The following is a 54,599-nucleotide window of genomic DNA, read 5'->3' on the forward strand; positions in this document are numbered from 1 at the left end:
CCGGCCCCTCGGCGCCGCGCGCGCAGCAGCCCGCCGCCGCCGATGCGCCACCGGCGCCGCGCCGTGCGCCTGCATCGGATGCCGTTCCTGCGCCGAGGCGAGCCGCGGTGGCGCCGGTGGCCGCCGTTCCCGCTGCGCCGCGTGCCGCCGCACCGCCGCCGGTCGCTGCTGCCGCGCCCAGGCGCGAGGTCGCCACAGGTGGTCCCCGGTTGCAGGTGGAGGCCCTGGAGCCTGCGCCCGCGCTGGCCGGCAGCCTCAAGGCCACGCCCGAACTGAACCTGCCGGATGCCCCCGATCCGGTGCGTCGCGCGGCCGCGGCCGCGCTCTGGAGCGCGCTCGATCCCGCCGCCGAGGAAGCGCAGCGCGAAGCCAAGCGCACGAAGGACATGGATGCCACGCTGGCCGCTCTGCGCGAGCAGGCCGCACAGAACCAGCGAACCCTGCTCGAGGTGCGCAGCGAACTCGCCCAGGCGCGCGAGAGCCGCTACGCCAATCCGCTGGTCTATGCCCTGGCCGCTCTGCTGCTGCTGGCGCTGATCGGCATGTTCATGCTGTGGCGCCTGGCGCGCCGGGCCACGGCGCCGGCCTGGTGGGGCGAGGCTGCGGCGGGAGCCGATGTCGCGCGGCGACCGCACCCGCACGGCGGGCTGCTCGACGACGACCTGGACCTGGATTCGGACCCGCCGCCGGCCCGGCGCGGCGCCCGCCCCAGGACTTTCGGCCCGACACCTTTCGCGCCGCTGGACGACGACGACCTCGACAGCGGCCCGCACCCGCCGCAGCCCCATCCGGCGCAACTGGCGGAGGGTGTGCCGGTGCGGCCGGTCAATACCGAAGAGCTGTTCGATGTCCAGCAGCAGTCGGATTTCTTTCTCTCGCTGGGCCAGCACGACCAGGCCATCGCCGTGCTGCGCGAGCACATCGCCGCCAACCCCGGTACCAGCGCGCTCGCCTATCTCGATCTGCTGCGGATCTTCCATTCGCTCGATCGCAGGGAGGACTACGCACGGTTGGCCGATGAATTCGAGCGAGCCTTCAATGCCGATGTCCCGTCGTTCGAGCATTTCACCGAAGCCGGCAGGGGGCTCGAACACTACCGCGGCACGCTGGCGCGCATCGAGGCCCTGTGGCCCGCGCCGGGTACGCTGGCCCTGATCGAGGAACTTGTGTTCCGCAAACCCGGCAGCCACGACGACGGCGCCTTCGATCTGGCGGCCTATCAGGAATTGCTGCTGCTCTACTCGGTCGCCAAGGAGGTGATCGACCCCGACAGCGCCTCGCCCGCCGCATTCGAGCCCAATGCCTTCGCCGACACCATCCTGCGCGACGGGGCGCCGACCGTGACGGCACCGATCGAAGCCGAGGCCCCGCCGGCGGCCGTGGCAGCGGTGCCGCCGCCCTCGATCTATGGCTCGATCGACCACGTCATGCATGACGACACCGTGCTGGATCCGGGCACGCAGGCGCTGGTGCCGATGGCGGCCCCCGTCACGGCTGCCCCGCCGTACCTCCGACCCGATCTCGAGATGGACCTTGGCGTCTTCGACAAGACCGCCTATGAGACCCTGCCGGCGCCGATCGAGCCGCCGAAGCCACCGGCGCCCTCCAGCGATCCTCACGTGATCGATTTCGACCTGTTCGATCCCAGCACCGAGGCGGAGATCGCTCCGCGGCCGATCATCAAGCGCTGAAAGCGGGTGCGCGGCGCTGCGCACGGTCCACCGCCGCGCTCAGGGCGATGGCGAGCAGCACGGTGGCCAGGCCGACCCAGTTCATCCAGGCGACGGCGTCGTGGGACAAGAGCCAGCCGCCGGCTGCCGCGCCGATCGCTTGGCCGACGTAGATTCCGGAGCTGTTCAGCGCCACCGAGCCTGGCGCGAGCGCCGGCGACAGCGAGACCAGTCGCGCCTGCTGGGCCGAATTGGCGGCGAAGCAACCCAGGCCCCAAGGCATCAGAACCAGCGCCAGCGTCGCGAAGGTGATCGCCAGCGGCCACAGCAGCAGGCTCAACGCGATCAGCGCCGTCGTCACCAGAACCATGCGCGGCGCACCGATCCGGTCGATGTAGCGACTCACGACCATGTTGCCCACCAGGCCGCAGACGCCGAACCAGGCCCACATGAGACCCATCTGGGTCGCATCGGCGCCCAGGCTCTGCCGGACGATCGGCGCGAAGTAGCTGAAAAGCACGAACTGGCCCGCCCCCTGCAGCGCGGTCACCGAGACCACGCCCATCAGCAGCGGGCTCCTGAAGACGCGCCCCCAGGCTTCGCGCGACAGGGCGGCAGGGCGGATGCCCGAGGGCAGCTTGAGCCAGACCCAGGCCGCGCTGGCGATCGAAAGCGCCGCGATCAGGCCGAACGCGGCTCGCCAGCCGAAATGGCCACCCACCAGCGCGCCGATCGGAAGGCCCAACACCGACGCCATCGACCAGCCGAGAAAGACGAAAGTGACGGCTCGGCCGCGCTGTTCGGGCGGGACCAGCAAGCCGGCGCAGGCAGCCGCCTGCGCGGTGAACACCGCCGGCGCGACCACGGTCAGCATGCGCACCAGCAGCAGCCCGCCGAAGCTCGGCATCAGCGTCGCCAGCAGGTGGCCGGCGGCATACCACAGCATGGTGCAGGCCAGCAGCAGGCGGCGGTCCCAGCCCGCCACCACCGCCGCCAGCAACGGGGCGCCCAGGCACATCACGATCGCGCCCGCGGTGATCAACTGGCCGGCCGTGGCCGCGCTGACCTGCAGGGAGTGGCTAAGTTCGTTGAGCGTGCCGGGCACCACCATCACGCCGGTGCCGATCACGAAATTGCCTGCCAGCAAGGCCCACAGGGCAGCCGGCAGCGCAGGCCGCTTCAACGGCGGACCTGCAGCGCGCCGGGGTTGACGATGTTGGTGGGGTTGCCCTTGATGAAGCTGACGACGTTGTCGAAAGCCTGACCGAAGTACATCTCGTAGCTGTCCTGTTCGACGTAGCCGATGTGCGGCGTGCAGATGCAGTTCTCGAGGCGCAGCAGCGCGTGGCCCTGCAGCGGCGGCTCGCTCTCGAAGACGTCGATCGCCGCCAGCCCGGGCCGGCCGCGGTTCAGTGCCGCCAGCAACGCATCCTGCTCGACCAGTTCGGCGCGCGAGGTGTTGACGAACAGGGCGGTCGGCTTCATGCGCGAGAGGTCCTCGAGCGTGACCAGGCCCCGCGTCTCGTCGGTCAGCCGCAGATGCACCGACAGCACGTCGGCCGCGGCAAAGAAGGTCTCGCGGTCGGGCGCCACCTGGAAGCCGTCGGAGCGTGCCTTGGCGCAACTCTGTTCGCGGCCCCAGATCACGACCTGCATGCCGAACGCCTGACCGTAGCGTGCCACCAACTGGCCGATGCGGCCATAGCCCCAGATGCACAGCGTCTTGCCCTTGAGCACCGAGCCGAGGCCGAAATTCGGCGGCATCGAGGCCGATTTGAGGCCTGCCTGCTGCCAGGCGCCATGCTTCAGGTTGCTGATGTACTGCGGCAGCCGACGCATCGCGGCCATGATCAGGGCCCAGGTCAGTTCGGCCGGCGCCAGCGGCGAGCCCGAGCCCTCGGCCACCGCGATGCCCTGCTCGGTGCAGGCGTTGACGTCGACATGGCTGCCGACACGGCCGGTCTGCGAGATCAGCTTGAGCTTGGGCAGCTTCTCGATCAGTTGCCTGGAGATCTGGGTGCGCTCGCGGATCAACACGATCACGTCGGCGTCCTTCAGGCGCACCGAGAGCTGGCCAATGCCCTTGACCGTGTTGGTGTAGACCTTGGCCGCATAGGCGTCGAGCTTGGAGGCGCAGTTCAGCTTGCGCACCGCATCCTGATAGTCGTCGAGGATCACAATGTTCATGGCGTGCCATTGTGCCTCGCACGACCGGGATGCTGTGTCGGCGTATCTCGCTTTGTCTGCTGCGTCGGCCCGGATCGCGGGCGTCTGCTCGACACAGGCCCCGGCGCCCGCCTTGCGAGCAGGCTCAGTGCATGTGGGCTGGCCGAGGCATGGCCTCGGCGGCCTCCAGCGCAACCAGGCGGTCGAGCTCCGCGCACACATCCGCCATGCGGCCCGAGATCACCACGCGACCGGCAGCCCGGCCCGGCTGTTGCGCGTCGACCGTCCGGACGACGCGCAGAGGGCGAACCGGCGCACCCGCAGCCGCCGGAGCACCCTGGCGAAGGGCGCAGCTGGGACGCACGCCGACGTAGCGCAGGCCCGATGACAGGGTGCGGCCCGAACCGCGCCGTGGCATCCAGCGATTGGCCAGCGATTGCAGCGGCGTCAGAAGACCAGCGATGCTGAGGAGAGCGATTCCCATGTGAACTCCAGAATAGTCAGAGGTTGAACACAGGCAGGATTGCTTTCATCGGCTTCGACAGGGTGATGGCTCCATGCCATACGCCCGCCACCTGTCGCGGCCGGATCGGGTGCGCATGCGTGATCGCAGGCGCGGAACTTGCCGGCTTACATGAGCATCGTGTTGCGGATCAGGCCGACCGCCAGCCCCTCGATTTCGAAGGGTTCGCCGGGCTGGACGACGATGGTGGGGTAGTCGGGGTTTTCGGCGTGCAGCTCGATGACCTGCTTGTTTCGCTTGAGGCGCTTGACCGTGACTTCGTCGCCCAGCCGCGCCACCACGATCTGGCCGTTACGGGCTTCCTTGGTGGCCTGAACCGCGAGCAGGTCGCCGTCCATGATGCCGGCGTCGCGCATGGACATGCCACGCACCTTGAGCAGGTAGTCGGGTTGGCGCTGGAAGAGGGTGTTCTCGACGTAGTAGGTCTGGTCGACGTGTTCCTGGGCGAGGATCGGCGATCCGGCGGCGACGCGGCCGATCAGCGGCAATGCCAGCTGTGCCATGCCGGGCAGGGACAGCGAGAACTGGTTGTTGCGGGATTCGTTGAGGGAGCGCAACGCGTCGCCCTTGAGTCGGATGCCGCGCGAGGTGCCGCTCACGAGCTCGATGACACCCTTGCGCGCCAGCGCCTGGAGATGCTCTTCGGCCGCATTGGCCGACTTGAACCCCAGTTCGGCGGCGATCTCGGCCCGCGTGGGGGGCGCGCCGGTGCGTGCGATGGCGCTCTGGATCAGATCCAGAATCTGCTGCTGGCGGGCTGTAAGCTTGACTGCGAACTGCATGATGACTCCTGACGGGGTACTGGCTAAACGTCCAGTACCTGTATTTTTAACCAGTTTTCAAAAGTTGGCAAGCCATGGACCCCATCTCCGTGAACCGTGAGCGCCGCGTGATCGTCCTCGGGACCGGCGGGACCATCGCCGGCCGTGCCAGCGCTGCGAGCGACAACATCGGCTACACCGCCGGCGAGGTCGGCGTCGCCGATCTGCTGCAAGGCATCGGTGCGCCGCCCGGGATCGGCCTCGAGGCCGAGCAGGTGTCGCAGGTCGACAGCAAGGACATGGGCTTCGCCATCTGGCGGACGCTGGCGCAGCGCTGCGCCCACTGGCTTGCGGAGCCCGATGTGGCCGGCATCGTCATCACGCACGGGACCGACACGCTGGAGGAGACCGCGTTCTTCCTCCAGTCGGTGCTGGCACCTTCGAAGCCGGTGGTCCTGACCTGCGCGATGCGGCCGGCGAGCGCACTGGCCCCCGACGGGCCGCAGAACGTGCGCGACGCCATCGTCGTCGCCGCCACGCCGCAGGCGTGCGGCGTCGTCGCCGTCTGCGCGGGGACCGTACACGGCGCCCTCGAGGTCCGGAAGGTCCACACCTACAGGCTCGATGCCTTCGACTCCGGCGATGCCGGCCCGCTGGCCTATGTCGAGGAAGGCGCGGTGCGCCAATTGCGGTGCTGGCCTGCGGCCGACCCGGCCGCCCGAACCGTCTTCGATCGCATCGCGGACGCGGCGACCTGGCCCCGCGTCGAGATCCTCGCGAGCCATGCCGAAGCGCGCGGCACCCTCGTCGATGCGCTGCTCGAGGAGCGTCGGCGCGGCGCCGTCGAGCCGGTGCAGGGGATCGTGCTGGCCGCAACCGGCAACGGCACGCTGCACCACGCGCTGGAAGCCGCGGCGCTGCGGGCGCAGGCCGAGGGTGTCGCGGTGGTGCGCGCGACGCGCTGCGCCGAAGGGCGGATCCTGCCGAGGCCCGGCCAGAGCCTGCGCGATGCCGGGACGCTGAGCCCGGTCAAGGCGCGCATCGCGCTGATGCTCGAGCTGCTGGTGGCCGGCCCCGCCGCCTGACCCCATGCTCGACGCGCTGCGCACGATCCCGTGGGCCTATCCGGCGCTGGAGGTCGTGCACATCGTCGGCATCGCGTTGCTGCTGGGCAATCTGGTGGCGCTCGAGGTGAGGGTGTTCGGCCGTGCGGCCGCCTTGCCGATCTTGGGGCTGGCCCGGCTGTCGCTGACCATCGCGCTGACAGGCTTCGCGCTCGCGGCAGCCAGCGGATCGCTGATGTTCGCCACCCAGCCGGCCGAGCTGCTCGCCAACCGCGTGTTCCTGGTGAAGATGGGCCTGCTGCTCGTGGCCGGCTGCAACGCGCTGTGGTTCCACGGTCGCCGGTCGCTGGCCAAACTTGACCTGCTGGCGCGGATACAGATGTTGTCGTCCACTGCGATCTGGCTGGCCGTCGTGTTCTGCGGCCGCTGGATCGCCTACTGAACGAAGGAGCCTTCCGCATGAAACGTCGCAGCCTGATGTTCGCCGTTGCAACGCTGCCTGCAGCGATGCGGTTGGCCTGGGCCCACCATGGATGGAGCAGTTTCGACCAGGACCGGCCGCTCTACCTCGAAGGCAAGGTGGTGCGCGCGCGCTGGCAGAACCCGCACGCCGAGCTGGTGATCGAAATACCGCCCGACCTCAAGACGCCCGCCGACCTGTCGAAACGCGAATTGCCGGCGCAGACCGCTCCGGTCGACGGCCCCGGCCTGCTTGCGAAGGCCACGGTACCGAGCCGCAAGGACCGCCAGTGGGAACTCGAGCTGGCGCCGCTGACGCGGATGGAGGCCTGGAAGGTGCGCGAGATCCAGCCGGGGACTACCGTCTCTGCCGTCGGTTTCGGCACCAAGGACGAAAAGGGCGATGCCGTGATGCGGGTCGAGTACCTGTTCGTCGACGGCAAGGCCTACGGGCTGCGCTCCAGCCCGGCCTGATCAGCTGCTCAAGGCAGCGAGCGCGCGCTGGGTGATGTCGTCGACGCTGCCGACACCGCTGATCGCGCGGTACTTGGGCGCCGCGGCCGGGTCCGCCTTGGCCCAGTCCGAGTAGTAGTCGACCAGCGGGCGCGTCTGCTGGCTGTAGACCTCGAGCCGCTTGCGCACGGTCTCTTCCTTGTCGTCCTCGCGCTGGATCAGGTCTTCACCCGTGAGGTCGTCCTTGCCCGCGGTCTTCGGCGGATTGAACTTCAGGTGATACGTGCGTCCCGACGCCGGGTGCGAGCGGCGTCCGCTCATGCGTTCGATGATGTCGGAGAAGGGCACGTCGATCTCGAGCACGTAGTCGAGCTTGACGCCGGCCGCGCGCATCGCTTCGGCCTGCGGAATGGTGCGCGGGAAGCCGTCGAAGAGAAAGCCCTGCGCGCAGTCCGGCAGCGCGATGCGCTCCTTGACCAGGTTGATGATCAGGTCGTCGCTCACCAGCGCGCCCGATGCCATGACGGCCTGGGCCTGCAGCCCGAGCGGCGTGCCGGCCTTGACGGCGGCGCGCAGCATGTCGCCGGTCGAGATCTGGGGGATGCCGTACTTCTGGCAAATGAAGGCCGCCTGGGTGCCTTTCCCTGCCCCGGGGGCGCCCAACAAAATCAGTCTCATGGTGTCCTCGAAGGTTCTTTGATTTCTGTCGCGCCAAGGCGGCCACAAAGGGCGGCGCAAGGCGGAGTTGCTTCGAGGATAGCATGGGGTCCGGGGCCGTCCTGGCCCCTCGGCGCGTGTTCCTAGGCGCCGAACAGGGCGCGGACTCGCGCCAGATCCTCGGGCGTGTCGATGCCCGGGCCGGGCGCGTGCGCGCTGACATGCACGGCGATCCGGTGGCCATGCCACAGGGCGCGCAGCTGTTCCAGCGCTTCGGTCGCCTCGATCGGCGCCGGCGGCAGGCTCGGGAAGCCGCGCACGAATCCCGCGCGGTAGCCATAGATGCCGATGTGGCGCAACGGAGCCGGTGCGCTGGGCAGCGACGTCGGACCGGCGCCGGCGAAACCGTCGCGCCACCACGGGATCGGCGCGCGGCTGAAATAGAGGGCATTGCCCGCGGAATCGAGCACGGTCTTGACCACGTTCGGATTGACGAACTCCTCGAGCGAGTCGATGGCGTGCGCCGCGGTGCTCATCGCGGCGCCGGGATGCGCCGCCAGCGTCTCGGCCACGGCGTCGATGAGGGCCGGTTCGATCAGGGGCTCGTCGCCTTGCACGTTGACGATGATGGCGTCGTCGGCCAGGCCAAGCTGCGCGCAGACCTCGGCCAGGCGATCGGTGCCGCTCGCGTGATCGGTGCGCGTGAGCAGCGCCCGCACGCCATGCGCGCTGCAGGCGTCGACGATGCGGGCGTCGTCGGCTGCGACCACCACGCTGTCGGCGCCCGAACTCGCGGCCCGCTGGGCGACGCGCACCACCATCGGCAGACCGGCGATGTCGGCCAGCGGCTTGTCGGGCAGCCGCGTCGATGCCAGCCGCGCGGGGATCAGGACAGTGAACGTGGTGCTCAAGCGCAAGCTCCGTGCTGCGCACTGCGGTGCGAGCCTGCTTGGAAACGGGCCGGCATTGCGCTCAAAGTCCCAACTCTTCGTCTGACAGCGTGCGCGCCTCGGTTTCGAGCAGCACCGGAATGCCGTCGCGCACGGGGTAGGCGAGGCGGGCGCTTCGCGAGGCGAGCTCTTGCTTCTCGGCGTTCCAGGTCAACGGCCCCTTGGTCACGGGGCAGACGAGCAGTTCAAGCAGCTTGGTGTCCATCGCCCGATGATAGCTTTGCGTCGAGCGCCGCGAAGAAGCCGGGCTCGGGTTCGAAGACCAGCGGCACGGCCAGCGCGGCGGGTGCCTTGCGCCACAGTTTCACGGCGTCCTTCTCGGTGCACAGCAGAACCTGGCCGGTGTCGCCGGGCGGGTTCCAATGGCGGAAGTCGTCATGGTCGGGCAGAGAAATGCAAGACACCGGCGCCAGGCCGCGCGCGCGCAGCATCCGGAAGAAGGCTTCGGGCTTGGCGATCGCCGCCACGGCGATCAGGCTGCGTCCGGCCAGGGAAGCCAGCGGCACCCGCGTGCCATCGCGCCGCAGCGCGTGATCCGCGAGCGTGCGCCGGGCCGCGAAGCCCGCAAAGGCCGGCCGTTCGCCGGTATGGAGGACGAGGTCGCAGCGGCGCGGCCAGGGCTCCCGCAGCGGGCCGGCCGGCAGCAGCCAGCCGTTGCCGACGCCGCGGTCGTCGAAGACGCAGATCTCGATGTCCCGCGCCAGCCCGAGGTGCTGCAGGCCGTCGTCGCTCACGATCACCTGGGTCGCCGGATGGCGCTCGAGCAGGGCGCGGGCAGCCTCGATGCGGCGCCGGGCGACGAAGACCGGCGCCCCGGTCGATCGGCGGATCAACGCGGGCTCGTCGCCGACCTCCGCCGGATCGCTGTCGTCCAGCACCTCGCGGCAGTCCCGTGTGGTCCGGCCGTAGCCGCGCGACACGACGCCGGCCCGGACGCCGCGCGCCTCCAGGTGCCGGACGATCGCCATCACCACCGGCGTCTTGCCGGAGCCGCCGGCGATCACGTTGCCGACGACGATGACCGGCACGGCGGCGCGCTCGGTGCGCCGCAGGCCCAGACGGTAAAGGGTTCTCCTGAGGGCGGCCAGCGCGCCGTACAGCAGCGACAGCGGCCACAACAAGCGGGCCAGCGCGCCGCGTTGCAGCCAGGCGTCCTGCAACTAGCGCCCCGCCTGTGCGGCCGACTGGGTGGCGAAGGTGATCTGCATCAACCCGGCCCGGCGCGCAGCCTCCATCACGGTGATGACCGCTTGGTGGGCGGCGCTGGCATCGGCGCTGATGATCACGACATTGTCCCTGGCGCCGCCGGCGGCGGTGGCCAGCGCCGCCGTCACGGTCTCGACGCTGCGGTCCGGCAGCACGGTCTTGTTGATCGAATAGCGCCCATCCGCGGACACCGCGACGATCACTTCCTTCGGATAGTCGCGCTGGGCTTCGACGTCGGCCACCGGCAGGCGCAGCTGCATCTCGGTGAACTTGCTGTAGGTGGTCGAGAGCATCAGGAAGATCAGCACGACCAGCAGCACGTCGATGAACGGGATCAGATTGATCTCGGGCTCGTCGCGCGAGCCGTGGCGGAAATGCATCCTCATCGGCGCAGCGTGTCCAGATGGCGGGCGAAACGCTCGCCGGCCAGTTCGAGGTTCAGCAGGTATTCGTCGACCCGGCTGCGGAAGTAGCGCCAGAAGATCAGCGCCGGAATGGCGATGATGAGGCCGAAGGCGGTGTTGTAGAGGGCGATCGAGATCCCGTGCGCCAATTGCGCCGGATTGCCGGAGCCCACGGCACCGTTGGCCGGGGACTGCGAGCCGAAGATCTCGATCATCCCGATCACGGTGCCGAGCAGCCCGAGCAGCGGCGCCGCCGAGGCGATGGTCGCAAGCGCGGGCAGGTAGCGCTCGAGGCGGTGCGCGACCACGCGGCCGGCCGACTCCATCGAGACCCGCAGATCGTCTTCGCTCGCCAGCGGATTCGCGTTCAGGGCGCGAAAGCCGGCGGCCAGCACTTCGCCGAGCCCGGAGTTCTGTTCCAGCTTGGTCACCAGATCGGGACCGGGGATCGAGGAGCGTGAAACGGTGATCGCTTCGTCGAGCAGCTTGGGCGGCAGTACCCTGGACGTCTTGAGACTGGCGAAACGTTCGATGACCAGCGCCATCCCGATCACCGAACAGGCGAGCAGCGGCCAGATCGGCCAACCCGCAGCAACTATGATGGAAAACAAGAATTCCTCCGGCCCATGGACTGCAAATGCGCGGCGATTATCCACCGAGGCGGCGCACCTTCACGAGGAGTTCGTGATGCAGGCGCGGACGCACAGAATATGTGGATAACTTTGTGATTAACACGCAGAGCAACCTGTCCAAAGCCGCACGGGCCGGGCCTTCCCACAGATCGGTTGAATTTTGAGCAGCACTTTTTTCTTTGAAATCAATGACTTGCACGGCAACCCGTGCCTGTTGTGTGGATGCCGCGCCACCTCGGCCCCGATCGGGCTGCCTTGTGGACGACTCAGGCCTGTGACACCGGGAAATGCATGAACGAACGTGAGCAACCGCCCTCGTCCGGCGCGAGAGTCTGGGCCGTCGGCGCCTTGTGCCGGGCGGTCGCCGATGCGCTGGATGCGCGCTTCAACCCGGTCAGCGTGCGCGGCGAGATCTCGGGCTTTTCGCGCGCGGCCAGCGGCCACTGCTACTTCTCGCTGAAGGACGAGGCCGGCCAGCTGCGCTGCGCGATGTTCCGCCGTGCGGCCAGCCTGCTGGACTTCTCGCCGCGCGACGGCGACCAGGTCGAGGTGCGGGGGCGGCTCGCCGTGTACGAGCCGCGCGGCGACCTGCAGCTGGTGGTCGAAAGCCTGCGCCGCGCCGGGCAGGGCGCGTTGTTCGAGCAGTTCATGCAGCGCAAGGCCCGGCTCGAGGCCGAGGGGCTGTTCGACCCGGCACGCAAGCGGGCGCTGCCGGCCTTGCCGCGTGCGATCGGGCTCGTGACCTCGCTCGGCGCGGCGGCGCTCCACGACGTCGTCACCGCATTGCGGCGCCGGGTGCCTCACATCCCCGTCGTGCTGGCGCCGGCGGCGGTGCAGGGGAACGGCGCGCCGGCGGAGCTCGTGCGATCGCTGCAGTCCCTCTACGCGTTGGAACCGAAGGTCGACGTCATCCTGCTGGTGCGCGGCGGAGGCTCGATCGAGGACCTGTGGGCCTTCAACGACGAGGCGTTGGCGCGCACGATCGTCCAGAGTCCGGTGCCGGTCGTGTGCGGCGTCGGCCATGAGACCGACTTCACGATCGCCGACTTCTGCGCCGACGTCCGTGCCCCGACCCCGACCGCCGCCGCCGAACTGGTCTCCGCGCCGCGCGAGCTGTGGCTTGGCGCGCTCGATCTGATCGAAGAGCGGCTGCGGGAAGCCATTTCGACGCGCGTCGACGTCCTGAGTCAGCGCCTGGACCTGGCGACCGGTCGGCTTGGACGCCCGTCGACGCTGGTGGCACGCCAGCGCCTGGGCCTTGCGCACCAGGCCCAGCGCCTGCACTACGCCGTGCTCGCCAGGACGGGCCGTTTCGCGCAGGCACAGCAGGCCTTGCAGGCGAGGGCGCCGCTCGGGCTGCGCACCACCGTCGCCCGTCACCGTGAGCGGCTGGAGCGCGCGGCGCTGCGCCTTCAATTGCTCGATCCCGCGCTGGTGCTGCAGCGCGGCTACGCCTGGCTCACGGATGCCGAAGGCCATGCGGTGACGCGCGCCGGCAGTCTGGCGCCCGGCGACGAGGTCAAGGCCCGGCTCGCCGACGGCACGGTGGACCTGAAAGTGATGCAATAGCGGCTGCAACAGGGACATCGCGAGGACCTCCGACGCCTGGCCTGCGAATCCTTCCTAGAATCTCCGATTCCTTTAACCAACCCGCGAGAAAAAAACCATGGAACACGTTCTTCCTCCCCTGCCGTACGCACTGGACGCGCTGGCGCCCGAGTATTCGAAGGAAACGATGGAGTACCACTACGGCAAGCACCACAACGCTTACGTCGTGAACCTGAACAACCTGCAGAAGGGCACCGAGTTCGAGAGCATGACGCTCGAGGAAATCGTCAAGAAGTCCAGCGGCGGCATCTACAACAATGCGGCCCAGATCTGGAACCACACCTTCTTCTGGAACTGCATGAAGCCCGCGGGCGGTGGTGAGCCCACGGGTGCGCTGGCCAAGGCGATCGACGCCAAGTGGGGCAGCTACGCAGCGTTCAAGGAAGCCTTCGTGAAGTCGGCCGTGGGCAACTTCGGCTCGGGCTGGACCTGGCTGGTGAAGAAGGCCGACGGTTCGGTCGACATCGTCAACACCGGCGCCGCCGGCACCCCGCTCACGACCGCCGACAAGGCACTGCTGACCGTGGACGTCTGGGAGCACGCCTACTACATCGACTACCGCAACCTGCGCCCCAAGTTCGTCGAGACCTTCCTCGCGAAGCTGGTGAACTGGGACTTCGTGGCCAAGAACTTCGGCTGATCCGGTTCCCGGTTCCCCGACAGCGAAAAGCCGACCCGAGGGTCGGCTTTTTCATGGGCCGGGCGATTCCTCAGCGCGGGTGAGCGAACAGCTCGCCGCCGAGCTTGCTGCCTGCCTTGATGTTCTTCTTCGCGAACCAGCCCTGGTTCATCTCGAGCACGTAGCGCACCGGCTCCTTGGAGCAGTGCGACTCCTCGGTCATCGGCTGCATGTCCACCAGGTTCACGATGCGGCCGTCGTCGGCGACGAAAGCGGCGGTCAGCGGCAGCAGCGTGTTCTTCATCCAGAAACACTGCGTGGCCGGCTGCTCGAACACGAAGATCATGCCTTCGGCCTGCGGCATCTCCTTGCGGAACATGAGCCCGATCTCGCGCTGCCGCGGCGTCTGGGCGACCTGGGCGTCGATCTGGTACATCCCGGCGGCGATCCGGACCCTTTGCAACTGGCTTTGCGCTTCCTGGGCGTGCGCAGACGCGGCGAATGAAACTGAGAGCGCGAGAAGACTGAAAAAACGCAGGAACATGGTCGACTTTCGGGACGGCAACGCAAACAAGAATGCCCGCGGAGGCGGGCAGATTCATTGAAAGCAAAGCTTACCTCGTATTGGGCGGGATTTCCCCAATGGGGCTGGGCAGACTATTCGCCCGCACGAAAAAAAGCGCTCCGAAGAGCGCTTTTTTTAAATTCGCACTATTCCGATTACTGCGGCGTGCCGCCTTGCGGGTTCATCTGGCGAACGCTGCCGTCCTTGTTGCGGCGACGATCGCTGCGGGTGCTGGCACGCTTTTGCGCGGCTGCGGTCGACTTGTTCTGAGTCAGGCCGCCGCTGCCTTCTGCGGTGTTCGGGGTGTCGCCGCCTTGGGGGCGCACTTGACCTTGCGGCTTGTCGGCGCGGCGCTCTTGGGCGCGCTGCTGGGGCTTGGTATTGGTCGGGGGGGCGGCTTCTTGCGAGGTGCCTTGGGCGAATGCACCAGCTGCGAACAGGCCGGCCATCATGACTGCGAGAACTTTGCTCATTACGGATTCCTCAATGGAAATGGATTGGAAACGCCTCCCGGCCAGCAGAAGGTCTGTCAACAACGAAACCAGCACGGCCATGGTTGACAGATTCTTCGGGCTCCTCCGGTTGCGTCTAAAATTCTAAGGCTATTCAGGCGGCTGGAAACTTCGTGTCTTCCAGTCTTCATCTCATCCGGAGTCCTCGTCCTTATGTCCAGCTATCAGCACATCAAAGTCCCGGCCGCCGGCCAGAAGATCACGGTCAACGCCGACAACTCGCTCAATGTGCCGGACCAGCCGATCATCCCGTTCATCGAAGGCGACGGCACCGGACTGGACATCACGCCCGTGATGCTCAAGGTGGTCGATGCGGCCGTGGCCAAGGCCTACGGCGGCAAGAAGAAGATCCAATGGATGGAGGTCTACGCAGGCGAGAAATCGACCAAGGTCTATGGCCCGGATGTCTGGCTGCCGGAGGAAACGCTGCACGCGGTGCGCGACTACGTGGTGTCGATCAAGGGCCCATTGACCACCCCCGTGGGCGGCGGCATCCGTTCGCTCAACGTCGCGCTGCGCCAGGAACTCGACCTCTACGTCTGCCTGCGCCCGATCCAGTATTTCGACGGCGTGCCCAGCCCGGTCAAGGAGCCGCACAAGACCAACATGGTGATCTTCCGCGAGAACTCGGAAGACATCTACGCCGGCATCGAATTCGAGGCCGAGAGCGACAAGGCCAAGAAGCTCATCAAGATCCTGCAGGACGAATTCGGCGTCAAGAAGATCCGCTTCCCGAACACCTCCGGCATCGGCATCAAGCCGGTGTCGCGCGAAGGCACCGAGCGCCTGGTGCGCAAGGCGATCCAGTACGCGATCGACAACGACAAGCCCAGCGTCACGATCGTGCACAAGGGCAACATCATGAAGTTCACCGAAGGCGGTTTCCGCGACTGGGCCTATGGCCTGGCGGCCAAGGAATTCGGCGCCGAACTGATCGACGGCGGCCCCTGGATGAGGTTCAAGAGCCCGAAATCGGGCAAAGAAATTACCGTCAAGGATTCGATTGCTGATGCATTCCTGCAACAGATTCTGCTGCGCCCGGCCGAATACAGCGTGATCGCGACCCTCAACCTGAACGGCGACTACGTCTCGGACGCGCTGGCGGCCCAGGTCGGCGGCATCGGCATCGCCCCCGGCGCCAACCTCAGCGACACGGTCGCGATGTTCGAGGCCACCCACGGCACGGCGCCCAAGTACGCCGGCAAGGACTACGTCAACCCGGGTTCCGAGATCCTCTCGGCCGAAATGATGCTGCGCCACATGGGCTGGACCGAAGCGGCCGACCTGATCATCAGCTCGATGGAAAAGTCGATCGCCAGCAAGAAGGTCACCTACGACTTCGCGCGGCTGATGGAGGGCGCCACCCAGGTGAGCTGCTCGGGTTTCGGCCAGGTCATGATCGACAACATGTAAGAAGGGTCGCTGGCGCGTCCGTCGCGGACGCCCCGTCCAAGCCCCGGGCCGACAGGCGCCGGGGCTTTTTCTTGGGCTGGAAAAGCCCTGGGCCAGCGGTTGTTTTGCCGCCGGGGCATGCTGCTTGCATGAGGCCGAGGCGCGGATCCGACCGCATTCGACTTGAATGTCACAAACCCGCCACCAGTTGTGCCACAACGGCGAGTGCAACCCGCGGCGGCTCTATAAAATGAATTTCATGGCTACCAGAATCCCTTCGACCCCCAAGACGCCGCCGGCCGTGAAGCCGAGGCGGGACGATGGCGATGCGGTCGTGCTCGAGCGGCGACCGCAGAAGACCGCGCCGCCCCAGATGTTCCAGGTCGTCATGCTCAATGACGACTACACGCCGATGGAGTTCGTGATCGTCGTGATCCAGGAGTTCTTCAACAAGGACCGGGAAACTGCGACCCAGATCATGCTCAAGATCCACCTCGATGGCCGGGGTGTCTGCGGGGTGTATTCCCGCGACATGGCGGCCACCAAGGTCAATCAGGTGATGGAAGCGGCCCACCAGGCCGGGCATCCGCTGCAATGCGTCAGCGAACCGGTCGAATGAACCTGTTGATTTAGGCGCGCTCCAACCCATCTGAGAAATTATTTACAGCAAGGCAAAAGGAAATCACATGATTGCCCAGGAACTGGAAGTCAGCCTGCACATGGCTTTTGTAGAAGCCAGGCAGCAGCGCCACGAGTTCATCACGGTGGAGCACCTGCTGCTCGCTTTGCTGGACAACCCGAGCGCCGCAGAGGTTCTGCGCGCCTGCTCGGCCAACGTCGACGACCTGCGGGCGTCGCTCACCAACTTCATCAAGGACAACACGCCCCAGGTGGCGGGTACCGACGATGTCGACACCCAGCCCACGCTGGGTTTCCAGCGCGTGATCCAGCGCGCCATCATGCACGTGCAGTCCACCGGCAACGGCAAGAAGGAAGTCACCGGCGCCAACGTGCTGGTGGCGATCTTCGGCGAGAAGGATTCGCATGCGGTCTACTACCTGCACCAGCAGGGCGTGACGCGCCTTGACGTGGTGAATTTCATCGCCCACGGCATCAAGAAGAGCGATCCGCCGGAAGCCGCCAAGGGCAGCAGCGACGCCTCCTCGGGTGAAGGCGAGGACGGCGGCGGCGAGAAGAACGAGAAGTCGTCGCCGCTCGAGCAGTTCACGCAGAACCTGAACCAGCTCGCCAAGGAAGGCAAGATCGACCCGCTGATCGGCCGCGAGTACGAGGTCGAGCGCGTGATCCAGATCCTGTGCCGCCGGCGCAAGAACAACCCGCTGCTGGTGGGCGAAGCCGGCGTCGGCAAGACCGCGATCGCCGAGGGCCTGGCCTGGCGCATCACGCAGAACGACGTGCCGGAGATCCTGGCCGAATCGAACGTGTACTCGCTCGACATGGGCGCGCTGCTGGCCGGCACCAAGTACCGCGGCGACTTCGAACAGCGCCTCAAGGGTGTGCTGAAGTCGCTCAAGGACAAGCCGAACGCGATCCTGTTCATCGACGAGATCCACACGCTGATCGGCGCCGGCGCGGCTTCGGGCGGCACGCTCGACGCCTCGAACCTGCTCAAGCCGGCGCTCTCGAGCGGCCAGCTCAAGTGCATCGGTGCGACCACCTTCACCGAATACCGCGGCATCTTCGAGAAGGATGCGGCCCTGTCGCGTCGCTTCCAGAAGGTCGACGTGGTCGAGCCGACCGTGCAGGAGACGGTCGACATCCTCAAGGGCCTGAAGTCGCGCTTCGAGGAACACCATGGCGTGAAGTACGGCGTCGCCGCGCTGCAGGCCGCGGCCGAGCTCAGCGCCAAGTACATCAACGACCGCCATCTGCCCGACAAGGCGATCGACGTGATCGATGAGGCCGGCGCCGCGCAGCGCATCCTGCCCGCGAACAAGCGCAAGAAGACCATCACCAAGGCCGAGGTCGAGGAAATCGTCGCCAAGATCGCGCGCATTCCTCCGGCCAACGTGTCCAACGATGACCGCGGCAAGCTGCAGACCATCGAGCGCGACCTGAAGAGCGTGGTGTTCGGCCAGGACAAGGCGCTCGAGGTGCTGGCTTCGGCGGTCAAGATGGCGCGTTCGGGCCTGGGCCGGGAAGACAAGCCGATCGGCTCCTTCCTGTTCAGCGGTCCGACCGGTGTCGGCAAGACCGAAGCGGCCAAGCAATTGGCCTACATCATGGGCATCGAGCTGATCCGCTTCGACATGTCGGAGTACATGGAGCGCCATGCGGTGAGCCGGCTGATCGGCGCGCCTCCGGGCTACGTCGGTTTCGACCAGGGCGGTCTCCTGACCGAGGCGATCACGAAGAAGCCGCACGCGGTGCTGCTGCTCGACGAAATCGAGAAGGCGCACCCGGACATCTTCAACGTGCTGCTGCAGGTCATGGACCACGGCACCCTGACGGACAACAACGGACGCAAGGCCGACTTCCGCAACGTGATCATCGTGATGACGACCAATGCGGGCGCCGAGACCATGAACAAGGCGACCATCGGCTTCACCAACCCGCGCCAGGCGGGCGACGAGATGGCCGACATCAAGCGCCTGTTCACGCCGGAGTTCCGCAACCGCCTGGACGCGACCGTGAGCTTCAAGGCGCTCGACGAGCAGATCATCCTGCGCGTGGTGGACAAGTTCCTGCTGCAGCTCGAGACCCAGCTGGCCGAGAAGAAGGTCGACGTCACCTTCACCGACACCTTGCGCAAGCACCTGGCGAAGAAGGGCTTCGATCCGTTGATGGGCGCAAGGCCGATGCAGCGCCTGATCCAGGACACGATCCGTCGTGCGCTGGCCGACGAGCTGCTGTTCGGACGTCTCCAGGAGGGCGGTCGCCTGACCGTCGACCTCGACGACAAGGAAGAAGTGCAGCTCGACATCCAGCCGCTGCCCAAGAAGGAAGGCCGGGCCAAGCCCGAAGCCGAAGAGGCGGCGACCGGTTGAGCACCTTCCGCCGTCTTGGCGGAATTGTCCGATCAGAAGGCCGGTAGCATTGCTACCGGCCTTTTTCGTTTCACTCATCACCTTTCGCCTTGATCCTCCCCGAGCTCAGCCAGGAATGGAAGACCGGCCTCTCCCTTGCGTGGAGCGGCTACATCGCAGTGCTTTCCGTCTGGATCGTGATGCAGAAGCGCGCGCCGGTGTCGACCATGAGCTGGATCCTGTCGCTCGCGCTGCTGCCGTTCGCGGGCTTCCTCATCTACTACTTCCTCGGTCCGCAGCGGCTCAGGAAGCAGCGCCTGAAGCGGCTGCGCAGCCGGGCCGGTGCGCTCGCTCCCGCCGACGTGGCGATGCTGCGCGACGCCAGAAAGGAGGCGCCGCCCGCCCTGCGGCAGATGGCTGCGCTCGGGATGGCGGCGTGCGGGCTGCCGGTGTCGAGCGCGACCTCGGCCGAGCTGCTCTCGGGCGGCGCGCGCACCTTCGATTCCATCTTCGAGGCGATCCGCCAGGCACGCGACCACGTTCACCTCGAGTACTACATCTTCGAGCCCGACCGGATCGGCACCGCGCTGCGCGACCTGCTGATCGAGCGCGCGCAGCAGGGCGTGACGGTGCGGCTGCTGCTCGACGCGCTCGGCTCCAAGCGCATCGGCCGCGAGTTCATGGCGCCGATGCGCTCGGCCGGCATCCATGTCGCGCTGTTCCACGAGACCCGCATCGGCCGGCGCCTGCGCCCGGTGACCAACTACCGCACCCACCGCAAGATCGTCGTCTGCGATGGCCGCGTGGGCTTCACGGGTGGCGTCAACATCACCGACGAGGAAGATTCGCGCACCCGCGCCGACGCCTACCACGACGTGCATCTGCGCATCGAGGGCAGCGCGGTGCGCTGGCTGCAGACCACCTTCCTCGAGGACTGGACCTACGCGACCGGCGAGGACCCGCGCCTGATGAACTCGGACCTGGCCCATCTGCTGCCGCGCCTGCCGCTGCATGAGGCCGCGGGCGAGATCCCGGTGCAGATCGTCACCAGCGGGCCTGACAGCGCGCTCGAGGCCATCCATCGGGTGCACCTCGCGGCGATCCAGTCGTCGTCGCACCGCGCCTGGCTCACGACGCCGTATTTCGTGCCGGGCGAGCCGGCCCTGATGGCGCTGACCAGCGCGGCCCTGCGCGGCGTCGACGTGCGCCTGCTGGTGCCGCGCCGCAGCGATTCGCTGATCGTGAGCGCGGCGGCGCGCTCCTACTACGACGAGCTGATCGCGGCCGGCGTCAAGGTCTGGGAATACAAGGCGCGGATGCTGCACTCGAAGACGCTGGTGGTCGACGACAACTGCGCGATGATCGGCACCGCGAATTTCGACAATCGCAGCTTCCGGCTCAATTTCGAGGTCTGCGCCGTGATCTATGGAACGACGCTCGCGAAGCCCTTGGTCGCGCAGTTCGAAACCGACCTGCGCAGTGCCTCGCCGGTGCGGGCCAACCGGCGCCAGCCATTCATGCGCCGTCTCGGCGACGCCTCGGCGCGCCTCTTTTCACCTTTGCTCTGACGATGTCCCCTCACACCTTCCTCTGGCACGACWACGAAACCTTCGGCGTCGTGCCGCGCCGCGACCGGCCGTCGCAGTTCGCCGCCATCCGCACCGACGCCGAACTCAACGAAATCGGCGAGCCGCTGATGATCTATTGCCAGCCCGCGCCGGACTACCTGCCGAGCCCGGAGGCCTGCCTGATCACCGGCATCACGCCGCAGCAGTGCCTCGAGCGCGGCATGCCCGAGCATGCGTTCGCGGCGCAGATCGAACAGGCTTTCTCGCAGCCCGGCACCATCGGCGTGGGCTACAACACGATCCGCTTCGACGACGAGGTGACGCGCTTCATGTTCTGGCGCAACCTGATCGATCCCTACGCGCGCGAGTGGCAGAACGACTGCGGCCGCTGGGACCTGCTCGACGTCGTGCGCCTCACCTACGCGCTGCGGCCCGACGGCATCGAATGGCCGAAGAAGGCCGACGGCAGCCAGAGTTTCAAGCTCGAGGACCTGGCGCGCGCCAACGGACTGCTGCACGAGGCGGCGCACGATGCGCTGTCGGACGTGCGCGCCACGATCGCGCTGGCCCGGCTGATCCGCGAGAAGCAGCCCAAACTGTTCGACTTTGCGTTCGGACTGCACCGCAAGGACCGCGTGGCCAGTGAACTCGGGCTGCCGGCCACGCGCGAGACCGCGCGCCCCTTCCTCCATGTGTCGGGCATGTTCCCGGCCGAACGCGGCTGCCTGGCCGTCATGTGGCCGCTGGCGAGCCATCCCACCAACAAGAACGAACTGCTGGCCTGGGACCTCGCGCACGACCCGAGCGAACTGCGCGATCTCGACGTCGAGACGCTGCGGCTGCGGTTGTTCACGCGCAGTGCCGACCTGCCCGAGGGCGTGCTGCGGCTGCCGCTCAAGGGCATCCATCTGAACAAGTCGCCGATGGTGGTCGGCAACCTGAAGACGCTGGCGCCGGCGATGGCGGCGCGCTGGGGCATCGACATCGAGGCGGCGCTGCGCCATGCCGCGATCGCCGCGGCATTGCCCGACATGAGCGCGATCTGGCCGCAGGTGTATGAGCGGCCCCGGGAAGGCACGCCGGATGTCGACGAGGACCTCTACGGCGGCTTCGTCGGCAATGGCGATCGTCGGCGCCTGAATCAGCTGCGTGCCCTGTCGCCGGCCGAGCTCGCGCGGGCGCGCACCGGCTTCGACGATCCCCGGCTCGAGGAACTGCTGTTCCGCTATCGCGCGCGCAACTTCGCCGACACGCTGAGCGAGGAGGAGGCCGAACGCTGGGAGGCGCACCGCGTCGCGCGGCTGCTCGAGGGCGAAGGCGGTGCGCGCAACGTCGACGAACTGTTCGCCGAGATCGACATGCTGGCCGAGACGGCCGACGAACGCGCGGAAGCCATTCTCGGCGCCCTGTACGAGTACGCCGAGGCCATCGCGCCGACGGTCTGAGGTCTCCCCGTGACCGTCCGCCGACTCGAACCCGCCGATGCCGTGCCGTACCGGGCGCTGATGCTGGCCGCCTATGCGCAGCATCCGGACGCCTTCACGTCGAGCGCGAGCGAACGCGCCGCGCTGCCCTTGTCGTGGTGGATCGCCCGCCTGGACGCCTCGCCCGCGGCCGGGCAGATCGTGCTGGGCGCCTTCGACGGCGACCGGCTGGTCGGCGCGGCCGGGCTCGAGTTCGAGGCGCGCGAGAAGGCGCGGCACAAGGCCAGCCTGTTCGGCATGTATGTCACCGCGGATGCCCGCCAGGGTGGGTTCGGTCGACAGTTGGTCGAGGCTGCGCTGGTTCAGGCCGTGGCCAGGGACGGCGTCAGGCTGGTCCAGCTGACCGTGACCGAAGGCAACCTCGCGGCCCAGGCGCTCTACGAGCGCTGCGGCTTCAAGGTGTTCGGGGTCGAGCCCTACGCGGTGGCGATCGGCGGGACCTTTCTCTCGAAGGTCCACATGTGGCGCGCCGTGGGCCCGCTGGGCTGACCCCGCGGCGGTTCAGGCGCGCGGCGGCATCCAGTGGGTCCGGGGGCCCCGCCCGGGAAGATGCAGCGCCGCGGTGGCGGCAGGCGTTTCCGCCAGCAGGCGCCCCTTGCGATACACCTTGAGCCGGGTCGCGCGCAGCCGGATCGCCTCCACCGGGTCGCGTGCCTGCAGCAGCACGAAGCTGGCGTCGCAGCCCGCTTCGAGCCCGTGGCCTTCGAGGCGCATCACCCTGGCGGCGTTGACGGTCACGGCATCGAAGCAGGCGCGGATGCCGTCCTGGCTGGTCATCTGCGCCACGTGCAGGCCCATGTGAGCGACCTCCAGCATGTCCGCCGAGCCCAGGCCGTACCAGGGGTCCATCACGCAGTCGTGGCCGAAGGCGACGTTGACGCCGGCGGCCATCAGCTCGGGCACGCGGGTCATGCCGCGGCGCTTGGGGTAGCTGTCGTGGCGTCCCTGCAGCGTGATGTTGATGAGCGGGTTCGAGATCACGGCGACACCGCTCTCTGCGATCAGCGGCAGCAGCTTGCTGACGTAGTAGTTGTCCATCGAGTGCATCGAGGTGCAGTGTGAACCCGTGACCTGGCCTTGCAGCCCGAGGCGCCGGGCCTCGAAGGCCAGGGTCTCGATGTGGCGCGACAGCGGGTCGTCGGATTCGTCGCAGTGCATGTCCACCGCCAGGCCGCGCTCGGCCGCAATCTCGCACAGCAGCTTCACGCTGGCCGCGCCGTCGGCCATGGTGCGCTCGAAATGCGGAATGCCGCCGACCACGTCGACGCCCTTGTCGAGCGCGCGCTTCAGGTTGTCGACGCCGCCGGGCGAGCGCAGCACCCCGTCCTGCGGAAAGGCGACCAGCTGCAGATCGAGGTAGGGCGCCACCAGGCGCTTCACCTCCAGCAGTGCGTCGACCGCGAGCAGGCTGGGGTCGCTGGTGTCCACATGGCTGCGGATCGCGAGCAGGCCCTTGGCCACCGCCCAGTCGCAGTAGGCGCGCGCGCGCTCGATCAGGGCCTCGGCCTTGAGCAGCGGCTTGAGTTCTCCCCACAGCGCGATGCCTTCGAGCAGCGTGCCGCTCTGGTTGATGCGCGGCAGGCCGTAGCTCAGGGTCGCATCCATGTGGAAGTGCGGGTCGACGAAATGCGGCGCGACGAGCAGGCCGTCGGCGTCGAGCGTTTCGTGCGCGGGCGCGGCGAGCCCGGCCGTGACTTCGGCGATCCGGCCATCCTGGACCGCGATCGACATGCCGGTGCGGCCATCGGGGAGGGCCGCGTTGCGAACGAGGAGGTCGAGCATCAGCGCTCTCCTTTGCGATAGGGTTTCATGAGCGCCTGCGGATAGCCGGCCCGGCGCGCCACCAGCACCAGCGCGAGGATCGACAGCAGGTAGGGCAGCATCAGGTAGATCTGGTAGGGCAGCAGGGCCTCGCCCGACTGCTGCAGCCGCAACTGCAAGGCGTCGAAGAAGGCGAACAGCAGGGCGCCGAGCAGCGCCTTGCCGGGCCGCCAGGAAGCGAACACGACCAGCGCCACGCAGATCCAGCCGCGGCCGTTGATCATGTTGAAGAAGAAGGCATTGAACGCGGACAGCGTGAGGAAGGAACCCGCCACGCCCATCAGCGCCGAGCCGGCGACGATCGCTCCGGTGCGGGTCGCGGCGACCGAGACGCCCTGGCCTTCGGCCGCCTGGGGGTTCTCGCCGACCATGCGCACCGCCAGGCCCAGGGGGGTGCGGTAGAGCCCGTAGGCGAGCAGCGGCACCAGGAGCAGGGCGAGCAGCGTGAGCGGCGTCTGTGCCTCGAGCACCGGGATCCGGAGCCACTCCATCGGCGCGAAGGGCGTGACCGTGGGTGGCGTGCTGACTCTCGGGAAGCTCACGCGATAGCCGTAGTAGCTCAGTGCGGTCGCGAGCAGCGTGATGCCCAGGCCCGAGACGTGCTGCGACAGCGCCAGGCCCACGGTCAGGAACGCGTGCAGCAGGCCGAACGCAGCCCCCGTGAGCGCCGCGACGCCGACGCCGGCCCACAGCGGCGCGCCCGCATGGACCGCGAGCCAGCCGGTGAAGGCGCCGGCGACCATGATGCCCTCGATGCCGAGGTTCAGCACGCCCGCGCGTTCGCACAGCAGCACGCCCAGGGTGCCGAAGATGAGCGGCGTGGCGATGCGCAGCACCGCGACCCAGAAGGCCGCGTTCGACAGGATGTCCGCGATATCCGTCATTTCAGTGATCCCCGTTCAGGGATACCGCGGAACTGGCTCTGCCAGGCCGCTGGTATCGCCCCCTTGAGGGGGAGGCGCCGCAGGCGCTTCGGGGGTGTTTCATCTCCTCACCTTGTATTGGGTCAGCAGCGTCGCGACCAGCACCGCGATCAGCGAGGCGGCGACGATCACGTCGGCGATGTAGGTCGGCACGCCGATGGCGCGGCTCATGGTGTCGGCGCCGACCATCACGCCGGCCACGAACACGCCGGCCGCCAGCACGCCGAGGGGATGCAGCCCGGCGAGCATCGCGATCACGATCCCGCTGTAGCCGTAGCCCGGCGACAGGTCGAGCGTGACGTAGCCGGTGCGGCCCGTCACCTCGATCGCGCCCGCCAGACCGGCCAGCGCGCCCGAGAGCAGCGCGACCGTCACGACGGTTCGCGTCACCGGCACGCCCGCGAACGCGGCGGCGCGCGCATTGGCGCCGACCGCGCGGATGTCGAAGCCGATCACGGTGTACTTGAAGAGCGCCCACACCAGCACCGACAGCACGGCGGCCCAGAGAAGCCCGGTGTGGACGCGGGTCTGCGCGACCAGGCGCCCGAGCTCGAGCTCCGACTGCAGCGACACGCTCTGCGGCCAGCCCATCGCGGTCGGGTCCTTCATGGGTCCGTCGAGCAGGGCCGAGACGCCGAGCAGCACGATGAAGTTGATGAGCAGCGTGGTCACGACCTCGTCGACGCCGAGCCGGTTCTTCATCAGGGCCGGGCCCAGCAGCAGCAGCGCGCCCGCGATCGCGGCGGCCAGCATCATCAGCGGAAACAGCAGCCAGAGGGGCAGGTCGAAGCCGGTGCCGCCATGCAGGCCGCCCACGGCCACCGCCGCCAGCGCACCGGCGTAGAGCTGGCCCTCGGCACCGATGTTGAAGAGCCTGGCCTTGAATGCCACCGTCGCGGCCAGCCCGGTGAGGATCAGCGGGGTGGCGCGGGTCAGCGTCTCGCTCCAGGCGAACACCGAACCGAAGCCGCCCTGCAGCAGCAAGGCATAGGTGCGGCCCACCGGCGCGCCCGCCCACAACACGAGCAGCGCGCTGACGAGCAAGGTGAATGCGATCGCACCGAAGGGCGCGAGCGCCAGTGCCGTGCGCGAGGCCTCGTGGCGGCGTTCCAGCCTCACGTCCGCGCCCCCGCCATCGCGAGCCCGATCGCTTCGCGCGTCCAGGCCGAGGGCGCGCGCGGTTCGCCGAGCCGGCCGCCGTGCATCACCGCGACCCGATCGCCGAGCGTCAGCACCTCGTCGAGGTCGTCGGAGATCAGCAGCACCGCGGCGCCGGCATCGCGCGCCGCGATCAGCTGCTGCTGCACGTAGGCGACCGCGCCGATGTCCAGGCCCCAGGTCGGCTGGTGCGCGACGATCAGGCGCGCGGCCTTGTTCGGCGCGCCTGTCGACGCGGGTGCCAGCAGCGCGCGGCCGAGGATCAGCTTCTGCATGTTGCCGCCGGACAGCGCGCGCGCCGGCGAATCGAGGCCGCCGCCGCGCACGTCGTAGGCCTTCTCCACGCTTTTCGCATGGGCCTTGGCGGCGCCGCGCCGGACCCACAGCCAGCGCGAGAAGGCGCGGCTGCGCAGGCGCTCCGACACCGCGTTCTCCCACACCGGCAGGTCGCCCACCACGCCGACCGCGTGCCGGTCTTCGGGGATGCGCGCGACGCCGCGCTGGACCAGCCGGGCCGGCGAAGGCGGCAGGTCGCGACCCATCAGCCGGACCGTGCCCGCGATGGCACGCCGCGTGCCGCTCAGGAGCTCGGCCAGGGCGACCTGGCCGTTGCCCGAGACCCCTGCGATGGCCGTGATCTCGCCGGCCCTGAGCGTCAGCGACAGGTCGCGCAGGCGGTCGTGTCCGCTGCCGGCGGTGCGCACATGGTCGAGCACGCAGACCGCATCGCCGACCTGGCCGGCCGGGCGCCGCGCCGTGTGCTCGATCGCATGCCCGACCATCCATTGCGCGAGCTGCGCCTGCGTGGTGTCGCCGGTGCGCGCCTGGGCCACCAGGGCACCCCCGCGCAGGACCGCGACGCGATGCGACACCCTGAGGACCTCGCCCAGCTTGTGGCTGATGAAGATGATCGACAGGCCTTCGGCCACCATCTGCGACAGCGTGTGGAACAGCGCCTCGCTCTCCTGCGGCGTGAGCACGGCCGTGGGTTCGTCGAGGATCAGGATGCGTGCATCGCGGTACAGCGCCTTGAGGATCTCGACGCGCTGGCGCTCGCCGACCGACAGGTCTGCGACCTTCGCTTCCGGCTGCACCGCCAGGCCGAAGCGCCCGGCCACGTCCAGCAGCTTGGCGCGCGCCGCCCCGCGCCGCGAGAAGGGCTGCCACAGCGGCTCGGTGCCGATGAGCACGTTGTCGAGCACGCTCAGGTTGTCGGCCAGCGTGAAGTGCTGGTGCACCATGCCGATGCCCGCGGCCAGTGCCGCCTTCGGGTTGCCAGGGGCCAGCGGGCGGCCGAAGGCCTCGATGTCGCCTTCGTCGGCCACGTAGTGGCCGAACAGGATCGACATCAGCGTCGACTTGCCGGCGCCGTTCTCGCCGAGCAGCGCGAGCACTTCGCCGGCCTGGAGGTCGAGCGAGATGGCGTCGTTGGCCAGCAGTGCGCCGAAGCGCTTGGTGATGCCGCGCAACGCGAGGACAGTGGACAAGCGGGTCTACTTCCAGCGGGAGAGGAAGGCGAGCAGCGTCGAACGCGAGTCGGGCGCGACCGTCGCGCAACCCGCCGGTGCCGCGCCGGACGCGACCGCCCACAGGCTTCGAGCGAACTTCACTTCGCGGTCGACTTCGGTTGGCTGTCGTCGACCTTGACGGTGGTCTTGCCAGCCAGGATCTCGGCCTGCTTGGCGTTCACCTTGGCGACGATGTCGGCCGGCACCTTCTTCTCGAAGGTGCCCAGCGGCGCCAGCTCGGAGCCCTTGTGCTTCATCATCGAGTAGGGGCCGTAGTCCTCGGCCGCGAACTTGCCTTCCTTGACGAGCTTGATCGCGCGGTCGGCCGAGGGCTCGAAGTTCCAGAGCGCGGAGGCGACCACGGTGTCGGGGTACTTGTCCTGCGTGTTGATCACGTTGCCGATCGCGAGCTTGCCCTTTTCCTTGGCCGCATCGCTGACGCCGAAGCGCTCGGCGTACATCACGTCGGCGCCCTTGTCGATCATCGCGAAGGCCGCTTCCTTGGCCTTCGGAGGATCGAACCAGCTGTTGATGAAGCTGACGCTGAACTCGACCTTCGGATTGGTTTCCTTCGCGCCGGCCATGAAGGCGTTCATGAGCCGGTTGACCTCGGGGATCGGGAAGYCGCCGACCATGCCGATCTTGTTGGACTTGGTCATGCCGCCGGCGACCATGCCCGACAGGTAGGCCGGCTCCTGGATGTAGTTGTCGAAGACCGAGAAGTTCGGCGCCTGCGGCTTCAGCGAGGAGCCCATCAGGAAGGCGGTCTTGGGGAAGTCCTTGGCCACCTTGCGCGCGGCCGCCTCGACGCCGAAGACCTCGCCGAGGATCAGCTGGTTGCCGGCCGTCGCGTATTCGCGCATGACGCGCTCGTAGTCGGCATTGGCGACGTTCTCGGTCGCCGTGTACTCGATCTCGCCGCGCGCCTCGGCCGCCTTCAGCGCCTTGTGGATGCGGCCCACCCATTGCTGCTCGAAGGGCACGGTATAGACCGCCGCCACCTTGAGCTTGGCCTGCGCGAGCGCGAGGCCCGGCACCCCGGCCGCGAGCGCGGCCGCGACGGCGACCGAACGGATGATCATTTGACGGCGATCTGTCACTGCACTTCTCCTCGAGTTAATAAACAACCAACGACCGACATGTGCCCTGTCTTGTTCGTGAAACACCGCGGAACCGGCTCCGCCGGGCCGCTGGTGTTGCCCCCGGTAGGGGGTGGGCGCCCGGACACGAAGTGCCGGGCAACCTGGGGGCGAGCTACTTCGTTCCGAAGATGCGGTCGCCCGCGTCGCCCAGGCCCGGCAGGATGTAGCCGTGGCTGCTCAGCTGGCGGTCGATGGCGGCGGTGTAGATCGGCACGTCGGGGTGCGCATCGTGGAAGGTCTTGATGCCTTCGGGGCAGGTCAGAAGGCAGACGAACTTGATCGACTTCGGATTCAACTCCTTCAGGCGCTCCACCGCGGCCACCGCCGAGTTGCCGGTGGCCAGCATCGGGTCGACCACGATCGCATCGCGATCCTCCATGCCGCCGGGCATCTTGAAGTAGTACTCGACCGCGGTCAGCGTCTTGGGGTCGCGGTACAGGCCGATGTGGCCCACGCGCGCGCCGGGCACCACGCTGAGCATGCCGTCGAGGATGCCGGTGCCGGCACGCAGGATCGACACCAGCACCAGTTTCTTGCCGTCGATCACCTTGGCGTTCATGGTCTCGAGCGGGGTCTCGATCTCGATGTCCTGCATCGGCATGTCGCGCGTGACCTCGTAGGCCATCAGCATGCTGATCTCGTTGAGCAGGCGCCGGAAGCTGTTGGTGCTGGCTTCCTTGCGGCGCATCAAGGTGAGCTTGTGCTGGACGAGGGGATGATCGACGAGGTGGACGTTGCTCATGGGGTTCTGGAAGCGCGAGGGCGTTCTTGTCGTTGGATGGAAGAAGGGTGGAGTCTAGAAGACGGTGCCGTCGCTCACGATGCGCAGGGGTGGTGCACCATCACGCAAGCGCTGTGCCATGACGCGGCCGGCGGCCCAGGTGCCGCCTTCGAGCACGCGCGCCAGCGGCAGCTCTTCCTCGCTGAGCTCCATCACCCTGCGCACCCGGGCCGCGACCTCGTCGAGCAGGGCGACGGTCAGCGCCCGCCACTCGACGATGAATTCGTCGCCGACCTTCCACTCGCGCTCGAGCAGCGCGGGGCTGCGCGGCACGATCAGGCCGCTGTCGATCAGCAGGCCGCCGTTGCGGTACTCGGGCAGGGCGGTCAGCGCCTCGACGTGACGCACCTTGACGCCGGCCCATTCGAAGGGCTCGAGCATCGAGTAGCTGAGCCACTGCGAGAGCTTGTGGAAGGGCATCCAGCCGTTGGTGAGGCCGGGGCCGCGCACCGCGCTGTGGCGCCAGCAGTCGCCCAGCGCCAGCGCCGGGTCGCCCGAGCCGAAGGCACCGGGCGCGTCGCTGCCGTCGGCCGCGATGCTGTCGATCGCGTTGGCGGCCGGCCAGATGCCGGACAGCGACTCGAGCAGCAGCGACAGGATCTGGTGTGCCGTGATTTCCGCGGTCGGCGCCGCTCCCGGGCCGTAGGGCCCCACCAGCGCATCGAACAGTCCGCCGGGTCGGCCGTCGTCGCCGAACACCTCGGGCTGCTCGCTCATGGCCTCGCCGAGCCGGCGCAGCAGCGTGGCGCGGCCCGCCAGGCCGACCAGCGGGTTGACCGTGCTGACCTGGAAGGCGTCGCCGAGCCGGTCGGTGACCAGTGCGCGCAAGCCGGCGGCGTCGGCCTGCAGCGGCTGGTCGGGGTTGGACGAGAACAGGCCGCTCGTGAAGGCATGGAAGCTCGCGATACCCAGGCCCTCGGATCGCGTGAAGCGCTGGCCGCCGGCGGCTTCGAAGTAGTGCCAATTGGGGCCGGCACCGGCATCGAGCAGCACGCTGACCAGCACCAGGTCGATGTGGGCGCGGGCGCGCTGGCTCGCATCGGCATCGCCGAGCAAGCGGTCGAGCGCGGCGACCCGGTTGACGCCGCCGGCCTCGAAATGGCGCCAGCGGCTGTGGTACGGGATCGGGCCCCAGGCATAGCGGTCGCGCGTGACTTCGGCGACGGTGCGCGCCGTGTCCTCGCGGGCGTCGTCGGTGCCGATCGTGAACCATTCGGATTCGCCGGCGCGGGCCCGTGCCAGCAGCGCTGCGGCGCGGCTGCGCACCGCCTGGGTGGTGCGCAGGAAGGCCGCGGCACCGGCGGGGTGCGCCGTATCGCCGACGAATTCGACCGCTGGGTCGACATGGCCCTCCGCGTCGGCGCTGCGCACGCCGGCGTTGGCGGTCGGGCGGTCGGGGTCCATCCCGTAGTTGCTGACGCTCATTGATCCAGTCCCCGGCCCTTGGCCTTCTTGAGTTCCTCGGCGTCCGGCACGGCGCCGGGCGTGAAATAGCCGGCCGCCATCTTGGCGTCCATCTCGACCCGGGCGTCGGCCGGGATCAGTGCGTCGGGGATGTTGACCCGCGTGCCGATCTCGATGCCCGAGCCGGTGATGGCGTCGAACTTCATGTTGCTCATCGACACCAGGCGGTGGATCTTGCGGATGCCGAGCCAGTGGAAGACGTCGGGCATCAGCTCCTGGAAACGCATGTCCTGTACGCCGGCCACGCACTCGGTGCGGGCGAAATACTGGTCCGCGGTGTCGCCGCCGACCTGGCGCTTGCGGGCGTTGTAGACCAGGAACTTGGTGACCTCGCCGAGCGCCCGGCCTTCCTTGCGCGAGTAGGCGATCAGGCCGACGCCACCCCGCTGCGCGCCCTGGATGCACTCTTCGATCGCATGCGTGAGATAGGGGCGGCAGGTGCAGATGTCGGAGCCGAAGACGTCGGAGCCGTTGCACTCGTCATGGATGCGCGCCGTGAGTTCGACCTCGGGGTTGGCCAGGTCGCGCGGATTGCCGAAGATGTAGAGGGTCTGGCCGCCGATCGGCGGAAGGAAGACCTCGAGGTCGGAGCGGGTGACGAGCTCCGGGTACATGCCGCCGGTCTCCTCGAACAGCACCCGGCGCAATTCGGTCTCGGAGCAGCCGAAGCGCTGGGCGACCGCGGGCAGGTGCCAGACGGGCTCGACCGCGGCCTTGGTGACCATGGCCGCGCCCCCCGCCGTGAGGAACTTGCCGTCGGCCTTCAGGCGGCCGCTGTGCAGCGCCTCGATCACCTCGGGCAGGATGACGTGCGCCTTGGTGATCGCGATGGTCGGGCGGATGTCGTAGCCGGCCGCGAGCTCGGCCGAGAACACGTCGGCAACCACGGCTCCCCAGGGATCGAGCGAGACGATCCGCCCGGGTTCGCTCCATTGCGGATAGGGGCCGATCGCATCGGTCGGCGCGGTGTTGGTCAGGTCGGCCTTGTGGTGCGGCGACAGGGCGCCGGCGGCCACGGCCAGCGCGCGATAGACGCTGTAGGAGCCGCTGTGGGTTCCGATGACGTTGCGATGGGCGCGCTTGCTGGTGGTGCCGACCACCGGGCCGCGCTCGGCCGCGGTCGCGGCGCCCCACTGGATCGGCAAGGCGCCGAAGCCGCCGGCGTGCGAGGTCAGGCGGATATGGCTGCGCTGGGGGGGTGTGCCGGAAAGGGGCGGCGAGAGCGTCGCCGGCTCGTTCGGTGCAGCATCGGGGGAGGGCTGGGAAGCGGCGGCAAGAGAGGAGGCAGAAGGAGTCGGAACGGTGTCAACGGACATTGCAGGCCCTCAAAAAACACAATGTACCGATGGCGTCCTGAACTGGCAAGCCGGCGTATACGCCATTTGCCGTCAACCGACGGGCCCGTGCTGCGGGCCGGCGCGCACGGCACAATCCGCCGGACTCGATTTCTTGACCGCGCCCTGTAACCGGCGCGAACCGGCGCACGAATGACCAAGGGAAGCCCGATGGCGAAAAGCGAAGCGGAGCTGCGGCTGCACGACCTGTTCGTGCGCGGGCTCGCCGGCGACGCGGCCGCCTATCGTGCGTTCCTGCAGCAGCTCGCCCTGCACCTGCGCGCGTTCCTGGGCCGGCGCCTGTTCGGCTGGCCCGACGAGGTGGAGGATCTGGTCCAGGAATGCCTTCTCGCCATGCACAACCAGCGCCACACCTACCAGCCCGACCAGCCCCTGACCGCCTGGGTGCATGCGATCGCGCGCTACAAGATGATCGACCTGCTGCGCGCCAAGGCCGGGCGCGATGCGCTGCACGAACCGCTGGACGACGAACTGGCCGTGTTTGCCGATTCGGCGACCGAGGCCAGCGATGCGCGGCGCGACCTGTCCGGATTGCTCGCGACGCTGCCGGACCGCCATCGGCTGCCGATCGTGCACACCAAGCTCGAGGGCCTGTCGGTGGCCGAGACGGCGCGCCTGACCGGCATGTCGGAATCGGCGGTCAAGGTCGGCGTCCATCGCGGCCTGAAGGCGCTGGCGCAGAAGATCAGGGAGGCGCGATGAGGACCGAGCAACTCATCGCCATGCTGGCCGAAGACGCGGCGCCGGTGCCGCGGCGAGCGGTGTCGGGCCGGCTTCTGGTGGCTCTCGCGATCGGTCTGCCTGTTTCCTTTGTCTGGATGGTGATGGCGTACGGGGTCCGGAGCGACCTGATCCAGGCCATGTTCTGGCCGATGTTCTGGGTCCGCCTGCTGTTCGGCGCCGGCATCGCGCTGGCCGGATTCGCGGTCGTGCAGCGCCTGGCGCGTCCGGGGGCACGGGTGCGGGGCGCCTGGCTGGGGCTCGCGGCGCCGGTGCTGCTGATCTGGGTGCTCGCGCTGCTGGTGCTGCTGTCGGCGCCGGTGGGTGAGCGCGCGACGCTGGTCTGGGGCCAGACCTGGCGCAGCTGTGCCGTCGACATTGCCGTGGTCTCGCTGCCGGTGTTCGGGGCCTTGCTGTGGGGCCTCAAGGGCCTGGCGCCGACCCGGCCGGCGCTGGCCGGCGCCGCGGCCGGCGCGCTGGCCGGGGGCGCGGGCGCGATGGTGTACGCCTTCCATTGCCCGGAACTCGCGGCGCCCTTCATCGCGACCTGGTACGTCGCGGGCATCGCGCTGCCGGTGGTGGCCGGCGCGCTGATCGGGCCTCGGCTGCTGCGCTGGTGAGCGCCGGCGCCGGCCGCTGACCAACGGTTAACGCCGGGTCTTGGAGCCGAAGATGCCGCCGAGAACGCCGCGCAGGATTTCCCGGCCCACCGTGGTGCCCATGGTGCGCACGGCCGACTTCGCCATGGTCTGCGCCAGGCCGTCGCGCTTGCCGCCGCGCGGGCCGGTGGAGCCGAACAGGATCTCGTTGAGGCTGCCCATCACGCCGCCGGATTCCTCTGCCGCCGCGGTGCCGGGCTTGCCGGCCGGCGCCGCGGGGGCGGTCTCGGCGCGGCTCTTGAGCTTCTCGTAGGCCGATTCGCGGTCGACCGACTTCTCGTAGACGCCCGCCACCAGCGAATTCGCGATCAGCGCCTGCCGCTGGGCCGGCGTGATCGGACCGATCTGGCTGCCGGGCGGCAGCACGTAGACCCGCTCGGTGATGGTCGGGCGTCCCTTGTCGTCGAGGAAGCTCACCAGCGCCTCGCCGACCGCGAGTTCGGTGATCGCCGCCTCGATGTCCAGGCCCGGCTTCTGCCGCATGGTCGTGGCGGTCGCCTTGACCGCCTTCTGGTCGCGCGGCGTGAAGGCCCGCAAGGCGTGCTGGACCCTGTTGCCGAGCTGGGCCAGCACGGAATCCGGGATGTCCAGCGGGTTCTGCGTCACGAAGAACACGCCCACGCCCTTGGAGCGCACCAGCCGCACCACCAGCTCGATGCGCTCGACCAGCGCCTTGGGCGCCTCGTTGAAGAGCAGGTGGGCCTCGTCGAAGAAGAACACCAGCTTGGGCTGCTCCGGGTCGCCGATCTCGGGCAACTGTTCGAACAGCTCCGACAGCAGCCACAGCAGGAAGGTGGCGTAGAGGCGCGGCGAGTTCATCAGCTTGTCGGCCGCCAGGATGTTGACCACGCCCTTGCCGCCCTCGGTCTGCATGAAGTCGGCGATGTTGAGCATCGGCTCGCCGAAGAACTTGTCGCCGCCCTGGGTCTCGATCTGCAGCAGGCCGCGCTGGATCGCGCCGACGCTGGCGGCGCTGATGTTGCCGTACTCGGTCGTGAACTGGCTGGCGTTCTCGCCGACGTGCTGCAGCATCGCGCGCAGGTCCTTCAGGTCGAGCAGCAGCAGGCCGTTGTCGTCGGCGATCTTGAACACCAGGTTCAGCACGCCGGACTGGGTTTCGTTCAGGTTGAGCATGCGGCCCAGCAGCAGCGGCCCCATGTCGGAGATCGTGGCGCGCACCGGATGGCCCTGTTCGCCGAAGACGTCCCACAGCGTGACCGGGCAGGCCAGTGGCTCGGGCAGGTCGAGCCCGCGTTCCTTCAGCGTGGCGGCCATCTTGGCGCCGATGCCGCCGGGCTGGCTGGCGCCGGTGAGGTCGCCCTTGACGTCGGCCATGAACACCGGCACGCCGATCGAGGAGAGCTTTTCGGCGATGGTCTGGAGCGTGACGGTCTTGCCGGTGCCGGTGGCACCCGTGATCAGGCCGTGGCGATTGGCCAGTCCCGGCAGCAGGGCGCAGTCGATGGTGCCGTGGCGGGCAATGAGAAGGGGGTCGGCCATGGGGTTTTCCGGTCGTTGGAAGGGCCTCAGTCTATCGAAGCCGGCCTCCTATAATCGCGACCCCATGCGAAGGTTCCTCCGGTGCCCCGGAGGACGCTTTGCGTCCCCTGCGACAATTCCCCAAAGCACCCGGAGTTCTCCTTTGTCCTCGACTGCCCAATCCCCCGTTCCCGCCGCTGGCGACGTATCCGAACAGTCACCCCTCGAGAATGAATTGGCTGTCCTCCTGGTCGAATCGCTCAACCTGGAAGTCGCGCCGGCCGACATCGTGCCGACGGCGCCGCTCTATGGCGAAGGGCTCGGACTCGATTCGATCGATATCCTGGAAGTGGCCCTGGAAGTGTCGCGCAAGTACGGCTTCCAGCTGCGCTCGGACGACGAGCGCAACCAGCAGATCTTCGAGTCGCTGCGCAGCCTGGCGGCGCACGTCGCGGCGCATCGCGGCGCCTCCTGACCCATGTCCCGTTGGCGCATGGCGCTCCTGCTGCTGGCGGGTGTGGGCTATGCCTGCGTGTCGCACTGGATGATGCTCTACCACGCGGCCGAGCCGTGGGCCATCGTGGTCCTGCTCGGGCCGCTGTGGCTCACCGCACTGGGCCTCGCAGGCAGCCGTTTCGGCCGCTGGGGACTGGCCCTGGCCGGCCTGGCCGGCGTGGCCATGTTCGCGCTGGTGCTGCACGGCGAGGCCGGCGATCCGAACCGGCTCTATGTGCTGCAGCATGCGGGCATCAATGCCTTGCTGTGCGGCTGGTTCGGCAGCACGCTGCGCGGCGATCGGCTGTCGCTGATCGGCCAGTTCGCCCAGCGCGTGCACCCGCTTTCGCCGGCCATGCGCGTCTACACGGCGCAGGTCACTTTTGTCTGGACGCTCTACTTCGCAGCGATGGCCGTGGCGTCGATCGCGGCCTATGCGAGCCTGTCGTTCGCCGCCTGGTCGGTGCTGGCCAACCTGCTGTCGCCGCTGATGGTGGCCGGCCTGTTCGTCGGCGAATACCTGGTGCGCTATCGGCTGCATCCCGAATTCGAGCGCACCCGTCTGATCGATGCGGTGCGTGCCTTCTACGGTGCGCCGGCGGAACCCACCGCGCGGCGCTGAATCGACGACCCCCTTGAGCCTCGAAACTTTCCTGCCGCTGCTGGCGGACCGCGACCTCGACCAGCCCCTTGCGTGGCGCGCCGGCACGCCGGTGAGCGCGCGCGAGTTCCTCGCCGACGTCGCCCGCCTCGCCCCCGAACTGCATCCCGGCGGCCCGGTCGTCAATCTGTGCGCCGACCGCTATGCCTTCGCGGTCGGGCTCGCGGCGGCCCTGGTGCGCGGCGAGGCGAGCCTGCTGCCGCCCGACGCGCGTGCCGATACCCTGGCGCGGCTGCACGAAGTCGGCGACCCCGCCTTCGCCGTGATCGACGACCCGAAGCTCGAGACGCCCGGACTGCCCCGCGTGCTGATCGAGGATCGCGCGCCGGCCGCCGGCGCGTCGGTGCCGGCGGTCCCCCCCATCGATGCCGGCATGCACGCCGTGAGCTTGCTGACGTCCGGCTCCACCGGCGCACCGCAGCCGCATGCCAAGACCTGGGGCACGCTGGTCGGCGACGTCCGGGCCGCGGTCGATCGGCTGGCCGCGCTGCTCGGGCGGCCGACGCTCGCCGGCCTGACATTGGTCGCGACGGTGCCGGTGCAGCACAGCTACGGGCTGGAGTCGTCGGTGCTGCTGGCGCTGCTGGGTGGCGCCGCCTTCGACAGCGGCCGGCCCTTCTTCCCTGCCGATGTGGCGCAGGCCCTGGCCTCGGTGCCACAGCCACGGGCGCTCGTCACCACGCCCTTTCACCTGAAGACGCTGCTGCTCTCGGGCATCGCGCTGCCGCCGGTGGATCTGATCCTGTCGGCCACCGCGCCGCTGTCGCCGCAGCTCGCGGCCCAGGCCGAGCAGGCGATGGGCGGTGCCCTGATCGAGATCTATGGCAGCACCGAGTCGGGCCAGGTCGCCACCCGGCGACCGACGCAGGGCGAGGTCTGGCAGACCTTCGGCGAGATCCGCGTGCATGCGGAGCACGGTGCGGACGGCGCCGAGCGTTTCGTTTTCGACGGCGACTTCATTCCGGAGCCGACGCCCATGGCCGACATCCTGGAGTTGGTCGATGCGCAGCGCTTTCGCTTGCTCGGCCGCGCCAACGACCTGATCCATGTGGCGGGGCGGCGCAGTTCGCTGGGCTATCTCAACCACCATCTCAACAGCATCCCGGGCGTCGAGGACGGTGCCTTCTGGCTGCCGGACGACGTGGCCGACGGCGTCGTGCGTCCGGTCGCCTTCGTGGTCGCTCCGACGCTCGATGCCCACGCGATCATCGCCGCCCTGCGCGAGCGGGTCGAGGCGGTGTTCGTGCCGCGGCGCGTGGTGCATGTGGCGGCCTTCCCGCGCGAAGGCACGGGCAAGCTCACGGCACGCTCGCTGCGCGAGTTCGCCCAGGCGCAACTGGCCTCCGACGGCACGCCGGTGCAGGTCACGCGCGAAGTGCCGACCGACCATCCGGCCTTCGCGGGCCACTTCCCGGGCCAGCCGCTGCTGCCGGGCGCGCTGTTGCTGTCCGAGGTGCTCGAGGCGGTGCGCGGCGTGCCCGCGCTGGCGGCGCGCCTCGGCGCCGCGCCCACGCTGGCCGCGGCCAAATTCCTGGCGCCGGTGCGCCCGGGCAGTACGCTCGTGATCGACCTGGTGCCGGAGACCGGCGCCTCGCGAGGCCTGCGCTTCGAGGTCCGCTGCGGCGACGTGGTGGCGGTGAGCGGACGCTGGACCCCTGGCCCGCAGTCATGAGCCGCCGGGCCGCTCCCAAGGCGAATACCGAAGCGCTGCGGCGCAAAGGTGTCCGATGAGCGGTTCGCCGCCGGAGCCCGGCGATGCCAAGTCGCGCCAGGCCGAGTGGTCGCGCGCGCCCGAGCGCAGCAACATCCTGGCGCTCAAGATCATCAGCGGGATCGCCATCCTGTGCGGACGACCGCTGACGCGACTGATCCTGCACCCGATCTCGGTCTATTTCCTGCTGTTCTCGCCGACCCAGCGACGCCACATCAAGCGCTATCTGTTCCGGGCCATCGGCCCCCAGGCCGGCTGGAGCGATGGCTACCGGCTGCTGCATGCCTTTGCCTCGACCGTGCTGGACCGGCTCTATTTCCTGCGCGGCCGCATGGACCTGTTCGACATCCGGGTCTACGGCAATGCGCCGGTCGAGGCCGAGGTCCGGGCGGGCCGCGGCGCCTTCATGCTCGGCGCCCACGTCGGCAGCTTCGAGGCGCTGGGTGCCTGCAAGCACCGCGCCGCGTCGCCGGCCGACCTGCGTCCCGCGATGCTGATGTATCCCGACAACGCGCAGCAGATCAACGCGGTGCTCAATGCCATCAGCCTGCCCGAACTGCGGCCGCACATCATCGCGCTGGGCCGGCCGCACTCGATGCTCGCGCTGCGCGACTGGCTCGATTCCGGCGGCCTCGCCGGGCTCCTGGCCGACCGTACGCTGGCCGGGCCCGAGGAAGCCGGGCAGCAACGCGGCAGCAGCATCGAGGTCTCCTTTCTCGGCCAGCCGGCCCTCTTCAACGACGGGCCGTTCCGGCTGGCGGCCTTGCTGCGCCGCAAGGTCTTCTTCATGGCCGGCCTCTACGCGGGCGGCGCCCGCTACGATGTGCTGTTCGAGCCACTGGCCGACTTCAGCGAGCGCGTGAACGATCCCGCCGAGCGGGAACGGCGCATTCGTGCCGCGCTCGAAAGCTATGTGGCGCGGCTCGAGGCGCTGTGCCGCGCCTACCCGTACAACTGGTTCAATTTCCATGATTTCTGGCTTGAAGATGCGCATTGACCGCTGGGGCAGGGGGCTGCTGGCGGCCCTGGCCCTGTCCGTTCTGTGGCCTTCGTCCGCCTGGGCCTTCGATCTGCCTGAACTGATGGGCCTGCTGGCGCAGCAGAAGAGCGGGGAGGCCCGCTTCACCGAGCAGCGCTTCGTGCATGGCCTCGAGGGCCCGCTGGACGCCAGCGGCGTGCTGAGCTTCACCGCGCCGGACCGCCTGACGCGTCGCACGCTGTCGCCGCGGCCCGAGACGATGAGCGTCGAAGGCAACACCCTGACCCTGTCGCGCAGCGGCCGCACCCGCACGCTGGCGCTGGACAGCATGCCCGAGCTGCTCGGCATGGTCGAGGCCATGCGTGGCACGCTGAGCGGCAATGCCCAGAGCCTGCAGCGCTACTTCCGCAGCTCGCTGTCGGGCTCCGCCAACGGCTGGACCCTGGATCTGCAGCCGATCGACCCGCGCCTGGCCGCACAGGTGCGCTCGATGCGCCTGAGCGGGCGCGGCGGCGAGGTGCTGGGCATCGACATGGAGTTCATCGGCGGCGACCGCTCGGTGATGAGCATCACGCCCGAACGCGGCGCCGGCGCGGCGGCCGCGACGCCCGTGCGTTCCACTCCGTGACACGAGCCGCGGCCGCACCCGGGCGCCGCCGGGCGGCGCTGGTCCTCGGCCTCTGGCTGCTGGCGCTGGTCGCCGGCATTGCGCTGATCGCGCGCACGCATTTCAGCGCCGATCTCTCGGCCTTCCTGCCGGCCAGCCCGGACGCGCGCCAGCAGGTGCTGATCGAGCAACTGCAAAGCGGCATCGCCTCGCGCACGATCTTCATCGGCATCGAGGACGGCAAGGATGCGGCGCAGCGCGCGCAGGTCTCGCGCGCGGTGGCGGACGCGATGCGCCAGAGCAAGCTCTTCGACCTGGTCCAGAACGGCGACGCCAGCGACTGGAAGGACACCGGCGCCTGGGTCTTCGACCACCGCTACCTGCTGGGGCCCGATGTGAAGCCCGAGCGCTTCACCGCCGCGGGCCTGCGCGATGCGATCGTCGACAGCCTGTCGATGCTCGGCACCCCGGCGGGCAACGCCCTCAAGCCGTTGCTGGAGCGCGACCCGACCGGCGAGACCCAGCGCATCGCCGAGGGCCTGATTCCCGCGAGTTCGCCGCGCAGCGAGGAGGGCGTGTGGGCGTCGCGCAGCGCGCCGCGGGCGCTGCTCCTGGCCACCACGCATGCGGCGGGCAGCGATCTCGACGCCATCGCCCAGGCGATCGCGCGCGTGCAGGGCGCCTTCGATGCCGCCACCCGCGAGATGGCCGGGGCCGGCCCGACCCTCGCGATGACCGGCGCCCCGGTGTTCTCGGTACAAAGCCGCGACCAGATCAAGACCGAGGCGGTGCACCTGGCAGTGGTCGGCGGGATCGTCATGGGCGTCTTGCTGCTGCTGGCCTTCGCCTCGCCGCGGGCGCTGGTGATCGCATTGCTGCCGGTCGCCACCGGCGTCGTGGGCGGCACGGCGGCGGTGAGCCTGGTCTTCGGCGGCGTGCACGGCCTGACGATGGGTTTCGGCAGCACGCTGATCGGCGAGACGGTCGACTACGCGATCTACTACCTGATCCAGGCCCGCGGCGCCGCTGTGGCGGGCACCGGCTGGCAGCGCTGGCGCGACATTCATTGGCCGACGGTGCGGCTCGGCCTGCTGACCTCGGTCTGCGGGTTCGCGGCGCTGGTCTTCTCGGGTTTCCCGGGCCTGGCGCAGCTCGGCGTGTTCTCGATCGCGGGTCTCGTCGCGGCCGCGCTGGTGGCTCGCCACGTGCTGCCGGTGCTCGCGCCGGACGGTGCCACCGGCATGGGCATGCGGCGCCAGATGGCCCAGCTGGCGGGCTTCCTGGTCCGCGGCCTGCCGCGCCTGCGCTGGCTGCTCACGGGCCTGGGCGCGGCGGCGCTGGTGCTGGTGCTGTGGCAAGGCGGCTATCTGTGGCGGGCCGACCTCGGCGCCATGAGCCCGGTGCCCAAGGCCATGCAGGCGCTCGATGCCGAGTTGCGAAACGACATCGGCGCCAGCGACGGCGGAACCCTGGTCGTGGTCCATGGCGCGGACGCGCAGTCGACCCTGCGCAGCACGGAAGCCGCGGGCGAGCGCCTCGATGCCCTGGTCGACAAGGGCGAGCTCGCCGGTTTCGAGACCGTCACCCGCGTGCTGCCCAGCGAGGCGGCCCAGGCGGCGCGCATCGCAAGCCTGCCGGATGCGGCTACCCTGCGCGGCCGCCTGGCCGAAGCGACGCAGGGCCTGCCACTGTCGGCCTCGCGCCTCGAACCCTTCATCGCCGACGTCCAGGCGGCGAGGACGCAGCCGATGATCCGGCGCGCCGATCTGCAGGGCGGTCCACTCGACGCGGTGGTCGGCGCGCTGATGTTCGAGCGTTCCGCCGGCGGCTGGTCGACGCTGATCTCGCTGCATCCCGGCCGCGGCTTCGATTCCGCGCGGCTGGCCGCCGCACTCGAGGGGTTGCCGGACGTGCAGGTCGTCAATGTCGGCGACGAACTCTCCGGGCTCTACAAGCGCTACCTGCGCGAGGCCTTCATGCAGGTGATGCTGGGTGCGCTGGCGGTGGTGCTGCTGCTGGGCGCCTGGCTGCGCTCCGGACGCCGCCTGCTGGCGGTCTGCCTGCCGCTGGTGGTCGCGGTGGTGCTCACGCTCGGCGGCATGGCCGCGCTGCACGTGCCGCTCGGCATCCTGCACCTGGTCGGCTTGCTGCTGATCGTGGCGGTGGGGTCGAACTACGCGCTGTTCTTCGATCAACTGCGCGAGACCGGGCGCGCCGACGAGGACACGCTGGCCTCGCTGATGCTGGCCAACCTGACGACCGTGGTCTCCTTCGGACTGATCGCGATCTCAGACATCCCGGCCCTGTCCTCGATCGGCCGCGTGGTTGCGCCCGGCGCGTTGCTGGCCCTGATGCTGTCGGCCGCCTTCGCGCGCACGGCCGCCCCGGCGCAAGGGGATCGCCGCTGATGGGAGAATCCGGCGCCATGCCGCAAGCAGTTGCACCTCCGCATCCCGAATCCTGGTCCTGGCCGCCGATGGTGCGTGCCAGCGTCGGCTTGCACCTGCTGGCCCTCGGCGCCGCGGTGGCGGTGCCGGGCGCGCTGCCGTGGGCCGTCGCCGCCATCGTGCTGAACCATGTGCTGATCACCGCCGCCGGCCTGGCACCGCGCAGCAGCCTGCTGGGGCAGAACCTCACGCGGCTGCCGCCGGCCGCGGTGGCGCGGCGCGAGGTGGCGATCACCATCGACGACGGACCCGACCCGGAAGTCACGCCGCAGGTGCTCGACCTGCTGGACGCCCACGGGCAGCGGGCCACCTTTTTCTGCATCGCCGAGCGCGTGGCCGCGCATCCGGCGCTGGCGCGCGAGATCGTGGCCCGCGGCCACAGCATCCAGAACCATACGGCGAGCCATCGCCACAACTTCTCGTTGCTGGGGCCGCGCGGCTTCGAGGCCGAGATCTCGCGCGCGCAGCAGGTGCTGTGCGACGTGACCGGGCTGCGGCCGACCTGCTTTCGCGCGCCCGCGGGCCTGCGCAATCCCTTCCTGGCGCCGGTGCTGCATCGCATGGGGCTGTCGCTGGTCAGCTGGACGCGGCGTGGCTTCGACACCCGCGAAGGCCATGCGGCCACCGTGCTGGCACGTCTCGCGCGCGACCTGCGGGCCGGCGACATCCTTCTGCTGCACGACGGCCATGCCGCGCGCACCGCCGACGGCCGCGCCGTGGTGCTGGACGTGCTGCCGCCGCTGCTCGCAAGAATTCGAACCAACGGCCTGCGCGCCGTCACACTGCCCGAGGCCCTGGCTGCATGAGTAACCCTGTGTCCACCGACGCCGCATGGCGGCAAGTGCACGAACACGCGACCGCACCATACCGAAAGGCCGGTCGATTCGCCTGGCATTTCGCGCGCGGCAAGCTGGGCCGCGATCCGGTCTTTCGCGGTTTGATCGAACGCGGCCTGATCGGCGCGCACCGGCGCCGCGTGGTGGACATCGGCTGCGGGCAGGGCCTGTTCGCAAGTCTTCTTTCGACCCTGGGTGCGATGCAGTCGCGGCCCGGCGCGTGGCCCGCGTCGTGGGGCGCGGCCCCGGCAGCGATTCGCTATACCGGCATCGAGCTGATGCCGAAGGACGTGGCGCGCGCCCAGGCCTCGATCGGCCATATTCGTCCCGCCCCGAAATTCGTCTGCGCCGACATGTGCAAGGCCGAGCTGCCGCCCAGCGACCTGGTCGTGATCCTCGACGTGCTGCACTACGTCGACCTCGAAGCCCAGGAAGGCGTGCTGCGCCGCGTGCGCGAGGCCCTGCAGCCGGGCGGGCGCCTGCTGCTGCGCGTCGGCGACGCCGCCAGCCGCCGGGGCTTCGCGATCAGCCAGTGGGTCGACCGCACCGTGACGCGCATTCGCGGCCATCGCGTGTCGCCGACCTGGGGCCGCCCGCTCGACGACTGGATGCTGCTGCTGCGGCGTCTGGGGTTCACGGTCCGCAGCATTCCGATGAGCGAGGGCACGCCCTTTGCCAATGTGCTGCTGGTGGCCGACATCAAGGAAATCGAATGACAGCACCCCAGACCCTCGACCGCGCCGGCATCGCGCGGCGCATTCCGCACAGCGGCAGCATGTGCCTGCTGGAGCGGCTCGCCTCCTGGGACGAGCACGCCATCCATTGCACGACGGCCACGCATGCGCATCCGGACAACCCGCTGCGCACTGCCTCGGGCCTGCTGTCGCCGAACCTGATCGAGTACGCCGCGCAGGCGATGGCGCTGCACGGCGGGCTGCTGGCGGCGGAAGGCAGCGAGCCGTCTGCCGGCTTTCTCGCCAGTGCGCGCAACGTGCGCCTGGGCGTCGAGCGCATCGACGACATCGCCGGCGAACTGCAGGTGCATGCCCGGCGGCTCACGGGCGACGTGAGCCAGATCCTCTACGAATTCACAGTCAGCGACGCGGCCGGCCGGGCGCTGGCCGAGGGCCGCGCCGTCGTCGTGTTGAACACCCCGCTTGCCATGGAAACCAACGCATGAGTCTCACCGGAAAACGCGCCCTGATCACCGGCGCCAGCGGCGCACTGGGCGCCGCGATCGCGCAGCGCCTGGCGCGCGACGGCGCCACCGTGCTGCTGCACGCCAACTCGCGGCCCGAGTCGGTCGAGCAGCTTGCCGCCACCATTGCCGCGGCGGGCGGCAAGGCCGAATGCGTGGTCTTCGACCTGCGCAGCGACGAGGCCGCGCAGGCGGCCTGCCAACGCCTGCTCGAAGGCGGGCCGGTGCAGGTCATCGTGAACAACGCCGGCGTGCACGACGACGCGGTGCTGCCGGGCATGCGGCCGGAGCAATGGCACAAGGTGATCGACGTCTCACTCAATGGCTTCTTCCGCGTGACGCAGCCTTTGCTGCTGCCGATGCTGCGCACGCGCTGGGGGCGGATTCTCAATGTTTCGTCGGTCGCTTCGCTCACGGGCAATCGCGGGCAGGTCAACTACGCGGCGGCCAAGGGCGGCCTCAACAGTGCGACCAAGGCGCTGTCGCTGGAAGTCGCGGCGCGTGGCGTGACCGTGAATGCGATCGCGCCGGGGATCATCGCGTCGCCGATGGCCGATGGGGTGTTCGACGCGGCAATGATCAACCAGATGGTGCCTGCGAAGCGCGCGGGGACGCCTGAAGAGGTTGCGTCGCTGGCCGGTTTCCTGGCGAGCGACGAGGCGGCCTACATCACGGGGCAGGTGATCTCGATCAATGGCGGAATGATCTAAGCCTTTAGGAACGACCATGGTCACCTGCTATCTGCGCTATGTCATCGACCCGTTCAAGCTCGAGGAATTCGAGCACTACGGCAAGCTCTGGATTCCTCTGGTCGAGAAGTTCGGAGGGCAGCATCACGGCTACTTCTTGCCGTCGGAAGGCGCGAACAACATCGCGCTCGCCATGTTCACGTTCCCGAGCCTCGCGGCGTACGAGGAATATCGCGCGTTGTCCGCCACCGACATGGAGTGCCAGGCCGCGTTCAAGTATGCGCAGGACACTCGCTGCATCCTGAGCTACGAACGCAATTTCTTCAGGCCTGTATTCAAATAAATCCGGCGAGGTGGGTCTTCAAGATCACCGAGAGGCCCCGCTCGTACCCGGATCCTGCGGAATGCCGCGGCTGTCGATGAGTTCAGGTGACGCTGGCGGCCGGCCCTCGCGACTCAGTGCGCGCGCGCGGAAAATGTCCTCGGCCTGGATCTGATCGACGGCGATCTGCGGCGGCTGCCGCTGGTTTCGCTCCGTCGCGGGATCTCCGCAAGGCCGCTCCGTCATGGTGACGCGACCATAGGAATCCTTGCAATGATTCACCTGATCGGCAAAGACGAACTGGGTGGCCGCGATCCCGGCGAGGCAAATCAGTAGGCGCAAGGTATTCACGAGAGGATGATAGGACCGCGCACCGGCGCCGTCCAGCGCCCTTGGGGCTCAAGGCTGAAACGGCGGTGCCCTGCGCGCCTTCCGCCATGACAACCCGGGCAGGCGCAGCACGAACTCCAGCATCAGCCGCGCGTGCATCCAGCTCAAGAGCAGGTTGTCGCGCACATAGCGGAAGTGGGACACGCCGCCTTCTTCCGCCGTCAGGTATTTCACCGGCGCATCGATGTTGACCGGCTTGACGCCGCGCCAGGCGAGGCGCACCACCGCCTCGGTGTCGAAGTCGAAGCGCCGCATCCATGGCTGCCGCGCCATCACCGCGATCAGGTCGGCCACCGGGTACACGCGAAAGCCGTAGAGCGAATCGCCGACGCCCGCGAACAGGGTTTCGAGCTGGGTCCAGCCGTTGGAGACGCGGCGGCCGCGCACGCGCAGCAGCGGGGCGCTGGCATCGAAGACGGGACGGCCCAGCACCATGGTTTCGGGACGCGCCCGCGAGGCCTGCATGAAGGCCGGGATCAGGTCCGCCGGGTGCTGCCCGTCGGAGTCCATCGTCAGCGCATGGGTGTAGCCGGCCTGTTGTGCGGCCCGCAGACCATGCAGCACCGCCGCGCCCTTGCCCTGGTTGTGCGGCAGCAGCCAGACGCGCAGCCCGGGGTCTTGCTCGGCGATCTGCTGCAGGCGCTCGCCGGTGCCGTCGGTGCTGCCGTCCACCACCACCCACACCGGGTTCCATTGCGCGCGTGCCGCCTTGACCGTGGAGAACAGGCGTTCTCCTGTGTTGTAGCTCGGGATCAGGACAAGGTGGGTGCGCGAGACGTCTGGCATTCGGGCTGCGCGTCGGGGGCGCGCTGTTCCATGGATTGGCGAAAGTAATGCTCGATCTGCTGCAGCAGCGCATTGCTGTCCTGCGACGGCGCGAAGCGCTGGCCCAGGCGCAGCCTGAACACGATCGGCAGCGGCGGCACGCGCCACAAGGGCCAGCCCTTGCCCAGATAGGGCGAATCGGTGTCGATGAAGACGGTCTGGATCGGCGCCTGCGCCAGCTTGGCGATCAGCGTGACGCCCGGCCTGAAGGCATTGAGCGGCGGCGTCACGGTGCGCGTGCCTTCCGGGAAGATCACCAACTGGCCGCCGTTCCTGAGGTCGTCGACGGCGAGTCGCACCATGGTGCGGGCCGAGTCGTTGCGGATGTAGCGCGCCAGCCGGGCGCCGGCGCCCAGGAAGACGTTGCGCATCAGGTCGGCCTTCATGATGCAGGCGCTGCGCGGCAGGCGCGCTACCAGCAGCAGGGCATCGAGCATGGTCGGATGGTTGGCCACGAAGATCAGGCCGCGCTCGTCGCGCAGGGCGTCGAGGCAGTCGGCGTCGATGCGCATCATGCCGCTGAACGAGGCGGCCGCCCAGAAGAAGCGGTAGGCGCGCGCGATGACGCTGCGGCCGAGCGCACGCCCGGTGGCCGGCGGCAGCAATGGGTAGAGCAGCATCGCGACCAGGTTCCAGGCCAGCGAGATGGTGCCGAGCAGCACCAGCAGCGCGTACAGCGGCAGCGCGAAAGGGATCGAGAGTCCCAGGCGAAGCAGCCGGTTCATGGAACGCCCGGATCGTCAGGCGCGCAGTGCGCCGCGTGCGACCGAATGGGCCTCGATTTCCACCAGCAGATCCTGGCGGCAAATGTCGGCTTCGAGGTAGATCGCGTGGCTCACCGTGTGGGCCTGCGGGCCCAGCGCCTCCTCGAGCGCCTGGCGCACCCGCGCGGCGTCGGCGGCGTGACGCACGTACACCACGCAGTCCAGCGCCGCCAGATCGAAGGTGGCGCTGGTGCGCGCGTTGGCCGCCGCGATCACCGCGCCGAGATTGCGCAGCGTCTCCTGCACCTGCGGCAGCAGCTCGCCCACATGCACGGTCTCGTGGCCGACGATGCTGGCGGTGCCCGAGATGAAGAGCGCGATGTCGCCGCCGCCGACCTCGGCCAGCGCGGCGCGCGAGAAGGTCGGCGCGCGCGGGCCGTAGCTCGGCGGGTAGCGGTAGGCGGAGACCTGGCGCGGGTTCTCGACCGCGAGCGGGGCGGTGCGACCGGCCAGGAAGCGGATGCTGAGCGCGCCCTGGTGGATGCCGAGCGCGCAGGCGGCCGGGGCGCCGTCGAAGGCGGCCTGGCCGGCGTCGACGAAGGCCTGCTGCCGGCCGGCATTGAACTGGCGGTAGCGCTCGAGCCCGCCGCCATCGCCGTTGATCTGCGGCAGGTAGTTCCAGATTCGCAGCAGATGCGTGCAGCCGGTCTCGTCGAGCGCAGTGAAGAGGTCGCGGTACGCGCGTTCCGCCAGTGCCGCGACGCCGCTGCGTTCGACGCTTTCGTCGAGGTCGATGGCGCCGAGCATCCAGTGGCCGTCGCAGCGCCAGCGCACCACGCCCGTGGTGCCGGACTCCACATGCTCGCTGGCGTGCCAGACATCGGCCATCGCGGCGCCGCCGGACAGCACGCGCGCATTCACGGTCGGCATCCAGGCCAGGCCGTCGGGGGTGCCATAGCCGAGCGCACCGAAGGGCGAGGGGCGGCCAGCGGCGAGGGCCAGGCTGCCTTCGAGGCTGAGGCGCTGCACGCGCAGGGGCGGTGCGTCGAGGGGAAGGCGTGCGGTCATTGGCGGGCCTCGAGGATGTTCTCGCCGGCGAGCGGCCCGAGGTCGCGGATGTTGCGGCGGCGCCGCCGCCAGGCATCCCAGGTGCGGCGCGGATGGGCGGCGCTGACCGCGAAGTACAGGGTCTTCAGCACCCGCAGCGAGCGCCAGATGGGTGTCTTGCCGTAGATGTCGCCGGCCAGCAGCGACATCAGCGCTTCCTTGACGCGCATCGGGTTCGAGGGATACATGAAGAACTCTCGCATCGTCGGATTGGTCACGCGGAAGATGAACCAGGAGAACTCGCGCGGCCCCTTGCGCATCTCCGCCTCGAAGCGGCGCCGCTCGGCCGCGGCCTTGGCCGGCTGGTCAAGGGCGGCGGCGACCACCTCGGCGCCGACGAAGGCGCTGTGCATCGCCAGGTACACGCCCGAGGAGAACACCGGGTCGATGAAGGCGTAGGCGTCGCCCAGCATCAGGTAGCGCTCGCCGCTGCAATGGGTGCTGGTGTAGGAGTAGTTGCCGGTGGCATAGACCGCATCGTCGACCAGCGTGGCGTCCTTCAGGCGCTGCACGAGCGGCTCGCACAGCGCCAGGGTGTCGGCGAAGAATTCCTTCAGCGGTTTCTTGCGCGACTTCAGGTAGTAGGGCCAGCAGACGGCGCCGACGCTGGTGCTGCCGTCGGCCAGCGGGATGTACCAGAACCAGCCGTGCTGGAACCAGAAGATCGTGATGTTGCCCTCGAGCTTGCCCGGCGCCCGCTCGGCATTGGTGAAGTGGCCGAACAGCGCCGAACTGTTGTGCTTCGGGTTCTTCTGCTTGGCCTTGAGCTTGTTGGACAGGAAGGTGTCCCGACCGGAGGCGTCGATCACGAAGCGCGCGCGCCAGTGGCGCCGGGTGCCGTCGTCCTGCACCGCCTGGACGTCGGCGCCATCGGCGTCAAAGCTGACCTCGCGCACGCGGCAGCCTTCCAGCGCCTCGGCGCCCTGGGCGGCGGCATGGCGGAACAGGATCTCGTCCATCTCGGAGCGCCGCACCTGCCAGGCGTAGGGCATGGTCTTGTCCCAGGCCTCGGAGAACTCGAGCCGGGTGGGGTGATCATGGTCCGGCGAGACGAATTCCACGCCCCACTTGGGCATGCCGATTCGCTCGAGCTCGTCGCGCAGCCCGAGCTTGTCGAACAGCGCGACATTGGCCGGCAGCAGCGATTCGCCGATGTGGAAGCGCGGGTGGTGCGCCTTCTCGATCATCACGACCCGGCGGCCCTGCCGGGCGAGGAGGGCGGCGGCCGTGGCGCCGGCCGGACCGCCGCCGATCACGAGCACATCGCAGATTTCCTGCAAGGGCGAAGCGGATTCGGGGATCGGCGGGGGGATGTTCATGCGCTTGGGTGGGGAAGTGGGTCGCGCAGTGGGCGCATCAGCGGCGGATTATCCCAAAAAGGCATCGGCGCTCCTGTAGTCCGGGCCCGGCAGTTGCGGCCGCCGGACAGTAAACTCGCTGTCTGGTTTGAAAACACAAGATTGCGAGAGATAGAGCCATGGCCGGACACAGCAAATGGGCGAACATTCAGCACCGGAAGGGCCGTCAGGACGAAAAGCGCGGCAAGCTCTGGACCCGCGCCATCCGTGAAATCATGGTAGCCGCACGCACCGGCGGCGGCGACCTCGGCGCCAACCCGCGGCTGCGGCTGGCGGTCGAGAAAGCCAAGGCGGTCAACCTGCCGATCGACACGATCAAGCGCAACATCGACAAGGCCACCGGCAATCTCGAGGGCGTCAACTACGAGGAAATCCGCTACGAGGGCTACGGCATCGGCGGCGCCGCGATCATCGTCGACACCATGACCGACAACCGCGTGCGCACGGTCGCCGAGGTGCGCCATGCCTTTTCGAAGCACGGCGGCAACATGGGTACCGAAGGCTCGGTGGCATTCCAGTTCAAGCACTGCGGCCAGCTCGTCTTCGGACCCGGCACCAGCGAGGACAAGGTGATGGAAGTGGCGCTCGAGGCCGGTGCCGAAGACGTTGTCAGCGACGACGACGGCGCGATCGAGGTCCTGACCGCGGTCGGCGATTTCGAAGCCGTCAAGAACGCGCTCGAGGCGGCCGGCCTCAAGCCCGAGATCGCCGAGGTCACGATGCGGGCCGAGAACACGGTCGAACTCGCCGGTGAGGAAGCCGCCCGCATGCAGAAGCTGCTCGACGTCCTGGAAGACCTGGACGACGTGCAGGATGTCTACCACAACGCCGCGCTGTCCGAATGACGGCCCGGCGAACGAAAGCCCGCGAATGAAGGTACTGGTGATTGGGGGCGGCGGCCGCGAGCACGCCCTGGCGTGGCGGCTGGCACAGTCGGACCGGGTCAGCCGGGTCTACGTGGCGCCCGGCAACGGCGGCACGCGCTCCGACACGCGCTACGAATGCGTGGACATCTCCGCACCCGCGGATCTGCGCGCCTGGGCCCAGAAGGAAAAGATCGGGCTGACCGTGGTCGGCCCCGAAGCGCCGTTGGCCGCCGGCGTGGTCGACGAGTTCCGCGCCCACGGCCTGCGCATCTTCGGGCCGACCCAGGCGGCGGCGCAGCTCGAGAGCTCCAAGGCCTTCTCCAAGGCCTTCATGAAGCGGCACGCCATCCCGACCGCCGAGTACGAGGCCTTCACCGATGCCGCGGCGGCGCATGCCTATGTCGACGCCAAGGGTGCGCCGATCGTGGTCAAGGCCGACGGCCTGGCGGCCGGCAAGGGCGTGGTGGTCGCGACCACCTTGGCCGAGGCGCATGAGGCGATCGACTTCATGCTGCTGGACAACAAGTTCGGCGTCTCCCACAACGAGGGCGGCGCGCGCGTGGTGATCGAGGAGTTCCTTTCGGGCGAAGAGGCCAGCTTCATCGTGCTGTGCGACGGCAAGAACGTGACCGCGCTGGCCACCAGCCAGGACCACAAGCGTCTGCTCGATGACGATCAGGGGCCGAACACCGGCGGCATGGGCGCCTACTCGCCCGCGCCGGTGGTGACCGCCGAGGTGCACGCGCGGGCGATGCGCGAGATCATCCTGCCGACCATCCGTGGCATGGAGAAGGACGGCATTCCGTACACGGGCTTCCTGTACGCCGGCCTCATGATCGACGGCAAGGGGCATCCCAAGACGCTCGAGTTCAACTGCCGCATGGGCGACCCCGAGACCCAGCCGATCATGCTGCGGCTCAAGTCCGACCTGTTCGAAGTCTTCTGGCATGCGACCGACGGCACGCTCGACCAGGTCGAACTCGAGTGGGACCGGCGCGTCGCCCTCGGCGTCGTGATGGCCGCGCACGGCTATCCGCTGGCGCCGCGCAAGGGCGATCGCATCACGGGCATTCCGCCCGAGGCGCCCGATGCCGTCGTGTTCCATGCCGGCACCGCGCTCGACAACGGCGAACTCGTCACCAGCGGCGGGCGCGTGCTCTGCGTGACCGTGCTGGCCGACAGCGTCAAGCTGGCACAGCAGCGCGCCTACGCAGTCGCGGCGCGCATCCAGTTCGACGGCGCCCAGTACCGCAAGGACATCGGCCACCGCGCGGTCCATGCGCGCTCGCCGCAGGCTTGATGCAAAGCGCCCAGGACACCCGGCCGGAGGCGGTGGCGGACTACCTGCGCGGCCTGCAGCAGCGCATCGTCGCCGCGATCGAGGCCGCCGACGGCGGACGCTGCGTGCGCGACACCTGGCAGAAGGAGCCCGGCGAGCCGCTGCAGGGCAGCGGCCTGACCTGCATCCTCGAAGGCGGCGCCTTGTTCGAGCGCGCCGGCTGCGGTTTCTCGCAGGTGCGTGGCCCGCGGCTGCCACCCTCGGCGACCCAGCACCGGCCCGAGTTGGCCGGCGCGCCCTTCGAGGCGATGGGCGTGTCGCTGGTGTTCCATCCGCGCAATCCCTATGTGCCGATCGTTCACATGAACGTGCGGATGCTGGCCGCGCTGCCGCAGGACGCGGCGCCCGTGTGCTGGTTCGGCGGCGGCATGGACCTCACGCCCTGCTACGGCTTCGAGGAGGATGCGGTCCATTTCCACCGCAGCTGCCGCGACGCGCTGGTCCCCTTCGGCGACGACAAGTACCCGCGCTTCAAGACCTGGTGCGACGACTACTTCACGCTGAAGCACCGCAACGAGCAGCGCGGCGTCGGCGGCATCTTCTTCGACGACTTCTCCGAGCCGGGCTTCGAGCAGAGCTTCGCCATGCTGCGCTCGGTCGGCGATGCCTTCCTGCCGGCCTACCTGCCGATCGTCGAGCGGCGGCGCGACACGCCCTATGGCGAGCGCGAGCGTGGCTTCCAGCTCTACCGGCGCGGGCGCTACGTCGAGTTCAACCTGGTGTGGGACCGCGGCACGCACTTCGGCCTGCAGTCGGGCGGGCGCACCGAATCGATCCTGCTGTCGATGCCTCCGCTGGCCAGCTGGGCCTACCGCCGGCAGCCCGAGCCTGGCAGTCCCGAGGCGGCGCTCTACAGCGACTTCATCGTGCGGCGCGAATGGCTCTGACCCGCCCGCGCGTCGGTGTGTTCGGCGGTGCCTTCGACCCGCCCCACAACGCGCACGTGGCCCTGGTGCAGGCCGCCCTGATGCAATTGGACCTGGCCGAGTTGCGCATCTTTCCGACCGGGCAGGCCTGGCACAAGGACCGCGCGTTGAGTGCCGCCGAGCACCGCCTCGCGATGGCGCGGCTGGCCTTCGAAGGCATCGCCCGCGTCGTGGTCGATGCCCGCGAGATCCTGCGCCCCGGACCGACCTACACGCTCGACACCCTGCGCGAACTGCAGCAGGAACAGCCTGCGGTCCAACTCGTGCTGATCATGGGCGCCGACCAGGCCCTGTCGCTGCCGCGCTGGCACGGCTGGGAGCAAATTCTTTCGATTGCTATAATTTCCGTAGCAAATCGCGAAGCAGCCACGGGCGCCAGCGGTCGATTCGACCCTTCAGTCCTGCCATCTCTCCCGTCCGGCGCGCGTTTCGAACCCCTCGATCTCCAGCCCATGGACACCAGCGCGACCGATATCCGGGCGCGCGCTGTGCGTGCCGATGGCCTCGATGGTCTGGTTCCGCCGGCGGTTGCACGCTATATTGACAAACACCATCTCTACCGATCCGCCTGATGACCACTGAAGCCGCCGCCAAAAAAGACACCCAGAAACTCCAGCGGGCCATCATCGACGGCCTCGAGGACGTCAAGGCGCAGGACATCCAGGTCTTCGACACGGAACATCTCTCCCCCCTGTTCGAGCGCGTGATCGTCGCCTCGGGCACCTCCAACCGCCAGACCAAGGCGCTCGCCGCCAGCGTGCGCGATGCGGTGCGAGACGCCGGCTTCAACAAGCCGCGGGTCGAGGGCGAGGCCAACGGCGAATGGATCATCGTGGACTGCGGCGCGGCCGTGGCGCACATCATGCAGCCGGCCATCCGCCGCTACTACCACCTCGAGGAGATCTGGGGCGACAAGCCGGTGCGCACCAAGCTCGGTGCCGCCAAGCCCGCCGTGCCCCAGGCCACGGAAGAGAAGGCGCCTGCCGCGAAGAAGGCCACCACGTCGCTGCGCCGCTCCAGCGCGGCGAAGACGGCCATCCGCTCCGCCGAGCAGGCTGCCAAGCTCGAGAAGCAGAAGCCCGCGGCGAAGAAGACGGCCGCCCGCAAGACCGCGGCGCCGAAGACCGCGGTGAAGACGGTGGTGGTCAACAAGGCACCGGCCAAGAAGGCGGCTGCGAAGAAGGCCGCGCCCGCAGCGAAGAAGGCCGCACGCAAGACGACCTCTCCGAGGTCATGAAGCTGCTGGTGGTCGCGGTCGGGCAGCGCATGCCCGACTGGGCGCAGACCGCCTGGGACGACTACGCCAAGCGCTTTCCGCCCGAGCTCAAGCTCGAACTGCGCGCGGTCAAGACCGAGCCGCGCGGCTCCAAGACCCTCGAAACCCTCTATGCGGCCGAGCGCGAGCGCATCGAGGCCGCGATCGCCAAGGGCATGCGCATCGTCGCCCTCGACGAGCGCGGCACCGCGCTGACCACCAAGGCGCTGGCTGCCCGCCTGCAGGCCTGGCAAGGCGAGGGCGACGACGTCGCGCTGGTGATCGGCGGGCCCGACGGCCTCGACCCCGCATTCAAGGCCGCCGCGCACGAGCGCATCCGTCTGTCCGATCTCACGCTGCCGCATGCGATGGCGCGCGTGCTGCTCGTCGAGCAGCTGTACCGCGCGTGGTCGGTCAATGCCGGCCATCCGTACCACCGCGAATGAGCACAGGGTTCATCTACCTGGCGTCGCAGAGCCCGCGCCGGGCGCAGTTGCTGGCGCAGATCGGCGTGCGCCACGAGTTGCTGCTGGCCTCGGCCGACGAAGACGCCGAGTCGCTCGAAGCCGTGCTGCCGGGCGAATCGCCGACGGCCTACGTGCAGCGGGTCACGGCGCTGAAGCTCGACGCCGCGGTGGCGCGGCGCGAGCGCCGCGCCCTGCCGCCGGCACCGATCCTCTGCGCCGACACCACCGTGGCGATCGGCCGCACGATCCTCGGCAAGCCGGAAGATGGCCCCGATGCCGTTCGCATGCTCCAACTGCTGTCGGGCCGGACCCACCGCGTCATGACCGCGATCGCGCTGCAGCACGGCGGCCGGCGGCAGGCCGCGCTCAACGTCTCGCATGTGCGCTTTGCCGCGCTCGCCGCGCCGCAGCTCGCCGCCTATGTCGCCAGCGGCGAGCCGCTCGGCAAAGCCGGCGCCTATGCCATCCAGGGCCGGGCCGCGACCTTCATCGAACACATCAGCGGCTCGCATTCGGGCATCATGGGCCTCCCGATGTTCGAGACTGCCGAGCTGCTTCGCCAGGCCGGCTTCGAGACCTAGAAAAACATGCAAGACATCCTGATCAACTGGTCCCCCCAGGAGACCCGCGTCGCGCTGGTCGAGCACGGCGCGGTGCAGGAGCTCCATGTGGAGCGCACGCTGGAGCGCGGCCTGGTCGGCAACATCTACCTGGGCAAGGTGTCGCG

Annotated in this window: 59 protein-coding genes (1 of these 59 running past the window's edge); 33 read left to right on the plus strand and 26 right to left on the minus strand. The window is 68.9% G+C overall.

The annotated features are described in order from the left end of the window. Positions 1–1,691, plus strand: a 1,691-nt coding sequence (locus AB4Z46_RS27790; protein ID WP_442286787.1) for a type IV pilus assembly protein FimV, incomplete at its 5' end; no start/stop codon positions are given. Here the strand turns inward: AB4Z46_RS27790 and AB4Z46_RS27795 are convergent. The 4 genes from AB4Z46_RS27795 to lexA form a co-directional block, all read right to left on the minus strand. Continuing rightward, complete coding sequence (locus AB4Z46_RS27795) at positions 1,681–2,853, minus strand: MFS transporter (protein WP_442286788.1); 1,173 nt, start codon at positions 2,851–2,853, stop codon at positions 1,681–1,683. The genes AB4Z46_RS27790 and AB4Z46_RS27795 overlap by 11 nt on opposite strands. Then, entirely contained in the window at positions 2,850–3,857 is a 1,008-nt protein-coding gene (locus tag AB4Z46_RS27800) for a D-2-hydroxyacid dehydrogenase family protein (protein WP_442286789.1), read from the minus strand. The genes AB4Z46_RS27795 and AB4Z46_RS27800 overlap by 4 nt, the downstream gene beginning before the upstream one ends. Positions 3,858–3,981: 124 nt before the next feature. Beyond that, positions 3,982–4,320: a hypothetical protein gene (locus AB4Z46_RS27805; RefSeq protein ID WP_442286790.1), complete on the minus strand. Its 339-nt coding sequence runs from the start codon at positions 4,318–4,320 to the stop codon at positions 3,982–3,984. A 146-nt stretch (positions 4,321–4,466) separates the two neighbouring features. Continuing rightward, positions 4,467–5,141, minus strand: coding sequence for a transcriptional repressor LexA (gene lexA, locus AB4Z46_RS27810; RefSeq protein WP_093107767.1), 675 nt, complete (start codon positions 5,139–5,141; stop codon positions 4,467–4,469). Positions 5,142–5,215: 74 nt separating this feature from the next. Here lexA and AB4Z46_RS27815 point away from each other — a divergent pair, with 74 nt between their 5' ends. The 3 genes from AB4Z46_RS27815 to AB4Z46_RS27825 are packed head-to-tail and all read left to right on the plus strand — an operon-like array spanning position 5,216 to position 7,117. Further along, positions 5,216–6,205, plus strand: a complete 990-nt coding sequence (locus AB4Z46_RS27815; RefSeq protein WP_442286791.1) for an asparaginase — start codon at positions 5,216–5,218, stop codon at positions 6,203–6,205. Positions 6,206–6,209: 4 nt separating this feature from the next. After that, a complete protein-coding gene (locus AB4Z46_RS27820; RefSeq protein WP_442286792.1) occupies positions 6,210–6,626 on the plus strand; it encodes a hypothetical protein in 417 nt (138 codons plus the stop codon). A 17-nt stretch (positions 6,627–6,643) separates the two neighbouring features. Next, the gene (locus AB4Z46_RS27825) at positions 6,644–7,117 is read left to right on the plus strand and encodes a DUF6152 family protein (RefSeq protein ID WP_442286793.1); all 474 of its coding nucleotides are present in this window, start codon (positions 6,644–6,646) and stop codon (positions 7,115–7,117) included. On the opposite strand, the gene adk is transcribed toward AB4Z46_RS27825, so the two are convergent. From adk to AB4Z46_RS27855, 6 genes are all read right to left on the minus strand, one after another. After that, a complete protein-coding gene (adk, locus tag AB4Z46_RS27830; protein WP_442286794.1) occupies positions 7,118–7,774 on the minus strand; it encodes an adenylate kinase in 657 nt (218 codons plus the stop codon). A 122-nt stretch (positions 7,775–7,896) separates the two neighbouring features. Continuing rightward, entirely contained in the window at positions 7,897–8,664 is a 768-nt protein-coding gene (kdsB, locus tag AB4Z46_RS27835; protein ID WP_442286795.1) for a 3-deoxy-manno-octulosonate cytidylyltransferase, read from the minus strand. A 61-nt stretch (positions 8,665–8,725) separates the two neighbouring features. After that, positions 8,726–8,908 (minus strand): Trm112 family protein, encoded by a 183-nt coding sequence (locus tag AB4Z46_RS27840; RefSeq protein WP_093107755.1) that lies wholly within the window; start codon positions 8,906–8,908, stop codon positions 8,726–8,728. Beyond that, entirely contained in the window at positions 8,889–9,863 is a 975-nt protein-coding gene (lpxK, locus tag AB4Z46_RS27845; protein WP_442286796.1) for a tetraacyldisaccharide 4'-kinase, read from the minus strand. Before lpxK ends, AB4Z46_RS27840 begins: the two co-directional genes overlap by 20 nt. Continuing rightward, positions 9,864–10,289 carry an ExbD/TolR family protein gene (locus AB4Z46_RS27850; protein WP_442286859.1) on the minus strand — a complete coding sequence of 142 codons (426 nt, stop codon included), beginning with the start codon at positions 10,287–10,289 and terminating at the stop codon, positions 9,864–9,866. A 2-nt stretch (positions 10,290–10,291) separates the two neighbouring features. Then, a complete protein-coding gene (locus AB4Z46_RS27855) occupies positions 10,292–10,924 on the minus strand; it encodes a MotA/TolQ/ExbB proton channel family protein (RefSeq protein ID WP_442286797.1) in 633 nt (210 codons plus the stop codon). Between the two features lie 312 nt (positions 10,925–11,236). Here AB4Z46_RS27855 and xseA point away from each other — a divergent pair, with 312 nt between their 5' ends. Then, complete coding sequence (xseA, locus tag AB4Z46_RS27860; protein ID WP_442286798.1) at positions 11,237–12,514, plus strand: exodeoxyribonuclease VII large subunit; 1,278 nt, start codon at positions 11,237–11,239, stop codon at positions 12,512–12,514. Between the two features lie 97 nt (positions 12,515–12,611). Beyond that, positions 12,612–13,193 (plus strand): superoxide dismutase, encoded by a 582-nt coding sequence (locus tag AB4Z46_RS27865; protein WP_442286799.1) that lies wholly within the window; start codon positions 12,612–12,614, stop codon positions 13,191–13,193. A 70-nt stretch (positions 13,194–13,263) separates the two neighbouring features. Here the strand turns inward: AB4Z46_RS27865 and AB4Z46_RS27870 are convergent, their stop codons facing one another. Beyond that, entirely contained in the window at positions 13,264–13,716 is a 453-nt protein-coding gene (locus AB4Z46_RS27870) for a DUF192 domain-containing protein (protein ID WP_442286800.1), read from the minus strand. A gap of 176 nt (positions 13,717–13,892) precedes the next feature. Next, positions 13,893–14,291: a cell envelope biogenesis protein TolA gene (locus AB4Z46_RS27875; RefSeq protein WP_442286801.1), complete on the minus strand. Its 399-nt coding sequence runs from the start codon at positions 14,289–14,291 to the stop codon at positions 13,893–13,895. Between the two features lie 111 nt (positions 14,292–14,402). On the opposite strand from AB4Z46_RS27875, the gene icd reads away from it, so the two are divergent. The 6 genes from icd to AB4Z46_RS27905 all read left to right on the plus strand — a co-directional run bounded on the left by icd (position 14,403) and on the right by AB4Z46_RS27905 (position 22,169). Then, positions 14,403–15,662, plus strand: a complete 1,260-nt coding sequence (gene icd, locus AB4Z46_RS27880; RefSeq protein ID WP_442286802.1) for an NADP-dependent isocitrate dehydrogenase — start codon at positions 14,403–14,405, stop codon at positions 15,660–15,662. Positions 15,663–15,900: 238 nt separating this feature from the next. Beyond that, positions 15,901–16,260 (plus strand): ATP-dependent Clp protease adapter ClpS, encoded by a 360-nt coding sequence (gene clpS / locus AB4Z46_RS27885; protein ID WP_158724591.1) that lies wholly within the window; start codon positions 15,901–15,903, stop codon positions 16,258–16,260. A 67-nt stretch (positions 16,261–16,327) separates the two neighbouring features. Continuing rightward, positions 16,328–18,649 (plus strand): ATP-dependent Clp protease ATP-binding subunit ClpA, encoded by a 2,322-nt coding sequence (gene clpA / locus AB4Z46_RS27890; RefSeq protein ID WP_442286803.1) that lies wholly within the window; start codon positions 16,328–16,330, stop codon positions 18,647–18,649. A gap of 89 nt (positions 18,650–18,738) precedes the next feature. Then, positions 18,739–20,196 carry a cardiolipin synthase gene (cls, locus tag AB4Z46_RS27895; protein ID WP_442286804.1) on the plus strand — a complete coding sequence of 486 codons (1,458 nt, stop codon included), beginning with the start codon at positions 18,739–18,741 and terminating at the stop codon, positions 20,194–20,196. Positions 20,197–20,198: 2 nt separating this feature from the next. Then, positions 20,199–21,641, plus strand: coding sequence for an exodeoxyribonuclease I (gene sbcB / locus AB4Z46_RS27900; protein ID WP_442286805.1), 1,443 nt, complete (start codon positions 20,199–20,201; stop codon positions 21,639–21,641). A 9-nt stretch (positions 21,642–21,650) separates the two neighbouring features. Further along, entirely contained in the window at positions 21,651–22,169 is a 519-nt protein-coding gene (locus AB4Z46_RS27905) for a GNAT family N-acetyltransferase (RefSeq protein ID WP_442286806.1), read from the plus strand. Between the two features lie 12 nt (positions 22,170–22,181). Here the strand turns inward: AB4Z46_RS27905 and AB4Z46_RS27910 are convergent, their stop codons facing one another. The 8 genes from AB4Z46_RS27910 to AB4Z46_RS27945 all read right to left on the minus strand — a co-directional run bounded on the left by AB4Z46_RS27910 (position 22,182) and on the right by AB4Z46_RS27945 (position 31,793). Then, positions 22,182–23,462, minus strand: coding sequence for an amidohydrolase family protein (locus tag AB4Z46_RS27910; protein ID WP_442286807.1), 1,281 nt, complete (start codon positions 23,460–23,462; stop codon positions 22,182–22,184). Beyond that, on the minus strand, positions 23,462–24,385 hold the full coding sequence (locus AB4Z46_RS27915; RefSeq protein WP_442286808.1) for an ABC transporter permease: 924 nt from the start codon (positions 24,383–24,385) through the stop codon (positions 23,462–23,464). The genes AB4Z46_RS27910 and AB4Z46_RS27915 overlap by 1 nt, the downstream gene beginning before the upstream one ends. 99 nt (positions 24,386–24,484) lie before the next feature. Continuing rightward, the gene (locus tag AB4Z46_RS27920) at positions 24,485–25,543 is read right to left on the minus strand and encodes an ABC transporter permease (RefSeq protein ID WP_442286809.1); all 1,059 of its coding nucleotides are present in this window, start codon (positions 25,541–25,543) and stop codon (positions 24,485–24,487) included. Next, positions 25,540–27,069 (minus strand): ABC transporter ATP-binding protein, encoded by a 1,530-nt coding sequence (locus AB4Z46_RS27925; protein ID WP_442286810.1) that lies wholly within the window; start codon positions 27,067–27,069, stop codon positions 25,540–25,542. The genes AB4Z46_RS27920 and AB4Z46_RS27925 overlap by 4 nt, the downstream gene beginning before the upstream one ends. Before the next feature lie 119 nt (positions 27,070–27,188). Continuing rightward, a complete protein-coding gene (locus tag AB4Z46_RS27930; RefSeq protein WP_442286860.1) occupies positions 27,189–28,172 on the minus strand; it encodes a BMP family protein in 984 nt (327 codons plus the stop codon). 172 nt (positions 28,173–28,344) lie between these two features. Further along, entirely contained in the window at positions 28,345–28,974 is a 630-nt protein-coding gene (gene upp, locus AB4Z46_RS27935) for a uracil phosphoribosyltransferase (protein WP_442286811.1), read from the minus strand. A 54-nt stretch (positions 28,975–29,028) separates the two neighbouring features. After that, positions 29,029–30,417, minus strand: a complete 1,389-nt coding sequence (locus AB4Z46_RS27940) for a DUF1688 family protein (protein ID WP_442286861.1) — start codon at positions 30,415–30,417, stop codon at positions 29,029–29,031. Between the two features lie 17 nt (positions 30,418–30,434). Continuing rightward, positions 30,435–31,793 carry a GTP cyclohydrolase II gene (locus tag AB4Z46_RS27945; protein ID WP_442286812.1) on the minus strand — a complete coding sequence of 453 codons (1,359 nt, stop codon included), beginning with the start codon at positions 31,791–31,793 and terminating at the stop codon, positions 30,435–30,437. Between the two features lie 189 nt (positions 31,794–31,982). Here AB4Z46_RS27945 and AB4Z46_RS27950 point away from each other — a divergent pair, with 189 nt between their 5' ends. Both AB4Z46_RS27950 and AB4Z46_RS27955 read left to right on the plus strand, forming a co-directional pair. Continuing rightward, complete coding sequence (locus AB4Z46_RS27950; RefSeq protein ID WP_442286813.1) at positions 31,983–32,534, plus strand: sigma-70 family RNA polymerase sigma factor; 552 nt, start codon at positions 31,983–31,985, stop codon at positions 32,532–32,534. Then, a complete protein-coding gene (locus tag AB4Z46_RS27955; protein ID WP_442286814.1) occupies positions 32,531–33,172 on the plus strand; it encodes an NrsF family protein in 642 nt (213 codons plus the stop codon). Before AB4Z46_RS27950 ends, AB4Z46_RS27955 begins: the two co-directional genes overlap by 4 nt. A gap of 27 nt (positions 33,173–33,199) precedes the next feature. On the opposite strand, the gene AB4Z46_RS27960 is transcribed toward AB4Z46_RS27955, so the two are convergent. Beyond that, complete coding sequence (locus AB4Z46_RS27960) at positions 33,200–34,711, minus strand: helicase HerA-like domain-containing protein (protein WP_442286815.1); 1,512 nt, start codon at positions 34,709–34,711, stop codon at positions 33,200–33,202. Positions 34,712–34,853: 142 nt separating this feature from the next. On the opposite strand from AB4Z46_RS27960, the gene AB4Z46_RS27965 reads away from it, so the two are divergent. From AB4Z46_RS27965 to AB4Z46_RS28015, 11 genes are read left to right on the plus strand one after another with little or no spacing between them, the layout of a single operon-like run. Further along, positions 34,854–35,165: a phosphopantetheine-binding protein gene (locus tag AB4Z46_RS27965; protein WP_442286816.1), complete on the plus strand. Its 312-nt coding sequence runs from the start codon at positions 34,854–34,856 to the stop codon at positions 35,163–35,165. Positions 35,166–35,168: 3 nt separating this feature from the next. Further along, the gene (locus tag AB4Z46_RS27970) at positions 35,169–35,807 is read left to right on the plus strand and encodes a hypothetical protein (RefSeq protein ID WP_442286817.1); all 639 of its coding nucleotides are present in this window, start codon (positions 35,169–35,171) and stop codon (positions 35,805–35,807) included. A 13-nt stretch (positions 35,808–35,820) separates the two neighbouring features. Then, complete coding sequence (locus AB4Z46_RS27975; RefSeq protein WP_442286818.1) at positions 35,821–37,518, plus strand: AMP-binding protein; 1,698 nt, start codon at positions 35,821–35,823, stop codon at positions 37,516–37,518. Positions 37,519–37,573: 55 nt separating this feature from the next. Next, a complete protein-coding gene (locus AB4Z46_RS27980; RefSeq protein ID WP_442286819.1) occupies positions 37,574–38,554 on the plus strand; it encodes an acyl-CoA synthetase in 981 nt (326 codons plus the stop codon). Next, entirely contained in the window at positions 38,544–39,164 is a 621-nt protein-coding gene (locus AB4Z46_RS27985; protein WP_442286862.1) for a LolA-related protein, read from the plus strand. Before AB4Z46_RS27980 ends, AB4Z46_RS27985 begins: the two co-directional genes overlap by 11 nt. Then, positions 39,161–41,551 (plus strand): MMPL family transporter, encoded by a 2,391-nt coding sequence (locus AB4Z46_RS27990; protein WP_442286820.1) that lies wholly within the window; start codon positions 39,161–39,163, stop codon positions 41,549–41,551. The genes AB4Z46_RS27985 and AB4Z46_RS27990 overlap by 4 nt, the downstream gene beginning before the upstream one ends. Continuing rightward, complete coding sequence (locus tag AB4Z46_RS27995; protein ID WP_442286821.1) at positions 41,551–42,396, plus strand: polysaccharide deacetylase family protein; 846 nt, start codon at positions 41,551–41,553, stop codon at positions 42,394–42,396. Before AB4Z46_RS27990 ends, AB4Z46_RS27995 begins: the two co-directional genes overlap by 1 nt. Beyond that, positions 42,393–43,142 carry a class I SAM-dependent DNA methyltransferase gene (locus tag AB4Z46_RS28000; protein ID WP_442286822.1) on the plus strand — a complete coding sequence of 250 codons (750 nt, stop codon included), beginning with the start codon at positions 42,393–42,395 and terminating at the stop codon, positions 43,140–43,142. Before AB4Z46_RS27995 ends, AB4Z46_RS28000 begins: the two co-directional genes overlap by 4 nt. Beyond that, entirely contained in the window at positions 43,139–43,606 is a 468-nt protein-coding gene (locus tag AB4Z46_RS28005) for a hydroxymyristoyl-ACP dehydratase (RefSeq protein ID WP_442286823.1), read from the plus strand. Before AB4Z46_RS28000 ends, AB4Z46_RS28005 begins: the two co-directional genes overlap by 4 nt. Beyond that, a complete protein-coding gene (gene fabG / locus AB4Z46_RS28010) occupies positions 43,603–44,334 on the plus strand; it encodes a 3-oxoacyl-ACP reductase FabG (protein ID WP_442286824.1) in 732 nt (243 codons plus the stop codon). The genes AB4Z46_RS28005 and fabG overlap by 4 nt, the downstream gene beginning before the upstream one ends. A 16-nt stretch (positions 44,335–44,350) precedes the next feature. Next, positions 44,351–44,656 carry an NIPSNAP family protein gene (locus tag AB4Z46_RS28015; RefSeq protein WP_442286825.1) on the plus strand — a complete coding sequence of 102 codons (306 nt, stop codon included), beginning with the start codon at positions 44,351–44,353 and terminating at the stop codon, positions 44,654–44,656. Positions 44,657–44,680: 24 nt separating this feature from the next. On the opposite strand, the gene AB4Z46_RS28020 is transcribed toward AB4Z46_RS28015, so the two are convergent. From AB4Z46_RS28020 to AB4Z46_RS28040, 5 genes are read right to left on the minus strand one after another with little or no spacing between them, the layout of a single operon-like run. Next, positions 44,681–44,986 (minus strand): hypothetical protein, encoded by a 306-nt coding sequence (locus AB4Z46_RS28020; protein ID WP_442286826.1) that lies wholly within the window; start codon positions 44,984–44,986, stop codon positions 44,681–44,683. 48 nt (positions 44,987–45,034) lie between these two features. Beyond that, on the minus strand, positions 45,035–45,811 hold the full coding sequence (locus AB4Z46_RS28025) for a glycosyltransferase family 2 protein (RefSeq protein ID WP_442286827.1): 777 nt from the start codon (positions 45,809–45,811) through the stop codon (positions 45,035–45,037). Continuing rightward, entirely contained in the window at positions 45,778–46,575 is a 798-nt protein-coding gene (locus AB4Z46_RS28030; RefSeq protein ID WP_442286828.1) for a lysophospholipid acyltransferase family protein, read from the minus strand. The genes AB4Z46_RS28025 and AB4Z46_RS28030 overlap by 34 nt, the downstream gene beginning before the upstream one ends. 15 nt (positions 46,576–46,590) lie before the next feature. After that, the gene (locus tag AB4Z46_RS28035; protein ID WP_442286829.1) at positions 46,591–47,622 is read right to left on the minus strand and encodes a chorismate transformation enzyme, FkbO/Hyg5 family; all 1,032 of its coding nucleotides are present in this window, start codon (positions 47,620–47,622) and stop codon (positions 46,591–46,593) included. After that, positions 47,619–48,980, minus strand: a complete 1,362-nt coding sequence (locus AB4Z46_RS28040; RefSeq protein ID WP_442286830.1) for an NAD(P)/FAD-dependent oxidoreductase — start codon at positions 48,978–48,980, stop codon at positions 47,619–47,621. The genes AB4Z46_RS28035 and AB4Z46_RS28040 overlap by 4 nt, the downstream gene beginning before the upstream one ends. A 158-nt stretch (positions 48,981–49,138) precedes the next feature. On the opposite strand from AB4Z46_RS28040, the gene AB4Z46_RS28045 reads away from it, so the two are divergent. The 8 genes in view from AB4Z46_RS28045 to rng are tightly spaced (at most 25 nt apart) and all read left to right on the plus strand, a layout consistent with a single transcriptional unit that may run on beyond the window. Continuing rightward, complete coding sequence (locus tag AB4Z46_RS28045) at positions 49,139–49,864, plus strand: YebC/PmpR family DNA-binding transcriptional regulator (protein ID WP_442286831.1); 726 nt, start codon at positions 49,139–49,141, stop codon at positions 49,862–49,864. 25 nt (positions 49,865–49,889) lie between these two features. After that, complete coding sequence (gene purD, locus AB4Z46_RS28050; protein WP_442286832.1) at positions 49,890–51,185, plus strand: phosphoribosylamine--glycine ligase; 1,296 nt, start codon at positions 49,890–49,892, stop codon at positions 51,183–51,185. Beyond that, a complete protein-coding gene (gene hemF / locus AB4Z46_RS28055) occupies positions 51,185–52,111 on the plus strand; it encodes an oxygen-dependent coproporphyrinogen oxidase (protein WP_442286833.1) in 927 nt (308 codons plus the stop codon). The genes purD and hemF overlap by 1 nt, the downstream gene beginning before the upstream one ends. Then, the gene (gene nadD / locus AB4Z46_RS28060; RefSeq protein ID WP_442286834.1) at positions 52,102–52,722 is read left to right on the plus strand and encodes a nicotinate (nicotinamide) nucleotide adenylyltransferase; all 621 of its coding nucleotides are present in this window, start codon (positions 52,102–52,104) and stop codon (positions 52,720–52,722) included. The genes hemF and nadD overlap by 10 nt, the downstream gene beginning before the upstream one ends. Continuing rightward, a complete protein-coding gene (rsfS, locus tag AB4Z46_RS28065) occupies positions 52,722–53,387 on the plus strand; it encodes a ribosome silencing factor (RefSeq protein WP_442286835.1) in 666 nt (221 codons plus the stop codon). Before nadD ends, rsfS begins: the two co-directional genes overlap by 1 nt. Continuing rightward, a complete protein-coding gene (rlmH, locus tag AB4Z46_RS28070) occupies positions 53,384–53,851 on the plus strand; it encodes a 23S rRNA (pseudouridine(1915)-N(3))-methyltransferase RlmH (RefSeq protein ID WP_076997156.1) in 468 nt (155 codons plus the stop codon). The genes rsfS and rlmH overlap by 4 nt, the downstream gene beginning before the upstream one ends. Beyond that, a complete protein-coding gene (locus AB4Z46_RS28075) occupies positions 53,848–54,453 on the plus strand; it encodes a Maf family protein (RefSeq protein WP_442286836.1) in 606 nt (201 codons plus the stop codon). The genes rlmH and AB4Z46_RS28075 overlap by 4 nt, the downstream gene beginning before the upstream one ends. 6 nt (positions 54,454–54,459) lie before the next feature. Further along, positions 54,460–54,599, plus strand: partial view of a ribonuclease G gene (gene rng / locus AB4Z46_RS28080; protein ID WP_442286837.1) — the start only. 1,387 nt of this gene lie beyond the right edge of the window; only the first 140 of its 1,527 coding nucleotides appear in the window; its start codon is at positions 54,460–54,462; its stop codon lies off the right edge, out of view.

The sequence above is a fragment of the Variovorax sp. M-6 genome, assembly GCF_052114385.1.
In the GTDB taxonomy this organism is placed as follows: Bacteria; Pseudomonadota; Gammaproteobacteria; order Burkholderiales; family Burkholderiaceae_C; genus Variovorax.

Bases quoted from the DNA above. Each gene is read 5' to 3' on its own strand.
- AB4Z46_RS27800 (WP_442286789.1), bottom strand. From the start codon at position 3,857: ATGAACATTGTGATCCTCGACGACTATCAGGATGCGGTGCGCAAGCTG.
- AB4Z46_RS27805 (WP_442286790.1), bottom strand. From the start codon at position 4,320: ATGGGAATCGCTCTCCTCAGCATCGCTGGTCTTCTGACGCCGCTGCAA.
- lexA (WP_093107767.1), bottom strand. From the start codon at position 5,141: ATGCAGTTCGCAGTCAAGCTTACAGCCCGCCAGCAGCAGATTCTGGAT.
- AB4Z46_RS27815 (WP_442286791.1), top strand. From the start codon at position 5,216: ATGGACCCCATCTCCGTGAACCGTGAGCGCCGCGTGATCGTCCTCGGG.
- AB4Z46_RS27820 (WP_442286792.1), top strand. From the start codon at position 6,210: ATGCTCGACGCGCTGCGCACGATCCCGTGGGCCTATCCGGCGCTGGAG.
- AB4Z46_RS27825 (WP_442286793.1), top strand. From the start codon at position 6,644: ATGAAACGTCGCAGCCTGATGTTCGCCGTTGCAACGCTGCCTGCAGCG.
- adk (WP_442286794.1), bottom strand. From the start codon at position 7,774: ATGAGACTGATTTTGTTGGGCGCCCCCGGGGCAGGGAAAGGCACCCAG.
- AB4Z46_RS27840 (WP_093107755.1), bottom strand. From the start codon at position 8,908: ATGGACACCAAGCTGCTTGAACTGCTCGTCTGCCCCGTGACCAAGGGG.
- AB4Z46_RS27850 (WP_442286859.1), bottom strand. From the start codon at position 10,289: ATGCATTTCCGCCACGGCTCGCGCGACGAGCCCGAGATCAATCTGATC.
- xseA (WP_442286798.1), top strand. From the start codon at position 11,237: ATGAACGAACGTGAGCAACCGCCCTCGTCCGGCGCGAGAGTCTGGGCC.
- AB4Z46_RS27865 (WP_442286799.1), top strand. From the start codon at position 12,612: ATGGAACACGTTCTTCCTCCCCTGCCGTACGCACTGGACGCGCTGGCG.
- AB4Z46_RS27870 (WP_442286800.1), bottom strand. From the start codon at position 13,716: ATGTTCCTGCGTTTTTTCAGTCTTCTCGCGCTCTCAGTTTCATTCGCC.
- AB4Z46_RS27875 (WP_442286801.1), bottom strand. From the start codon at position 14,291: ATGGCCGTGCTGGTTTCGTTGTTGACAGACCTTCTGCTGGCCGGGAGG.
- icd (WP_442286802.1), top strand. From the start codon at position 14,403: ATGTCCAGCTATCAGCACATCAAAGTCCCGGCCGCCGGCCAGAAGATC.
- clpS (WP_158724591.1), top strand. From the start codon at position 15,901: ATGGCTACCAGAATCCCTTCGACCCCCAAGACGCCGCCGGCCGTGAAG.
- clpA (WP_442286803.1), top strand. From the start codon at position 16,328: ATGATTGCCCAGGAACTGGAAGTCAGCCTGCACATGGCTTTTGTAGAA.
- AB4Z46_RS27910 (WP_442286807.1), bottom strand. From the start codon at position 23,462: ATGCTCGACCTCCTCGTTCGCAACGCGGCCCTCCCCGATGGCCGCACC.
- AB4Z46_RS27915 (WP_442286808.1), bottom strand. From the start codon at position 24,385: ATGACGGATATCGCGGACATCCTGTCGAACGCGGCCTTCTGGGTCGCG.
- upp (WP_442286811.1), bottom strand. From the start codon at position 28,974: ATGAGCAACGTCCACCTCGTCGATCATCCCCTCGTCCAGCACAAGCTC.
- AB4Z46_RS27940 (WP_442286861.1), bottom strand. From the start codon at position 30,417: ATGGACCCCGACCGCCCGACCGCCAACGCCGGCGTGCGCAGCGCCGAC.
- AB4Z46_RS27945 (WP_442286812.1), bottom strand. From the start codon at position 31,793: ATGTCCGTTGACACCGTTCCGACTCCTTCTGCCTCCTCTCTTGCCGCC.
- AB4Z46_RS27950 (WP_442286813.1), top strand. From the start codon at position 31,983: ATGGCGAAAAGCGAAGCGGAGCTGCGGCTGCACGACCTGTTCGTGCGC.
- AB4Z46_RS27955 (WP_442286814.1), top strand. From the start codon at position 32,531: ATGAGGACCGAGCAACTCATCGCCATGCTGGCCGAAGACGCGGCGCCG.
- AB4Z46_RS27960 (WP_442286815.1), bottom strand. From the start codon at position 34,711: ATGGCCGACCCCCTTCTCATTGCCCGCCACGGCACCATCGACTGCGCC.
- AB4Z46_RS27970 (WP_442286817.1), top strand. From the start codon at position 35,169: ATGTCCCGTTGGCGCATGGCGCTCCTGCTGCTGGCGGGTGTGGGCTAT.
- AB4Z46_RS27980 (WP_442286819.1), top strand. From the start codon at position 37,574: ATGAGCGGTTCGCCGCCGGAGCCCGGCGATGCCAAGTCGCGCCAGGCC.
- AB4Z46_RS27985 (WP_442286862.1), top strand. From the start codon at position 38,544: ATGCGCATTGACCGCTGGGGCAGGGGGCTGCTGGCGGCCCTGGCCCTG.
- AB4Z46_RS27995 (WP_442286821.1), top strand. From the start codon at position 41,551: ATGGGAGAATCCGGCGCCATGCCGCAAGCAGTTGCACCTCCGCATCCC.
- AB4Z46_RS28000 (WP_442286822.1), top strand. From the start codon at position 42,393: ATGAGTAACCCTGTGTCCACCGACGCCGCATGGCGGCAAGTGCACGAA.
- AB4Z46_RS28005 (WP_442286823.1), top strand. From the start codon at position 43,139: ATGACAGCACCCCAGACCCTCGACCGCGCCGGCATCGCGCGGCGCATT.
- fabG (WP_442286824.1), top strand. From the start codon at position 43,603: ATGAGTCTCACCGGAAAACGCGCCCTGATCACCGGCGCCAGCGGCGCA.
- AB4Z46_RS28015 (WP_442286825.1), top strand. From the start codon at position 44,351: ATGGTCACCTGCTATCTGCGCTATGTCATCGACCCGTTCAAGCTCGAG.
- AB4Z46_RS28025 (WP_442286827.1), bottom strand. From the start codon at position 45,811: ATGCCAGACGTCTCGCGCACCCACCTTGTCCTGATCCCGAGCTACAAC.
- AB4Z46_RS28030 (WP_442286828.1), bottom strand. From the start codon at position 46,575: ATGAACCGGCTGCTTCGCCTGGGACTCTCGATCCCTTTCGCGCTGCCG.
- AB4Z46_RS28035 (WP_442286829.1), bottom strand. From the start codon at position 47,622: ATGACCGCACGCCTTCCCCTCGACGCACCGCCCCTGCGCGTGCAGCGC.
- AB4Z46_RS28040 (WP_442286830.1), bottom strand. From the start codon at position 48,980: ATGAACATCCCCCCGCCGATCCCCGAATCCGCTTCGCCCTTGCAGGAA.
- AB4Z46_RS28045 (WP_442286831.1), top strand. From the start codon at position 49,139: ATGGCCGGACACAGCAAATGGGCGAACATTCAGCACCGGAAGGGCCGT.
- purD (WP_442286832.1), top strand. From the start codon at position 49,890: ATGAAGGTACTGGTGATTGGGGGCGGCGGCCGCGAGCACGCCCTGGCG.
- hemF (WP_442286833.1), top strand. From the start codon at position 51,185: ATGCAAAGCGCCCAGGACACCCGGCCGGAGGCGGTGGCGGACTACCTG.
- nadD (WP_442286834.1), top strand. From the start codon at position 52,102: ATGGCTCTGACCCGCCCGCGCGTCGGTGTGTTCGGCGGTGCCTTCGAC.
- rsfS (WP_442286835.1), top strand. From the start codon at position 52,722: ATGACCACTGAAGCCGCCGCCAAAAAAGACACCCAGAAACTCCAGCGG.
- rlmH (WP_076997156.1), top strand. From the start codon at position 53,384: ATGAAGCTGCTGGTGGTCGCGGTCGGGCAGCGCATGCCCGACTGGGCG.
- AB4Z46_RS28075 (WP_442286836.1), top strand. From the start codon at position 53,848: ATGAGCACAGGGTTCATCTACCTGGCGTCGCAGAGCCCGCGCCGGGCG.